The organism is Clostridium tagluense (assembly GCF_003865095.1).
Taxonomy (GTDB): domain Bacteria; phylum Bacillota; class Clostridia; order Clostridiales; family Clostridiaceae; genus Clostridium_AD; species Clostridium_AD tagluense.
This window is the reverse complement of record NZ_BHYK01000020.1, coordinates 26,181-83,851: the sequence shown is the minus strand read 5'-3', so window position 1 is coordinate 83,851 and position 57,671 is coordinate 26,181. Positions and strand designations below refer to the sequence as shown.

General features: G+C 30.4%; 51 protein-coding genes and 1 pseudogene (1 of these 52 only partly in view). 44 read left to right on the top strand and 8 right to left on the bottom strand.

Going from position 1 to position 57,671, the window contains the following annotated elements; genetic code table 11:
* From Ctaglu_RS16500 to Ctaglu_RS16455, 10 genes are all read left to right on the top strand, one after another.
* A protein-coding gene (locus tag Ctaglu_RS16500; protein ID WP_125003663.1) for a hypothetical protein crosses the window boundary here: on the top strand, window positions 1-2,736 show its 3' portion. 621 nt of this gene lie to the left of the window's left edge; only the last 2,736 of its 3,357 coding nucleotides appear in the window; its start codon lies beyond the left edge, outside the window; its stop codon occupies window positions 2,734-2,736.
* 119 nt (window positions 2,737-2,855) lie between these two features.
* A complete protein-coding gene (locus Ctaglu_RS16495; protein ID WP_207669488.1) occupies window positions 2,856-3,674 on the top strand; it encodes a DUF4007 family protein in 819 nt (272 codons plus the stop codon).
* Between the two features lie 2 nt (window positions 3,675-3,676).
* Window positions 3,677-4,141 carry a hypothetical protein gene (locus Ctaglu_RS16490; RefSeq protein WP_125003659.1) on the top strand — a complete coding sequence of 155 codons (465 nt, stop codon included), beginning with the start codon at window positions 3,677-3,679 and terminating at the stop codon, window positions 4,139-4,141.
* A gap of 1 nt (window position 4,142) precedes the next feature.
* Window positions 4,143-8,114 carry a DUF6079 family protein gene (locus Ctaglu_RS16485; protein WP_125003657.1) on the top strand — a complete coding sequence of 1,324 codons (3,972 nt, stop codon included), beginning with the start codon at window positions 4,143-4,145 and terminating at the stop codon, window positions 8,112-8,114.
* Between the two features lie 10 nt (window positions 8,115-8,124).
* On the top strand, window positions 8,125-10,404 hold the full coding sequence (locus Ctaglu_RS16480; RefSeq protein WP_125003655.1) for an alkaline phosphatase family protein: 2,280 nt from the start codon (window positions 8,125-8,127) through the stop codon (window positions 10,402-10,404).
* 9 nt (window positions 10,405-10,413) lie between these two features.
* The gene (brxL, locus tag Ctaglu_RS16475) at window positions 10,414-11,808 is read left to right on the top strand and encodes a BREX system Lon protease-like protein BrxL (protein ID WP_125003653.1); all 1,395 of its coding nucleotides are present in this window, start codon (window positions 10,414-10,416) and stop codon (window positions 11,806-11,808) included.
* Between the two features lie 129 nt (window positions 11,809-11,937).
* The gene (locus Ctaglu_RS16470; RefSeq protein WP_125003651.1) at window positions 11,938-12,447 is read left to right on the top strand and encodes a hypothetical protein; all 510 of its coding nucleotides are present in this window, start codon (window positions 11,938-11,940) and stop codon (window positions 12,445-12,447) included.
* Window positions 12,435-12,845, top strand: coding sequence for a protein NO VEIN domain-containing protein (locus Ctaglu_RS16465; RefSeq protein ID WP_125003649.1), 411 nt, complete (start codon window positions 12,435-12,437; stop codon window positions 12,843-12,845). The genes Ctaglu_RS16470 and Ctaglu_RS16465 overlap by 13 nt, the downstream gene beginning before the upstream one ends.
* A 127-nt stretch (window positions 12,846-12,972) precedes the next feature.
* A complete protein-coding gene (locus Ctaglu_RS16460; RefSeq protein WP_125003647.1) occupies window positions 12,973-13,389 on the top strand; it encodes a hypothetical protein in 417 nt (138 codons plus the stop codon).
* A 400-nt stretch (window positions 13,390-13,789) separates the two neighbouring features.
* Entirely contained in the window at window positions 13,790-14,887 is a 1,098-nt protein-coding gene (locus Ctaglu_RS16455; RefSeq protein WP_233439831.1) for a helicase-related protein, read from the top strand.
* 47 nt (window positions 14,888-14,934) lie between these two features.
* Here Ctaglu_RS16455 and Ctaglu_RS25980 read toward each other — a convergent pair.
* Window positions 14,935-15,245 (bottom strand): annotated as a pseudogene (locus Ctaglu_RS25980) (phosphoribosyl-ATP pyrophosphohydrolase).
* A gap of 402 nt (window positions 15,246-15,647) precedes the next feature.
* Here Ctaglu_RS25980 and Ctaglu_RS26245 point away from each other — a divergent pair.
* The 8 genes from Ctaglu_RS26245 (at window position 15,648) to Ctaglu_RS16415 (ending at window position 26,170) form a co-directional block, all read left to right on the top strand.
* Entirely contained in the window at window positions 15,648-15,779 is a 132-nt protein-coding gene (locus tag Ctaglu_RS26245; RefSeq protein WP_267901293.1) for a hypothetical protein, read from the top strand.
* A gap of 276 nt (window positions 15,780-16,055) precedes the next feature.
* On the top strand, window positions 16,056-16,340 hold the full coding sequence (locus Ctaglu_RS25975; RefSeq protein ID WP_233439830.1) for a DEAD/DEAH box helicase family protein: 285 nt from the start codon (window positions 16,056-16,058) through the stop codon (window positions 16,338-16,340).
* Window positions 16,341-16,378: 38 nt separating this feature from the next.
* Complete coding sequence (locus tag Ctaglu_RS16440) at window positions 16,379-19,915, top strand: SIR2 family protein (protein ID WP_125003645.1); 3,537 nt, start codon at window positions 16,379-16,381, stop codon at window positions 19,913-19,915.
* Window positions 19,916-20,177: 262 nt separating this feature from the next.
* Window positions 20,178-21,236, top strand: coding sequence for an HRDC domain-containing protein (locus Ctaglu_RS16435; RefSeq protein WP_185732760.1), 1,059 nt, complete (start codon window positions 20,178-20,180; stop codon window positions 21,234-21,236).
* A 12-nt stretch (window positions 21,237-21,248) separates the two neighbouring features.
* On the top strand, window positions 21,249-23,690 hold the full coding sequence (locus Ctaglu_RS16430) for a 3'-5' exonuclease (protein ID WP_125003641.1): 2,442 nt from the start codon (window positions 21,249-21,251) through the stop codon (window positions 23,688-23,690).
* Between the two features lie 111 nt (window positions 23,691-23,801).
* Complete coding sequence (locus Ctaglu_RS16425) at window positions 23,802-24,569, top strand: potassium channel family protein (protein WP_233439829.1); 768 nt, start codon at window positions 23,802-23,804, stop codon at window positions 24,567-24,569.
* 95 nt (window positions 24,570-24,664) lie between these two features.
* On the top strand, window positions 24,665-25,000 hold the full coding sequence (locus Ctaglu_RS16420; protein ID WP_125003639.1) for a hypothetical protein: 336 nt from the start codon (window positions 24,665-24,667) through the stop codon (window positions 24,998-25,000).
* Window positions 25,001-25,660: 660 nt separating this feature from the next.
* On the top strand, window positions 25,661-26,170 hold the full coding sequence (locus Ctaglu_RS16415; RefSeq protein WP_185732758.1) for a Uma2 family endonuclease: 510 nt from the start codon (window positions 25,661-25,663) through the stop codon (window positions 26,168-26,170).
* Between the two features lie 147 nt (window positions 26,171-26,317).
* Here Ctaglu_RS16415 and Ctaglu_RS16410 read toward each other — a convergent pair whose 3' ends face one another.
* The gene (locus Ctaglu_RS16410) at window positions 26,318-26,830 is read right to left on the bottom strand and encodes an ImmA/IrrE family metallo-endopeptidase (RefSeq protein WP_125003635.1); all 513 of its coding nucleotides are present in this window, start codon (window positions 26,828-26,830) and stop codon (window positions 26,318-26,320) included.
* Window positions 26,831-26,864: 34 nt separating this feature from the next.
* On the bottom strand, window positions 26,865-27,272 hold the full coding sequence (locus Ctaglu_RS16405) for a helix-turn-helix domain-containing protein (RefSeq protein ID WP_164947135.1): 408 nt from the start codon (window positions 27,270-27,272) through the stop codon (window positions 26,865-26,867).
* A gap of 177 nt (window positions 27,273-27,449) precedes the next feature.
* Between Ctaglu_RS16405 and Ctaglu_RS16400 the strand changes: the two genes are divergently transcribed.
* From Ctaglu_RS16400 to Ctaglu_RS16375, 7 genes are all read left to right on the top strand, one after another.
* A complete protein-coding gene (locus Ctaglu_RS16400) occupies window positions 27,450-27,665 on the top strand; it encodes a helix-turn-helix transcriptional regulator (RefSeq protein ID WP_125003631.1) in 216 nt (71 codons plus the stop codon).
* 12 nt (window positions 27,666-27,677) lie between these two features.
* The gene (locus tag Ctaglu_RS16395) at window positions 27,678-28,046 is read left to right on the top strand and encodes an rRNA biogenesis protein rrp5 (protein ID WP_125003629.1); all 369 of its coding nucleotides are present in this window, start codon (window positions 27,678-27,680) and stop codon (window positions 28,044-28,046) included.
* 14 nt (window positions 28,047-28,060) lie between these two features.
* Window positions 28,061-28,582, top strand: a complete 522-nt coding sequence (locus Ctaglu_RS16390) for a DUF2815 family protein (RefSeq protein WP_125003627.1) — start codon at window positions 28,061-28,063, stop codon at window positions 28,580-28,582.
* A 12-nt stretch (window positions 28,583-28,594) separates the two neighbouring features.
* Window positions 28,595-30,547: a DNA polymerase gene (locus Ctaglu_RS16385; RefSeq protein ID WP_125003625.1), complete on the top strand. Its 1,953-nt coding sequence runs from the start codon at window positions 28,595-28,597 to the stop codon at window positions 30,545-30,547.
* Window positions 30,548-30,635: 88 nt separating this feature from the next.
* Window positions 30,636-33,017: a virulence-associated E family protein gene (locus tag Ctaglu_RS16380; protein ID WP_233439828.1), complete on the top strand. Its 2,382-nt coding sequence runs from the start codon at window positions 30,636-30,638 to the stop codon at window positions 33,015-33,017.
* 235 nt (window positions 33,018-33,252) lie between these two features.
* Window positions 33,253-33,423: a hypothetical protein gene (locus Ctaglu_RS25270; protein ID WP_185732756.1), complete on the top strand. Its 171-nt coding sequence runs from the start codon at window positions 33,253-33,255 to the stop codon at window positions 33,421-33,423.
* A gap of 32 nt (window positions 33,424-33,455) precedes the next feature.
* The gene (locus Ctaglu_RS16375) at window positions 33,456-33,989 is read left to right on the top strand and encodes a sigma-70 family RNA polymerase sigma factor (RefSeq protein WP_125003623.1); all 534 of its coding nucleotides are present in this window, start codon (window positions 33,456-33,458) and stop codon (window positions 33,987-33,989) included.
* A 153-nt stretch (window positions 33,990-34,142) separates the two neighbouring features.
* On the opposite strand, the gene gltS is transcribed toward Ctaglu_RS16375, so the two are convergent.
* The 4 genes from gltS to Ctaglu_RS16355 form a co-directional block, all read right to left on the bottom strand.
* Window positions 34,143-35,375: a sodium/glutamate symporter gene (gene gltS / locus Ctaglu_RS16370; protein ID WP_125003621.1), complete on the bottom strand. Its 1,233-nt coding sequence runs from the start codon at window positions 35,373-35,375 to the stop codon at window positions 34,143-34,145.
* A gap of 215 nt (window positions 35,376-35,590) precedes the next feature.
* Window positions 35,591-36,940: a sigma-54-dependent transcriptional regulator gene (locus Ctaglu_RS16365; RefSeq protein WP_125003619.1), complete on the bottom strand. Its 1,350-nt coding sequence runs from the start codon at window positions 36,938-36,940 to the stop codon at window positions 35,591-35,593.
* On the bottom strand, window positions 36,940-37,281 hold the full coding sequence (locus tag Ctaglu_RS16360) for a sensor histidine kinase (protein WP_185732754.1): 342 nt from the start codon (window positions 37,279-37,281) through the stop codon (window positions 36,940-36,942). The genes Ctaglu_RS16365 and Ctaglu_RS16360 overlap by 1 nt, the downstream gene beginning before the upstream one ends.
* Window positions 37,282-37,341: 60 nt before the next feature.
* A complete protein-coding gene (locus Ctaglu_RS16355) occupies window positions 37,342-38,913 on the bottom strand; it encodes a transporter substrate-binding domain-containing protein (RefSeq protein ID WP_125003616.1) in 1,572 nt (523 codons plus the stop codon).
* Window positions 38,914-39,273: 360 nt separating this feature from the next.
* Between Ctaglu_RS16355 and Ctaglu_RS16350 the strand changes: the two genes are divergently transcribed.
* Complete coding sequence (locus tag Ctaglu_RS16350; RefSeq protein ID WP_125003614.1) at window positions 39,274-41,256, top strand: oxidoreductase; 1,983 nt, start codon at window positions 39,274-39,276, stop codon at window positions 41,254-41,256.
* Window positions 41,257-41,829: 573 nt separating this feature from the next.
* The gene (gene cutC, locus Ctaglu_RS16345) at window positions 41,830-44,214 is read left to right on the top strand and encodes a choline trimethylamine-lyase (protein ID WP_125003612.1); all 2,385 of its coding nucleotides are present in this window, start codon (window positions 41,830-41,832) and stop codon (window positions 44,212-44,214) included.
* Between the two features lie 471 nt (window positions 44,215-44,685).
* On the opposite strand, the gene Ctaglu_RS16340 is transcribed toward cutC, so the two are convergent.
* On the bottom strand, window positions 44,686-45,648 hold the full coding sequence (locus Ctaglu_RS16340; RefSeq protein ID WP_125003610.1) for an alpha/beta hydrolase: 963 nt from the start codon (window positions 45,646-45,648) through the stop codon (window positions 44,686-44,688).
* A gap of 571 nt (window positions 45,649-46,219) precedes the next feature.
* Here Ctaglu_RS16340 and Ctaglu_RS16335 point away from each other — a divergent pair.
* The 17 genes from Ctaglu_RS16335 to Ctaglu_RS26225 all read left to right on the top strand — a co-directional run bounded on the left by Ctaglu_RS16335 (window position 46,220) and on the right by Ctaglu_RS26225 (window position 57,590).
* On the top strand, window positions 46,220-46,981 hold the full coding sequence (locus Ctaglu_RS16335; protein WP_125003608.1) for a hypothetical protein: 762 nt from the start codon (window positions 46,220-46,222) through the stop codon (window positions 46,979-46,981).
* A gap of 405 nt (window positions 46,982-47,386) precedes the next feature.
* Window positions 47,387-47,683 (top strand): WYL domain-containing protein, encoded by a 297-nt coding sequence (locus Ctaglu_RS16330; RefSeq protein ID WP_125003606.1) that lies wholly within the window; start codon window positions 47,387-47,389, stop codon window positions 47,681-47,683.
* 230 nt (window positions 47,684-47,913) lie between these two features.
* Window positions 47,914-48,150, top strand: coding sequence for a hypothetical protein (locus tag Ctaglu_RS26615; RefSeq protein ID WP_125003604.1), 237 nt, complete (start codon window positions 47,914-47,916; stop codon window positions 48,148-48,150).
* A 196-nt stretch (window positions 48,151-48,346) separates the two neighbouring features.
* Complete coding sequence (locus Ctaglu_RS16320; protein WP_185732752.1) at window positions 48,347-48,928, top strand: nucleotidyltransferase family protein; 582 nt, start codon at window positions 48,347-48,349, stop codon at window positions 48,926-48,928.
* Window positions 48,913-49,137, top strand: coding sequence for a DUF6718 family protein (locus tag Ctaglu_RS16315; protein ID WP_125003602.1), 225 nt, complete (start codon window positions 48,913-48,915; stop codon window positions 49,135-49,137). Before Ctaglu_RS16320 ends, Ctaglu_RS16315 begins: the two co-directional genes overlap by 16 nt.
* A gap of 60 nt (window positions 49,138-49,197) precedes the next feature.
* Complete coding sequence (locus Ctaglu_RS26235) at window positions 49,198-49,329, top strand: hypothetical protein (protein WP_267901291.1); 132 nt, start codon at window positions 49,198-49,200, stop codon at window positions 49,327-49,329.
* A gap of 364 nt (window positions 49,330-49,693) precedes the next feature.
* A complete protein-coding gene (locus Ctaglu_RS16305) occupies window positions 49,694-50,362 on the top strand; it encodes a metallophosphoesterase family protein (RefSeq protein WP_125003600.1) in 669 nt (222 codons plus the stop codon).
* Window positions 50,363-50,385: 23 nt separating this feature from the next.
* Window positions 50,386-51,018, top strand: coding sequence for a UvrD-helicase domain-containing protein (locus Ctaglu_RS26230; protein WP_125003598.1), 633 nt, complete (start codon window positions 50,386-50,388; stop codon window positions 51,016-51,018).
* Window positions 51,019-51,067: 49 nt separating this feature from the next.
* Window positions 51,068-51,880, top strand: coding sequence for a 3'-5' exonuclease (locus Ctaglu_RS16295; RefSeq protein ID WP_185732750.1), 813 nt, complete (start codon window positions 51,068-51,070; stop codon window positions 51,878-51,880).
* 15 nt (window positions 51,881-51,895) lie between these two features.
* Window positions 51,896-52,144 (top strand): topoisomerase DNA-binding C4 zinc finger domain-containing protein, encoded by a 249-nt coding sequence (locus Ctaglu_RS16290; protein WP_125003693.1) that lies wholly within the window; start codon window positions 51,896-51,898, stop codon window positions 52,142-52,144.
* 37 nt (window positions 52,145-52,181) lie between these two features.
* Window positions 52,182-53,297 carry an HRDC domain-containing protein gene (locus Ctaglu_RS16285; protein ID WP_233439826.1) on the top strand — a complete coding sequence of 372 codons (1,116 nt, stop codon included), beginning with the start codon at window positions 52,182-52,184 and terminating at the stop codon, window positions 53,295-53,297.
* A gap of 288 nt (window positions 53,298-53,585) precedes the next feature.
* The gene (locus Ctaglu_RS16280) at window positions 53,586-54,095 is read left to right on the top strand and encodes a DUF6933 domain-containing protein (protein ID WP_125003593.1); all 510 of its coding nucleotides are present in this window, start codon (window positions 53,586-53,588) and stop codon (window positions 54,093-54,095) included.
* 183 nt (window positions 54,096-54,278) lie between these two features.
* Complete coding sequence (locus Ctaglu_RS16275) at window positions 54,279-54,659, top strand: Fic family protein (protein ID WP_207669487.1); 381 nt, start codon at window positions 54,279-54,281, stop codon at window positions 54,657-54,659.
* Between the two features lie 66 nt (window positions 54,660-54,725).
* Window positions 54,726-55,127 (top strand): IS200/IS605 family transposase, encoded by a 402-nt coding sequence (gene tnpA, locus Ctaglu_RS16270; RefSeq protein WP_125003589.1) that lies wholly within the window; start codon window positions 54,726-54,728, stop codon window positions 55,125-55,127.
* Window positions 55,128-55,144: 17 nt separating this feature from the next.
* Window positions 55,145-56,605, top strand: a complete 1,461-nt coding sequence (locus tag Ctaglu_RS16265) for a transposase (RefSeq protein ID WP_233439824.1) — start codon at window positions 55,145-55,147, stop codon at window positions 56,603-56,605.
* A 162-nt stretch (window positions 56,606-56,767) separates the two neighbouring features.
* Window positions 56,768-57,082: a Fic family protein gene (locus Ctaglu_RS16260; RefSeq protein ID WP_125003585.1), complete on the top strand. Its 315-nt coding sequence runs from the start codon at window positions 56,768-56,770 to the stop codon at window positions 57,080-57,082.
* Window positions 57,083-57,458: 376 nt separating this feature from the next.
* Window positions 57,459-57,590, top strand: a complete 132-nt coding sequence (locus tag Ctaglu_RS26225) for a hypothetical protein (protein WP_267901290.1) — start codon at window positions 57,459-57,461, stop codon at window positions 57,588-57,590.
* The last annotated feature ends 81 nt before the right edge of the window (window positions 57,591-57,671 follow it).

Genomic DNA, 57,671 nt, shown 5'->3' with positions numbered 1-57,671 from the left:
AAATTTGCTCCACTAGAAAAGGTAATAAAGATAAAAGAGCTATTAAGTGAAGTAGAAATGTCAGTAAAAAAAATAGGGTATGATGGTGTAATATACTTATTTGATGAGTTTGGAAGGTACTTAGAAACAAATATAAATAAAATTGATGTAAAAGAAATACAGGATATGGCTGAATATTGCAATGAAGAAAATGGATCAACAGTTATACTTATAACGCACAAAGACATATTCCAATATGGAATAAAGCTAGATAACAGATCAGAAATAGATGAATGGGAAAAAGTAAGTGGGAGGTTTTTAAAAGAGCACTTAATATATGAAAAAGTAAATATATTGGAAATATTAGAAAATATTTTGCAGAAGGAGAATTATTTAGAATACAGACATAATAATATAGGAGAATTTGAAACGAAAGAAGAATTATTGGGAAAATTAAAAATTACAAATGATACAGCTTCTAATATAACTGAAAAGTTTTATCCAATGGATTATATTACAGTAAATATATTGCCGGATTTATCACAAAAGCTAGCACAAAATGAAAGAACATTATTTGCATTTATATGTGGAGATGAGGAGAATAGTTTAAAAAATCGAAATGAACATTTTGTATCCTTAGCTGAAATATACGACTATTTCGAGGAAAATTTAAGATTGTTAGCTCATGATAGTAATGAATACAAGATATATATTCATAGTAAAAATATGTTGTCAAGACTAAAAGATGAAGAGAAAGAAAAAATAAGGTTTATTAAATCTATTGCAATTATATATATTTATAATAAATTTGCAGATATAGAACCTACACCAGCAGTTTTGAGATATGTTATGGGTAAATCAGATATTTCGGAAATTGAGGAACAATTAAAAGAAAAAAATTTGATAAGTTATCGCAGACATTCTAATCATTACAAAATAGTCGAAGATATAGATGTAAATGTGGATAAAGAGGTATTAGATTATATAGAAAAAAACTTAAGCAACTTTAACCCAATAGAAACATTGGAAAGTAATTTAAAAAAAGAAGTATATTATCCACTAAAATATAATGATAAAAATAAAATAAATAGATATTTTGGACAATATTATTTAGATGCATCAGATGTAAGTAGATTGTCGAAAATAGAGAATATCTATGAAGATGGAAAGATAATTTATGTTACAAATATAGAAGACAATAAAGATTATTTAGAAATTGTAGATAAATTAAAGGCGGAAAATTTTATTGTTATTTTTAATAAAAATGGTAAACATTTAGATATTATGGGTAACCTACGAGAATTAGAAGCTATAGATAGAATGATTACTATAGATGAAAACTATAGTAAAGATGGGATACTAAAACAAGAAATACAATCATACAAAAAAGAGATAAAAGTTATTTTATCCAAAAAAATAAAAGAATATTTTGGAGAGACAATAAATTTGCTTGAAACTACTGATTCTTATTTGGCTAAAAAGTATTCTAAATACTTTCCAGTAAATTATGAATTAATAAATAAACATAATCTATCTTTTCCAATGAAAAAAGCAAGATTAGATATATTAAAAAAAATCCTGAATAAAGAATGTTTAGGCGAAGAATATTTTAATGACACAAAAGCAGAAAGTTCGGTAGCTAGAATTCTAATAAAGAATCAGAATTTATATGTTGATGAAAAGTTATCAATTGAAAAATCAACTTATGCCAAATTGGTAAATGAAATAGTAAATAAAATAAAAAAACAAAAAATATCGTTAAAAGATTTATATGAAAGTTACTGTAGCAATAAGGGAGCATATGGAATAAGAAAAGGGATATTTACTTTTATATTAGGAATAGTAATTGTTGATAATTATGAAGAAATCTCAATAACATCCTCGGGAACAAAAAATGAATTGAATATAGAATTATCATTACTGGATTTAATTGAAAAAACTCCTGAGAAATTTGATATTGCATATTATCCAATATCAGACGCAGAAGTAAGTTATATGAAAGAATTAGAAAATATATTTGAACCATTCATTTCAAATAAGGATGAAAAAATATATAACAGAGTTTTGGGGGGGATAAAGAATTACATATTATCACTTCCAAGGTTTATGACAGGAATATATCTTAAAAATTATAAAGGGCTGGATAAAATTTTAAGAGGTATATTTAGTATAAATAGTGGACGAGAATTCTTACTTAAAGATATTCCAGGAGCATACAAGACAAAAGATTACAAACAAATATGCCAAGAATTATATAACGATATAACTAACTTTGAAAGTAGTAAAAAAGAATTTATAAATCTATTAGCCGAGGAAACTGTAGAAGCGTTGGGATACAAAGGATCTTCACTAAAAAAAGTCATTGTGGAATTAAAAAAAGGTGATACGAATAATGATATTATTGATTTGCTGATTACAGTAGAGGACAAAGAAGAAACAGAAATACTATCGTTACTTACACAAAGACTAAAAGGGTACAACTATGAGAATTGGAGAAACGAAAAAGATATTAGTGAATATAAGGAATTATTACAAAAAGAGTTTAATTCTTTTTCAAATCAAACTAATACAGGCAAAGAAGGCCTTTTAAAAATAATAGTGGATGGAGAAGAACGAGTATTTCATATGTCGGGAAATGAAACAGTGTTAGGTAAGATGTTACAATCTAAACTAGAATCAACATTGAAAAACATGGGGACAAGTGTGTCAGAAATCGAAAAGAAAAAGATATTGGCTAAAATTTTACTGGGGATATAGAGAGTACAAAAAATAGTGCAATACTAGATAATGAATTAGGAATGAATAGACTAGGGAGAAATTATTATGAATTAATAAATACCACGATTAAAAATGCAAAGTATAGAAAGGGTGATAATATGCATTCAAAACAAAAATTCAAGTTTGAAATTCCCTACTGTATAAAACTAATTTCTGAAATAGACAATGGTAGTGAAAATAAAGATGAACTGAAAAATAATACTGGAGCGGGAGAAAATAGAGTAATTGCTTTTATTGACTGGTTAAAATATATTAATGCAATTACAATAGAAAATCAAAAAATATCATTAACCAAACTTGGAAAAACATATTTAAAAATAACGGAAGCAGAGGACTATGTAGAACCCTTGATGTTATATCATTTACTCAGAAATCCTAACTTAGAAAAAAATGATGGGAATTTTTATTTTTCTGAATTAGTTAATGATATTTTAAATAGAGTTATGTCGGATTACTCAAATACAATAACTAATCAAGAAATAAAACAAGAGATGCTGAAAATAGATTTAAATGAGGAATATAAAGAATGCATTACTGCAGCAATCTCAACTATTGCAGATGCAGAAACTGGATTTGGTAAGATAGGAATTCTTGAAGTGATTGAAAGCAAAGGAAAAGATATATATTTTGAAGTGCATTCTTACTGGGTAGAGCCATTGATAGCTGCATATATAATTTATGATATGTGGAAAGAGGGGCAAACAGCTATTGGAATCGACAAGATAGTAAATGAAAAATATAATTTGGGAAGAATGTTTTTGATGGATGAGGAAGCAGTAAGGGAAACCCTTGAGGAAATTCAGTCGAAAAAGTTAATAACAATTGAAAGTATAGCAGGATTAAACCAAATCAGAATAAATCCTAGTATAAGTAAAGAGGATATTTTAGATATGATAATAAAAGAGGCGTGTGGGTAATTATGGATATAAAAAAACACTTAAATGAGATAGTAAATAAAGAAGTGTACTCTAGGGTAAATTCACATGTAGCAATTGGCGAACTTGATAGTAGTGAAATAGAATATATAAAAAAATGTAAAAATTTTGAATATGTCGATTTTGAAGATAGGGCAAGTGATTTCTTTCGAGAAACAAAAATGACTATAAAAATATTCGATACAGGAGATTTTTTTAAGTATATAAAACAGTTATCCAGTAAATCAGACAAAATATTAGTTATTGATAATTTGCAGATTATACAAAATATATTATATAGCTTAGATGGTGAAGGGAATCATTTAAAGCAATTCTTTGTAAGTATGATAAATCAAAGCTTTACAAAAGAGGTATTATTTATATTTTCCAATATTAGAATCATGAAAATGGAAAAATGTCTAAAAAAAGCTGACTTTCCTCAAAAAAATACAATTAAGTGGGGTGATTAATATGAAGATTAGAGATATAGTTAGCCTAAAGGAATTTGATCCAGTAGTAGATTTAAGTTGGGCGGGAAATATAAATGAGCAGGAAAGACTACTTTCAAACTATATTATGACGGAGCAATTGGCAGAAGTATTTACCGATATGCTAGAGAGTCTAAATTTTGTTAGAAGTGATAATAGGCGTGAACTAAAAAGCGGAGATGTAGATTCGGTAGCAACGAAAAGATCACATATTATTTCGGGACAATATGGTACGGGAAAGTCATATTTTTTATTGATGCTTAGCGTAATATTGGAAATGAAAAATCCATATCTTGCAGAGGCTATTATCAATAGATTTAGCAAATTTCCAGAGTTGCAATTTCAATTAAAATTCATAAGAGAAAATAAGAAATATTTTGTTGTTCGTATAAATGGTGAGGCAGAGAATGAAAAGGAATTTAAGGATGTAATTCAAGAGCGTATTATTTCAGCTTTAGAATATGAATTTGGGGACGTACCAATTCAGACTGTATATATAAAAATGAGAGAGATGCTTGAAAAAGTATATGAGCAGCATAAAATTACTATGGACGAAGTACTAAAAAGCAAGGAGTATGATATTGAGGATATTATAGCGGGGCTATATCACTATAGAAAGGATGCCATTGTACAGATGGAAGGTGTGATAAAAGAGGCATTAGGATTTACACCAAAGGTAGAAATAGATAGCTTAGATAGCTTTATAAAGGACGTTAATATCATATTAAAAAACAATGGATATGATGAGCTTATTGTGATTTTTGACGAGTTTTCCGCATACCTTACAGCATCTATGGAGAGTGGAAGAATAAACAAAGATCTAGGATATATTCAAACCCTGGCACAACTTTCAGCTAAAGGATACAGAGAGAGTCAAGGAATTAGAGTAGCATTTATTACATCAACACATAAAGATCTAAAAGAAATGATTGGAAGTAGTGGAAACTCAAATAAGGATGAATTAGACAAGGTATTTGGTAGATTTGATAGCCATATTCTGGCTTTTGACCAAGGCGAAGAGCTATTAAAAAATACGATAGAGCTTGATAGAAGCACCTTTGCTGAATACAGAGTAAAACATAGCGAATATATTAATACTCTTAAAGATAAGTATAGCAAGGATTTTTATGATTTCTATCCACTACATCCAGCTACCGTAGAATATTTAGAGCCTATATCACAGTTATATTCTCAAAAAGTACGTACTTCATTTGGTTTTTTAAAAGAGGTAGTAAGGGAAAAATATTTCGGGAAAGAAATTGAAGAAAATGGGAAATTGAATCTTATTACAATTTCCGATTTATTTGATTACTTTGAAAATGCTATCGAATCTAAGCATTCAGAAATAATAAGTGTTTATTACCAAAACTATAACTCTCTAAAAAGTGACGATGATTTGGTAGATTTTCTAAAGGCACTTACTATTGCACATGCTAGTTCTTTTACAAAATCTTCAGCAGGTGTAGAACTTTCAGCTGAAGAGATAAAGAACTTATACCAACTACCTAGTGAAGAGTATATTAGAGAAAAGTTAAACCCTGTTATAAACAGTAAGTACTTAAATATAACTACAAATGAAGGAAAGTATAGGTTTTTTTTGTCAAATAGCAGAGTTAATATAGACAAACTAATAAATGATGCAAAGGATAAAATAGATCCCTATACTATCCTTAATTTAATTTTGAAAAAATCTGTAAACAGGATATTTATTAAAGAAAATTATGATATTAAATACAATATGGGTTTATTTCCTCTAGATAGAAAATTAGAAGGAGAAATATTTTCCTTAAATGAGTTGGAAAATAGTAATTTTGTAAAAATATTTTCAACAGAAACAGATGGAAAAATTATTTTCTTGATACCGAATTTCAATGAAAAGTTTAATAGGGAAGAGTTTGTAGAAACGTATTCAGAAAATATGAAGGAGTTATCTTTAAATATAAGTTTAGCCATCCCAAATAGTCTTGTATTTTTACCTGAAGAATTAAAGGAATATGGAGCTATGCTTTATTTAGAAAAAAACAACGAAGAAATATCCCAAAATGAGGAAATAAGAAAAATATTTATAAAGAGAAAAAGAAAGTTGGAAGACAAACTTAGAAATAAATACCTAAGAAAGTTTGCTAATCTAAGAAACTTTACATTTATTTTTGGTGGAGGAGAAATAAAAAATGATATAAGACAGGATATTTGTCTGTATAGGGAAATTTTATATAAGTACTATAGTAAGTTTCCTTATGAAATTGCTGTAGAAAACTTTAATAGCAGAGCACCATTAAATGAAATACATGATAAATTTATTAATGGAGGAATGGGGGAAATAGTAAAAAAGGAAACATCTTCTGTTTCTAAACATGTGTTCAATACGTTGAAGCCACTAGATTTAGTTTCAATTAAGGGAAAAGTCAATAGTTATTCACTAGAATTTAAGATGCCTGATAAGTCTATAAGTTCTATATCAAAGCAGATTATGGATATTATTGAGCTGCCTGAAGACAAAATGGACTTGGCAAGCAAACATTATAAGCTTACATCTTCGCCATATGGGTTATCCCTTCCATTGATAGGGTTATTCTTTTTAGTTTCCAGTAAGATGGGTAGAATAAGTATTTATAGTAAAGATGGATCCAAAGTAGTAAATATTGATAAAAAGAATTTAGAAATAATATCAAAATACCCAGATGATTATATAATCACAAGAAATACTGTGGAAGATATACCAAAGGAAGTAGGAGAAGTTTGGGCAAAGTTAATTGAACTAAGGATAGTACCAAATTCTAAATCGAAAAAATTTAGAGCGGATGGAAGAAATGAGTTTAATATATATACCACGTTGGGATCAGAGATAAATATTATTTTAAACAACCTAACGGATAAAGAACAAAGATTGGCTCGAAAAGATGTAAAAACGAGAAAACTTAAATCATTTGTTAATAAATTGGAAGTAACATCCAAAACACACGCACCTTCTGATTTTTATAGTGCTGTAGTTGATATACCAAGTATATTTAGAAGGCAAACTTTTGAAATGAATATGGAGGAATTTGGTGATTACATTAACAAACTTAAAAACGTCACTAGCCATGAAATCATTAAGTTTGAAAGAAATAATGAGCTAGTGACTAATTTAAGTTATAGAATTAAAGATTTATTGAAATTTCCAGTGATGAAGGAAGAGTTAATTGCTGTAGAACATGAGCTTAAGTTATATAAAGAGGACTTTTTAAATTTTGATATTAACGAAAGTATAGACCTAAAAGCAGGAAAACTGCTTAATAATTATAATGATGAATTTAAAATAATACACGATGAGTATCATGAAAGATATCACGAGTTAAAGGAAAAGTTAGTTAACAATCAACGAAATAGAGTTGAAAGTCTTAAATTATTAGCAGATATAAAATTCCCTAATATTGCATCTGTAAATAGCTTTTTAGAAGAAATAGAATCTTACGAGAAATGCACACTTCTAATAACAGAAGGTAAAATAGCACAGTGCAAAAGTTGTAGCTGTGATGAAATTAAGAAAGTAGAGAGTGGAATTGAAGTTTTGGTTGAGAAATTTAGAAATTATGACAGACAAGTTGTAGGGGTTTTAGAGAGATATGTAAAGGAACTAGGAAACTCTAATATCAAAGATAACTTCAAATTCGATGAAGTATATAAGAATACAGTAATAAAACTCAATAGTATAGGAAGTGAATTTGAAACTGGAGACGAATATATTTTTTTGAAGGAGAACATAGATAAAGTAAAACCACAGCTTATTGAAGTTATTAATAAGAACGAAGAACCAATTCACAAAAATGTTGGTATTAAGGAACTTGAAAGTAGACTATTATCTGAAATAAGAGCTTTAGGACAAAATTATGTTACTTTAGAGGATATACAAGCTAAATTCAATAAATTGGTAGATGAGTATAGGTCAAAAGAGATTAACATAGTCAAGGTATAGGAGGGGAAAGATGGTTACCATTGTCAAGGATTATTCACAACAGTACGTTTCAGATGTTGAAAATATAATAGTTGGAGATTTAACATCTTATCTGTTAGCTAGAAAAAAAATCTTTTTAAACAGAAGCAATGGTGGACAGTTAGAAGTTGTAATAAGAAAAAGCAGTTTTTTCAATTTGTTTTTAGATATAGAGGAGTTTAGCGAGGTTTCTGTTAAAGATGTTAAGGAAATTCAAGAACCAATAGACATACTATTAACAAAACATTTTGGATCAACTTTAAATGTATTTGAGATTTTGAATATATCTAGAGATATAAATAAATCTCAGCTGGAAAGAATGAAGAAAAAAATGCTTGATATTTATTTTAATGAATTTTCAGATTTGATAAGAGATGAATTTCTAAAAAATGATCCGGATAATTTATTAGAAAGCATGGTTAGGTGCCATATTTTCTCCAAATATAAAGAGCATAATTATAATTCATTGGTAGGAAGTATTTATTCTGGGGCTTATAAACTATTTAGAGATAACCAAAAAATAAAGTCGGGGTTTGAAAGTTATAGAGATAATTTATCAGGATACATACAGAAATGTAATCAACTTTTAGAGGTAAACCATAAAAAAATAGATAGTTTTATGGAGTTTAAAAACACGAAATTTTTAAATGAAATATCTGGAGAATTAAAATTTGAGAGTGAATTTTTCTTGAATAAATTGTTGAAAGAATTTAATTTTATTAGAAATTTTGAAGAAGTGAAGTTAGCCTTACAATCATATAAAGAAAAATTTGCATATAAGATAGAGGATATTAATTATTTGGTAGACAATTTGGAAAAGGTATTCGCCATAAGGCTAGATAAAATTGAGAAGTTAGATGACTGGAAAGAATTTTTCAAGAGTGAATATTTAAAATATAATACGCCTTTTTTCGAAAGTAATCTTGAAAACAAAATCATAAGCATTGAGAAAAAATATCAAGTGAATTTACAGGATTTAAAGAATAGCATAAATAATATATGGAGTAATTCGAGAAATACATTTGAAAGCTTCTATTTAGAGAACTATAACAATCTTCATAGTTCTGTTAGTAAAAAAGGGTTGGATTATGCAATATCTGAAAATATGAAGTATACATCAGTAGGAAAAAAAACATTGTTATTATTTATTGATTGTTTGAGATATGATATTTGGACAGAAATAAAATTTGCATTAGAAAAAAGAGGGTATTTTTGCCAAAAGGAGGATGTGCTGCTGAGTGCTATTCCTACAGTAACAAGCTATTGTAAAAAGATATTATATAATGGGAAAAAGTACAATCAGATAGATCATGGTAATCAGTTAAAAGGAATAGTTAACCTGTTTTTTGAAAGAAAATTTAAGAAACTAGATAATTGCAGTGAACTATTTGAGTGCTTTGACGATTATGATGTATTTTTATATGAGATCTTGGATTTAGATTATTTTTTTCATAACATTAATGAATTGGATTTGAATTACATTAGTAGTAGTATTAATGTAAAGTTAGATAAGCTTTTTTCTAAATTGAAAGCTGAAGATTTAAATGTTATTGTAATGACAGATCATGGAGCCATTAAGCTAGATGCATCAGGATTAAAATCAATGGATTTTAAGGACTATGTGAGTGATAATAACTTACAACTTGAAAACCATGGAAGGTATGTTAAAATTTATGGTAGCTATTTTGACGAACTTATATATAACAATTTAAAAGAAAAGTTTGATAAAAGTTCAGTATATAATTGCATTGATAGGGAGAATATGAATAAATATTATCTTCCTGTTGTTGAAGCAAATAGAGAAAATTACTTTTACTTAATTTATAAAAATAATTTTTATCCTAAAAGTACTGGTAAATATAATCATGGTGGAATTAGTTTAGAAGAGGTTATGATTCCCTTTGGAGTATTTACTACGGAAAGAAAACAGTATAGTAATATTGAAATAGAGGTTAAAAGTAATAGTATTGAAATAGATAAGATTTCAGAAATAAAGTTATTAATTAAAAATACCAATGAGATTACTAAGTTTAAAATAAAACTTGTTAATTTAGAGATAGAGGATTACATACCATATTTTGACGGAAATAAACTTATTCAACTTCCAATAAAAATTTCTCGTGCAGAGGAGAAAATTATAGATATACTTGAGGTTGAATTTTATTTTTTAGATGAGAAAGTTGAAATGAAAATACCCATTGAAATTTTTGTGAAAGAAAATAAAGTTAACAAATTTAATGAAAAGATTAAAAATAGTAGAAGCTTATTATAGGAGGACAGTATGGAAATTTGGGAAAGACTTTTAAAGGATAACTTTGGAAGTGCAGTAGTTGATAAACCAAAAGCTATAAAAAATGAGATACATGGTCTTCCAAGATATGTATCTGAGTATCTTATTGGATTCTTTTGCGAAGATGAAATAACCGATGATGGAATAAAAGAAACCAATGCGTATATCCACAAACATAGAATTGAATCAAGGGAAAAAGAAAAGTTCCGTAATGAGTTAAGAATAGATGGAAATATCAAGATAATAGATAAATTCAAGGTTAAGATAAATCTTGGGAGTGGAAAAGGAAATAAAAAACCAACTCAAATGGAAATTCCCAGTCTTGCAATAAATGATGCAGAGGTCTCCGATAATATATTGACTGAACATCCAAGATTACTAATAGATGGACTTTGGGGAATGGGGGAAGTTTCATATGACTTTGTAGCAAAAGATATTTGTCTTACTCAATTTAAACCGTTTCAACTGTCGGACATAGATGTTGATGAGCTTGTTGAATCAAGAAGTGGTTTTGATTCAGAACAGTGGATGAACGTAATGATAAGTACTATAGGTCTTAACTTTCAAAATTATGATAGGAGAGAAAAATTGATATTACTTTCTAGACTTATTCCAATGGTTGAGAATAATGTATTTATGATGGAGTTTGGTAGCCCAGGAACAGGAAAGACATATGCTTATGAAAATCTTAGTTCCTATTCTAGAGTAATTTCTGGAAGTAAGGTTAGTGCTCCACAATTATTCTATAATCTTACTACAAAGCAGGATGGACTATTGGTTCAGTATGATGTTTTACTTTTTGATGAAATTGATAAGGTTCAAAGGACCGGCCTAGAAGATAACGTAAATAATAAGCTATATCAATATCTTGCTTCAGGAAAGTTTGATCGTGGTGGCGTAGAAAAGGTTAGTGAGTGTGGAATTATGATGGTTGGAAATTTACCTTCTGGTTATTTTGATAAAAAGAATTTGCTGGGTGACTTATTACATACTACTAATACTCATAGTGCATTTTTGGATAGGCTTGCAGGTGTTGTACCTGGTTGGGAGTTGAAAAGCATAGGAAATCCTAATAGTGCATATACAAAAAACCTTGGATTTGCAGCAGATTATTTTAGTGAAGTGATACATAAGTTAAGGAGGAAAAATTACAACTATATAACAAATAGAATTAATTTAAAGGATTGTTCCATAAGAGATACAGATGCTGTAAATAAGATGGTAAGTGGGATGATTAAGCTTGTATATCCAGACGGAGAAGTAAGAGATGAGGAGCTTAGAGAACTTGTTGATTTAGCTATAGAGTATAGACAGTTTGTTATCGATCAGAATTATAGGGTAAATAAAGATGTCAATTTTGATAAAAAACTTTTATATGAGATATAGATGAAGAGGGTAACTTTGTAGTAATATGGGCCCGTTGTTCAAGTTAGAAAAAATTATAAGCGCTGGATAGAAATTTCTTCTATATTAGAGAATGTTAAATATATTTTATTGAAAATGAGGTTAATACACATGATTTTAACAAATTCTTTTCCTGTTCTTGCTTTTTCATGGATTATTCAATCACCTTGCTCATTTATAAAGAAAATGGATAGATCTGTTTTTATTCATCATGGAACCGGAATTCCTAGAGAAATAAGAGGATTTTTCAATATTGATACCATCAAAGCAAAAGAAAGGAAAGCTATTGTTTTTAAATATAAAGAGATGCAATTTAAGGCATACATAGAATGCGACTATATAAATAGGACAAGGCTTATGTGGTACAGTGATTTTGCTTCTGTTATAAATAATGAGTTACAAATGTGGATGAAGTATTTTACCAAGTTTAAGGAAAGTCAAGATATTCATCCGGAAATGCATATTATCAAGGAATCGGATACCGTTTATATTATAAAAATTATTGATTATGCTTTTGGATGGGTAGATGGACTTCCAATGACAATAAGGGAAAAGAATATTGAAACTTTTAATTTGGATGAGTTTTTTCGAAATAAGAGCGGAAAAAAATTGATTATATAGAAAAAGCCAAATTCAACTCTAAGATTGGGTTCTTAGGAGAATCATATATACTTGAATACGAAAGAAATAAGTTGATTAAGGCAAATCGAGCAGATTTAGCTGGGCAAGTGGAGCATGTTTCTGATACAAAAGGAGATGGACTTGGTTTTGATATATTATCTTTTAATGTGGATGGCAATCCTAAATTTATTGAAGTAAAAACATCAATTACCCAAAGTGAATCCTTTTATGTAACGAAGAATGAATTAGAGTTTTCTAAAGACTATTCAGGGTATTTTTATTTATATAGATTAACGGAGTTTGATTGGCTGAATAATATTGGGAATCTTTTTATGTCACATGGAAATTTATATAAATTATTAGATTTAAAACCAATTTTATATCAGGGGAAGTTTTAAGAAAAAACTAGCTACTATATTAGTTGAACAATATAAAATGGAAATTGAAAGTAGCTTAAATAAATTTAAATTGTTATAACGAATATATGGTTTTTAAATTGATTAATAGGTAAGGTGAAGTGAAAACATGAGTACTGATAAAAGATTAAACAATCAAAAGATTATTGAAGATTTCAAAGAAGTATTTTCTCAAGATAATAAATATAAAATGAATAATAACAATATAAAGGTATTGATTAAAAATATAATCGAGATTTTTCAAGAAAGATGCACTAAAATTTTTTACCCCAAATGGCGTGGTAATGAGGGCGATACAAAAGTATTTGTTCTTAAATTAGACGAACGACTTTTAAGTAAATATGGAAAAAAAAGAGAAAATATTATTACTGTTAGATTAAGGACACAACAACTGGATATAGAAGTTTTTAGCGGTTTATATAGTAATGGTAAGGAATTCCATTATGATTCAAATGCTAAAGATAGCGATCTTCTGAAATTATATAAAGATATTAATGATTTGTTTGTTTCGCAAATTGTTAGTTAAGGGAATATCAGCATACTGTAGCAGCACATCAAACTCAAATAGCAAGAAGAGATTGGAAGTTGAATGGATAATATTAGGTCATAACAATTAAATGTTGCTCCTGGGGAAAAGTAGATTTAAGGTTTTATAATGTACCCAATAAATCCTTTCATCCTAAGTCGTATATATTTGAATATGAAAAGGATGGAGATATTTTTATAGGATCTTCTAATATATCGAGGTCTGTATTAACTACTTGAATTGAGTGGAATTATAGATTAAATAAGGATAAAAGCTTAGAGGGTTTTGCACATTTTAAAAATATCTTCGAAGATCTATTTTTAAATCATTCTATAATTATTGATGATGATAATGAGATGAAACGATATTCATCTGTAGCAGCAGGAGACATGCAGAGTATATGAGTAAATATTTCAATGAAAATGGGATTAAAGCTTGCACTGTAGTAAGTGGTGCACAAACTGAGTTTTCTATGCAGCGACGGGAAGCAGTAGATAAACTTAAAAAAGGAGAATTAAACATTATATTTTCTGTGGACATGTTCAATGAAGGATTAGATATTCCTGAAATTGATATGATATTATTCCTAAGACCCACAGAATCCCCCACCATTTTTCTTCAGCAGCTTGGACGCGGTTTAAGAAAGTATAAGGACAAGAAATATGTAAACATTCTAGATTTTATAGGCAATTATAAAAAGGCACACTTGATTCCATTCTTTTTAAGTGGAGATTTAAAAGATATTGAAAAGAAAGCTAAAGGTGGTAAATTACCTCAAGAAGAAGAATATCCAGAGGATTGCATAGTAGATTTTGATGTTCAAATAATTGATATATTCAAGAAGATGGTAGAGCAGCAAAAGAATATATTTGATCTAGTAGTAGATGAGTTTAATAGAATAAAAGAAGACTTAAAAACTAGACCAAGCAGGCTTCAAATGTATACTTATATGGATGACGATCTTTACAATGTAATAGGATCCAGAGGAGAATTAAATATTTTTAATGATTATTTAGGGTTTCTAAATAAAATAAATGAACTTTTAGAAGCAGAGAAGTTATTTTTAAACACTAAGGCTTATGAATTCTTAAATAATATTGAAAAAACTTCAATGACCAAGACTTATAAAATGCCATTACTTTTAGCTTTTTATAATAATGGTAAGATAAATTTAAAGATAGATGAAGAATGTATTTTCCAAAGCTTTAGGGGATTTTATACTAAACCGTCTAATGCAGTGGATCTTTTGAGACATGATGCAACTAAAAACTATAAGAGCTTTGATAAAAAGGATTATCTAAGAATTGCAGAAAATCCAATAAAGGCATTTTTAAATTCTGCAGAAGCTTTCTTTTATAGGGATAAATCATATTTTTGTTTAAATGATGATTTAGGTGAACTTAGTGAAAGTGACGTATTTGTAGCTCATTTTAAAGATATTATAGATTATAGAACTAGAAGGTTTTATAAGGAAAGACTTGAGAAGTTAGAAAAATAAATAGGATAAATTAACCCTCCATAGAGAAATGCTATGGAGGGTTTTGTCTATTCGTAAACTTTTTCGAGGACTATGCCCTTGTCAAAGCCACCTCTTTCTTCTTTTTTGTATTTCTCTTGTTAATTAAATCTTCCTCTGAATATCCAAGAGCATTTGCAAGGCCAAATAAAACTTCCATAACGTCAGCAAGTTCTTCTAGGTTTTTATCTTCTAGGTATTCGGATACTTCTTCATTTAATTTAGATTCTAGTAGGGGTAATAGGTCTTCTTTTTTAGCATAGTGAATATCAAAGCTTTTGCCTGTGGCTTTGATGATTTCAGGGATTTTGTCGCGGACTAGTTTGTTGTAGATTTTAATATGGGGCCTCCTTTGGGTGTTAGTATAGGTTTATTATAGCATAGGCGTTGGTATTGTGTTGTTTAATGTAATAGGTGGCAAAGTCCTTTTCAGTAGGTAAGAAATTGGAATTATAATACCACATTTAAATTTACTAGGAAGTTTATTAAAAGCATCCCAAATTATTTATGACGACTTTAGTGATTTATGTGATATAGCATTATTTGCATATGAGGATGTTAAAGAAGAAATTATTTAAGCATAATGGGATTTACTATAACGGATAGGCATTTATTGCTTAGATGTTATATTTTTTAATTTTAAATATGACAGCATTCGCCTAATTTAGCAATATTAATGTGATAGTATGGGGTTAGTGAGATTTTTTTAAATAAAAATATAAAAACATGAAGTGAGATAGATATGGTTAAGAATAAGAACTTGCCACTTTTCACGTGGGTGGCACCAAAAGATAGCTTTAAATTAGGCAGTGTAGCAGAGGATTTGTTTATAGATATATTTTCGGAGGTGTTTGGGCCAGAAAACACAAAGTAGTTATCAATACAGCATCCTTTCATTGATATATATGGAAATAGTAGATTTATAGATTTTGCTCTAGAAAGTGAAGGACAGAAAATTGCCATAGAAATAGATGGAGAGACTTGGCATAATCCGTCCAAGGTATTCCCAGATAAATATTATGATGATTTGCTCAAACAAAATAGTCTTATATATGGAAATCGGAAAATTTATAGATGGGTATATAATCAGTTAAATACAAAGCCAGAGATGGTAAAGGATGAGCTTCAAACTTTTCTTGGTGAATTACCTATGTTTAAAGGGTTAGAAGAATATCTTCCAAGACAAAAGGGCAAGGCTTTTGTACTTAAGGATCATCAGGCGGAGGCTATTTACAATCTTGAAAATATGAGAAAGAATAATGAAACCATAGCATTACTATATCATGCTACAGGTAAGACGATAACAGCAGTAACGGATGATAAGAAGTTAGGGAAGAGAACATTATTTATAGCGCATACAAAGGAATTAGTGAATCAAGTTAAAGATGCATTTGAAACTGCTTGGTCAGAGGCTTCTTGCCTCGCTTTAAAGTAAAAATAAAATAATTATGTTTATAATGGGAAGGTGATAAAATGACTTGTGAATTACCAAGTACAATAAAGAAAGCAATTAAAAATAATACTTTAGTATTTTTTATAGGTTCTGGAACTTCTGTGCCTTTAGGATTTCCAAATTGGGATGGATTAGTTATTGAAATTCTAAATGAGTTAGCAGTGGATGATTCTGATTTGACAGATTTTATTCCTTTATTAAAAAAGAAACGGATGACAGCTATTGAAATACTAGAAAAAGTTAAAAGCAATAAAAAACAAATATTGGAAATTATGAAAAAAAGATTTTTAGTTGATATTGAAGATGAAAAATTAATTAGGCATAAAAAATTATGGGAGATAACAAGTAAAATTATAACTACTAATTATGATACTGCAATAGAAAATTCACACCTTAATAAAAATTTTAAGCCTACAGTATATACGCAGTCTTTTGAAATAGCACAACTAAATAAAAATGTTGAATATCTACTTAAACTACATGGTAGTATTGAAGATGTTGATAACTGTATTTTATTTAATGAAAATTATAAGGATTTATATGATGGTAAAGAAGAAAAATGTGTGCTTTTTCAATTAAAGAAGATACTTACAGATTGTACTATTGTATTTTTAGGTTTTAGCTTGCAAGATCCTTATGTGTGTAATATTTTTGAAACTATGAATATGGTATTTGAGGGGTTAATGGATAAACACTTCATTATCTCTACAACTGAAGAAGATTTCAGTCGCTACGGTACCGAAGTTCTTAAAATTAAAAATTGGGAAGATGGTTTAGAAGAAATATTAGACGAAATGATTCAGTTAAAGCCACCTAAAGATACATCTGCGGAAGAAGTAACTGCAACAATAGAAGAAGAAAACTTGGATGTTGTAAGTAAAGAAACATATAAAATCAAAATTGCTTTATTACTTGCCTCTCCTATTGATAATCCGTATAAATTTAATTTAAATGACATTACAAAAAACTTTGATAAATTGGATGTAGACATAGACTGCTACCATCTTTCACTTGAAAAAGTATCAGAATTAGAAGGATATGATTATATTATTTTATTTTGTGAAACCTTTAAAAACAAATTGTGCCTGGAGGATGAATACTTTAAAAGTGATTTTGTTAGTTTAAAAGATTTAGAAGATAATCTTTATTGTGAAAACTTAAAAGCGGTATTTTGTTTTACCAATGATAATATAGAAATCGAAGAAACACTTACCACGCCTATAATTATTTATAAACAAAAAAAGAGCAATATAAAAGATGTTATTATAAAACTATTTAGAAGGTTTGATGAAAAATTCATAACTTCTGAATGCAAATACAATGTTCTAGAAAAAATAGAACATATTAAACTGACAGCTGGTAAGGCAAACATAATGAAATTGGAAACAACTATGCCTGATTCAATTGATATTAAAAACCTTACAGAGTTTGTCGGTAGAAAGTCAGATCTAGAAGCAATTATAAGAAAGGTTATGGATATACATTTCACGGGACAAATCCTTACTATAAAAGGGTCTGGTGGAATTGGAAAAACTACAATCGTTAAAAAGATTGTCCAGGAATTTTCAAGAAGAAGTTTTTTTAGCCAAGGCATATATTTTATTGATTTGGAGCATATAGAAAATTATAATCAGTTTGAGCATAAAATTGCTCAATGTTTTGGAGTTGATAATATAATTAATTTTAAGGAACATGTAAAGTTAAATAAACTTGAAAAAGATTGTTTGATTGTTTTAGATAACTTTGAAACCTTGTTATATGTTGAAGATTCCCCAAACATAAAAGAACTAGTAAAATTCATAAGCGACTACGCTATAATAATTCTTACCACAAGAGAAATTGTATTTCCAGATTCACGTTTTGAGGAGGTCTATCACCTCCGTGATTTTACTACAGAGGAAGCAGTGAAATTATTTCAAAACTACTATAAGTCAACTATTAATGAAAATGAAATGAAAATTTTAAAATCTGATATTATAGAAAATTTACTAAATAAAAATCCCCTCGCCATTAAAATTGTTGCTACAAATTTACCAAACGGAAAAGATATGAAAACTTTAAAGCGGAATCTAGAGGAAGACTTTTTTAATACACTTGGTGAATATAAAGATGATATTTACATTAATGAATGCGATCAAAATATTGAAAGATCAAAATCACTATATCAATCAATTAATTATTCGTATAAAAGATTGCAGAGTAAAGAAAAACTTGCTTTTGAGTTGCTTTCTTTGTTTCCAGATGGAATCAACATGGAATATTTCAAGAAGTTTTTTAAAACCTGCTCAAAAAAATCATTACTTACTCCAATAAATGATTGTGACTTAAAGTCTCTTGGAAATAAATCCTTGGTAGACTTGATCAATGGTAAAATTAAATTGCAATCCATAATTCGAAGATTTTCAGAATATCAGTTTAATCAAAGTGTGGAAGATGACAAGGTATTATTTTTTAAAGAAGCCTATAATTATAATTATTTTTTATTATCAATTATACGCAATATAGCATACGACAATTATCGGCTTTCTTGTGAACTATTTGATAATGAGTTTAATAATTTTATAAAGAGTATTACTTATATTAATAAATTTGAGAATTTTAAAATAACTAAAATAGAAAAATTAAAGCATATAAATGCACTTACAGCCTACAAGAGTATGACTTATTCTACAGAAAAATTACTAAATGAATTAGCACAACTGAATGATTATTTTGATTCTATTCAAGATGGAAAGTTACTATTTAACCTAATTAAAATCAAGACAGATTATAATCTAGGAAATTTTGATACAGCTTTTAGAAATTTAAAGAAAATAATATCCTTTACTGAATTCAGAAACGTACTTGATAAGGATAACCTATTTAGAATAATTATTGCAAATGCTTTTGCACTTTATTTTTGGGAGGGTGATGCTTTTGAATTTTGCAAATGGATGATTGAAAATAAGTTGAAATTTCTAAGATACTACAATGATGCAGTATTTGAATTAGGTAAATATACGAAAATTATCGATCATAATAATGAAAAAACCTTTTTCGACTTTGATATAGCATTTAATAGAGGTAGTTTAAATGAAGAAGAACTAATTAATTACATTAATAATATTTATCCCAATAACCACCTAGAAAAAATGCAAATCCATTATTTAAAATCAAAACAAGAAAAGTTAGATAGGAATCACATTACCAACTTGGTTGTGACAAATCCTTATACTTTAGGATTGCAGAACTTAATGTATGCCTTCATTGAAAAGGATAAAGAAAAAGCAATAGAGTATTACATGAGAGCAACAGAAAATTTGAAACATATCAAATATTACTATGTAGAATGCATCTATTATTTTTCGAGCTTTCTCAAGGAAATTGAGCATACAGATTATGACTATTGGTTAAATAAAGGATACACTTTAGCAAAGCAGCATTACTATGGGTTTTTAATCTATAGGTTTGAATGTCTACTAGGAAAGACTACTGGTGCATATAATGAAGATGGCTATCCTTTACCGGAAGAATTAAATTTTGATGGACATTTTAAGCTGCTTGAAAAAAGTATTTAATGAGTAGCAAAGATAAATTGTTCACTACGTGTCTAGATACGGTACCAGTACCATCAGTTAAATATCAAACTACTGTAGCAGGTGTAACAAAAATATGATAATAAATCTAGCATGCTAAATAAATGCTAGATTTTTCTTTTGCTTTAGATTATAGATAAGTATACTATATATAAAATTAAATAGATTACCATTAATCATCTACAATGGAGAATTTAAACATAATATGTTATAATTAAGCATTAAATGAAAAATGGGGGACATTATGGGCATTTTTGACGCAATAAAGAAAAGCATATTTAGTGTTAGTTTTGAAAGTAAAATTATGAAAACAATAGATACGCCAATTTTTATAAAGGATTTTAACAAGGAAAGTGAAAATATAATTAATCTTAATAAGATTTTAAATATTAACACTGATCATGAGATGAAAAGGAAAATTGATAATGAAATTAACCTTCAAAAGTATGTTCATGATAGTCTAGGTAAGGTGTATTTCGAGCTTAAGAATTCACCCGTACCTTTTTATGGGTTATATAACATTAAATTAGAACAGGGAGATAATAAGTCAGATATAGATTTTCTAATGGTTACTAATCAATTTTGTTGCATAATAAATTGTAAGAGCCATCAAGGAAATATTGAAATAGATAGTCAAGGAAGTTTTTCTAGATGGGTTAAAAAAGGTGAAAAGAATATAAAAGAAGGTATGTATAGCCCTGTGGAGGAAAATAGAAAATCTGAACTAATTTTGAAAACGATTATAAATAATCAGGGACTAGAAAAATTACCTATTCTGTCTTTAACGGTATTCACAAATCCTAAAGCTACTTTGAATTTTAAAGATTGTGCTGAGGAAATGAAGGACAAGGTAATAAAGGTTGATTTAATAAACGCTAAGGTTAAGAGTATAGTGCAGCAAACTACTGTAGCAGTTTATGAAGAAATAAAAGTAAGGGAATTTGCAGGGATTTTAAAAGGGTTAGATACAAGTGTTAGCAATGATTATAGCACTAAGTTTAAAATTAGCCACAGCAGCGAAAACATTTTAAAAGTGGAACCGAAGCTAGTTGTACCTACTTTAGAAAATATAAAAAGTGATGAAGAAACACTAGTAAAAGCTTTAAAAGCCTATAGAACCTCTATTGCAACTTCAAATAGAATTCCACCATATTATATTTTTAATAATGAGGAAATGGGAAAAATAATTGAGATTATGCCTAAAAACAAACAAGAGTTTATCTCAATTAAGGGGTTTGGCCAAGTTAAGTATGAAAAGTATGGTGAGGATATTATAAACATAATTAAAAGCGTTACTGCTTAGGGGGGAAGAATTATGCAACTTAATGTAGAGCAAAGAAAACTAGTTCAAAGTAAACCTGCTGGACATTCCTTAATTAGAGGAGTTGCAGGCTCAGGTAAAACAACTGTTGCAGTGAATAGGATACCATTTTTACTAGAAAATTATTGTCTTGATAAGGATGATAAAGTTTTGATGGTAACCTATAATAAAAGTTTAATAAGTTATATTAAGTATGTTTATGATAAGGTTCAAAAGGACAGAGAATATGAAATTATCTCTCTTTTTGAAATAGATAATAATAAGCTAGAAATTAAAAATATAGATGCACTGATGTATAGATATTTTATGGAATACTGCAAGTCTAATAACTTGCAACTTGTAGTTGAAAGTAACCGAGCAGCTATTTCAAATAGAATAGTTAAGGCTATTTTTGATGCCAAGAAATATTATGCTGATGTTAAAATACTAGAGCAGGGAAATGTGAATTTTATATTAGAGGAAATTGGATGGATTAAAGCTTGTAGATATTTAAATGTTGAAGAATATCAGAATGCTGATAGAATTGGTAGAATGTCAAATCAAATTGTTGAGGGACCCCAAAAACTTCAGAAAAATTCAAGAACCCGAAGTGCCATTTTTAAAGTAATGGAATTGTATGATTTTAGTATGAGAGCAAGTAAAAAAGTGGACTTTAATGATGTTTCACTTATGGCACTAGAACAGGTTAGGAAAAGACCCATTAAAAAATATACTCATATAATTTGCGATGAAAGCCAGGATTTTACTAGGGTTCAGTTAGAATTTATATATGCACTAGCAAATAATAAGAATTATTCTTCTACTATGTTTGTATCAGATAATGCACAAGGTATCTATCCTCAGTCTTGGATGGTTAAGGGAAGAAGCTTTTCTAGTGTGGGCTTTGATGTTAAGGGAAGAAGCAATTCACTTGCTAAAAATTATAGAACAACTACTCAAATTGCTGAGGCTGCCTATAGCCTACTGGAAAAAGATCCGCTTATCACAGAAGATGAAAACTATGTTAAGCCTTCTTTACTCGATAAGCAAGGCGTATATCCTGTATTCAAAATGTTTGAAAACAAATCAATGGAAGCGAGTTATGTAAGTAAGCTTATTAATAAACTTTCAAAAGAGTACAAGTATGGAGATATAGCAGTAATTGCTAGAACTAATGGTCAGATTAAGGAATTTAGCACTTACCTTGAAACAGCAAAAATACCTTTTAAACTTATGACAAATCAAGATGGTTACGAATTTGGGGATGAAAAAGTTAAGATTCTAACCATGCATTCAATTAAGGGACTTGAGTTTAAAGTGGTGATCATGATTGGACTTAATTCTAGATCAATTCCCTTAAAAATTAATGCCATGGATGATGAGGGATCTTCTGAAACCAGAGAAAGAAAGCTTATGTATGTGGGCATGACTAGGGCTACTGAAAGGCTTTATTTGACTGCAGATGGAACACCATCAAAATTTATAAGTGATATAAATTCTAAGTTCTTAAAACACCATGAAAACACATTAATAAGCCACTTTTATTCCTGTGCTCAGGAGAATTTCTCCTTTGTGGAAAAACTTGCTGATGTGTATTCATCTGAAGAAAAAGTGAGACAATGGATTATAAATGAACTGAAGGAAACCTATAAATACCCTGAGAAACTTTTAGATGTAGAGTACCAAGTAAACAGTTTTTCGAAAATTGGGTATGTGGATGTGGTGGTTTCAACCTATAAAAATAATACTAAGAGGCCCTATATTTTCATTGAAGTTAAAAGACAAGGTTCCGGACTTTTAACTTGTTTAGAGCAGCTAAAAAGTTACATAAGCACATCACCTACTTGTAAGTATGGAATAGCTACAGATGGAGTAGATTTGTTATTCATAAACCGTGAGCTTGAAGTGATTGAAGATATACCTTCCTTTAAGTCTTCAATGTTGCCTTCTAGCTTAGAAAATTATTGTTATGTGGACTTAAAAAATAGTGATAATTATAAATTTATGAGAGACTACAACAATATAAGTGAATTGATTTTTGAAAATGATCAGGTATCAGAGCTTAAGGATATGAAAAAATTGAAGGTGTATAGTGGAATAGCGGCTGGAGATCCTATTTTATTAAATTCTACTACTGACGAAGAATTTTACATTCCGGAGTTATGGACCCAAAGAAATAGCATTAATTATATGGTAAAAGTCAAAGGTGATAGTATGATAAATGCAAATATTAATGATGGTGACTTAGTAGTTATCCGCCAGCAAAATACTGCAAATAACTATGAAATTGTAGCTGTAGATTTAGATGGTAATACTACATTAAAGAGATTTGTTACAATGGGGGATACCGTACTTCTTATGCCCGAGAATTCAAATTATGAGCCAATTAATGTTACAGAGACTCAGATGAGCATTTTAGGAGTGGCTGTTGGGGTGGTAAAGAATATTAATATGTAAATTGATTAGTTAGAATTTAGGGATGAGCATCGGTGGATTGATATTTACAACATTGCCAACAAAGGAAAGAAGAATAATTTTCCATGGAATATAAAGATGGGGATGAGTAAAATGATTAAAATTAACTTAATGAAAAATCGAAATTTTGTAGCAATTTATGAAATATTGATGGCTCTATTGGCTTTAGTTGTTGTTGCAATTCTAATAATTGAATTATCATGTAATTTACCACAAAATATTACTATTACATTTTCAATTATTGATAATATAGTAGTAGGTATTTTCACTATAGACTATTTTACAAGACTATTTTTAGCTAAAGATAAAGTCAAGTTTTTTAAAGGTAATATTATTGATTTAATTTCTATTATCCCATTCAATTCAGTATTTCAGTCAATTAGAATATTAAGGTTATCAAAATTGCTAAAGTTTACTAAGGTATTTAGGTCAGGTGCATTGATTTTAAAGTTTAGAAAATATATGGATAAATTTTTAAAAACTAATAACTTTAATTATATTATTTGGATAACTTTATCTACATTAATTATAGGAGCTATTGGAATACATTTTGCAGAAGGTATAACATTTGAAAATGCGCTATGGTGGAGTTTTGTTACAATAACAACTGTAGGATACGGAGACATTTCTCCACAAACCCCAATTGGAAGAATTATTGCAGGAATAATAATGCTCACAGGTATTGGATTTTTGGGTATGTTAACTGCAACTATAGCTACATTTTTTCTGAAAAGAAATGGTAGTACAAGTTATAGAAATCAAGCAATTGAAGATATTAAAGCAAGATTGGATAATTTTGATGAATTAAATATTGAAGATATAAATAATATTCATAATGTACTTATAGCACTAAAAAAATAGAAAATATATCAATTTATAGTTTCCACTCGTGGGTGGTAAAGAATATTATTATGTAGATTCATTAGTATAAATTTAGGAGAAGAAGAGGTTGAATAATGAGTAGTCTTAATACTAGAGATTATCTTTATTTAATTTGGAAAGATTACAAGACTAGACAAAAATATATTATTGGAGAGTTATCTAAAAATGGTAAATATGAGTTTAAGTATAGGATTAACGATGTAGATAATGCAATTAAAAATGGGTTCGAACCATTAATAGCATTTGCAAATATAAATGAAGTTTATGAAAGTTATGATATGTTCCCAGCTTTTTCAAGTAGACTACCGGATAAGAGAAGAAAAGATGTAAAAGAAATACTAGCAAAATATGAATTAGAAAAATATGATGCATTTGAACTTTTAAAGAAAAGCGGGGGAAACTACCTATAGACAGTTTGGAATTTATAGATACAATACATTTAGATGAAAAAATGTTGAAAGTGGACTAAGGATAACTGCGACTTGTGTTAAAGCAAGTCTTTTTTCTTTTGGTTTTAAAAAGTTACATAATACATTTGTTTTCAACATTTTTGAAAGCATCAAATTTATCCTATTTTCCTATTTTTGTATTAGGGTTTATAATATCTTTACTTGTAAGTAATAAATAGAACTAAATATAATTTTATACAGAAGACCAACTTAATACATTAAAATCAATGCTTTACAGATATATTAAGATATTTGGGGTGAGGTTGTTTAGCTATCCATGGCTAAAACACCTAATATGCCTTATTTTGCATCTGACGAAGGAAACATTCAACCAGCAGCCTAAATTATTGACTATTATAGAGAGTTTATTCAATGCAGTGTTTACATTAAGAAATAGAAAAAAATTCTCTGCTTATGGAAGAATCTTTTTTAATGGATGTGTTATAATAATAGTCAATTAAAGTAAGTTAAGGGTAAGCTTTTTATCATTGATAAATGAGGAGTGTAATAGGTCCGTAGCGACCAACTAAAAAAAGGAAATGCGTAGCTATGAAATAATAGATATGGAGGTGTGTTGCTATTGTAAGAATTGAAGAAAAAACCTACACTTATGAGGAATTTTTGAAAATATCTGATGAGGATAGATGTGAATTTGTAGATGGTAAAGTATATATGATGGGTTCACCTTCAATTGAGCACCAGAATATAGTAGGAAATATGTTTTTTGCTTTGAAAAATTATTTTAAAGATAAAGAATGTAGACCGTTTGTAGCTCCACTGGATGTAACTTTTGTTGATAAGAATAATAATAAAAATGTAGTTCAACCTGATGTTCTGGTAGTATGTGATAAGCATAAAATAATAGATAATAATTATAAAGGAATACCAACGTTAGTAATTGAAGTTGTTTCGCCTTCAAATAGTAGTCATGATTATGTAACTAAGTTAGATTTGTATTTAAGAGCCGGAGCTTACGAATATTGGATATTAAATCCTGTTAATAAAAATGCAATTTGTTATAGGTTTGAAAATAAAATGCCCTCAAAAGTTGAAGGCTACCACTATAATGAAGCAATTAAATCTGATATCTTTGAGGGGCTAAATATATCATTAAAAGAAATATTTGAATAGTATGTGAGAAGTTGAGTTAATAATTATTAATTTTTACTAATATTGCCTCCCATTGCTTCTAATAAATTAGAGGCAAGGGGGGCTTTTTCAATTTAGGTCTTATATTTAATTCAACTTATCGCATTAATTTCTTATGTTTAATTTTCTTTATATCTTCCCCAAAAAATTAGCCCCTGGTACATAAGGTACATTTAAATTATGACCCTTTTTATTTAGTAGCTGTGCTTTTATAATTGCAAGATCTGTATGCACACCTAGAGTACAAGCTATTTGAGAATAAGTAAAGTCCTGCGCTACTAGCTCTAAAAATTTGTCATCGGGCATAAGAAACTCTGCAGCAAAGTAGTTTGCTTGTATTTCAATTGTAGATGGTTTTAAGGATACACAGGTTTCATCCTGATACATATTAATGCCAAGCCCTCTATGAAAACGGTCATGACCAATCTCATGAGCACAAATAATGCCAGCGCTTATTTCATCTATATTATTATTTATAACAATATATTTATTCCTTAGTACATAAGTATAAAACCCTTTTAAATGGTGGAGCTTTTCATATTTCAAATCAATTCCAAGATATTCGGCTATTTTAAAAGGGTTATTGGTTTCATAAGTTTTTATTAGATTATTAGCACATTTAGAAATCGTTGAACAATTCATTCGCACACTCCCCACAGGTGTTTAGTAGAAAAAGTTATTTGTCTTTTTTCTTCCTACCGTATTTCTCCTTATTTTTCTTTTTTGCATCGAAATAAAGTTCTGAAATTATTCTGAAAACCTCATCTTTATCATCCTCTATGAGTTCTCCGCCAGCGAACAGCGTTTCTACACTCTTTAGTACTCCCTGTGCTTGCATGTGACCTATAGCACCATATTTTTCACCAGAATCTTGCAAAAACGAACCATCGCTGCCAAGAAGATAGTCAATAGAAACCTTGAATACTTCCGCAAATTTTGCAATGACTTCCTGTTTTCTAGGGAATCTTTCATTGGCTTCATAGTATCCTAAAACTCTATCGGAAACTCCAATTAACTTACCAAGTTCAGCTTGGGTCAAACCTGCACTGTCTCTAAGTTGTTTAATTCTATCACCAAATAACATAAGATTCGCCTCCATTTTCTAATTTTATCATACCAAATTGTTCCATTTGTGTCAATATGTCGAAAAGAATATTCGAAAAAAACTTTTTGTTCGATTTACATTGAACAATTTATTCGATATAATTAACATATGTAGTAAATATATACAATAAATCTATAAAGAGGGAGTGGAAAAATTATGAAAAACATGGTGTTTGTTAGGCAGCGAGAACTTAAAGGTATGTCTCAAGTAAAGCTTGCAAGTCAGCTAGGTATTTGTAAGGACTATGTGAATATGATTGAAAATAACAGAAGAATGCCAGGCTTTAGCCTTGCTAAAAGAATTGCAGATTTATTTGGAATTACAGTGGATCATTTATTTTTTTGTTCTAATAGTGAACAAAATTTACAATAAAGGAGTGGAATTATGCATATTAACATTGATATTAATATAAAAGCTTCAGAGGAGATAACAAACTCTCTGTTAACTCTTGCTGCAGTTCTTCATAATGCAGTTCCTATTTTTAATGTAAATCCAAAAGCAATAGAGCTTAATCAGCAGCGACCTATGAAAAATCAAGAAGTACTAGCACCAAATGATAAGGTAGAAACATCACAACCAGAAGTTAAAGAAATAACTCTACAGGAAGTTAGAGGAACCCTTGCAAGGCTTTCAAAAAATGGTAAGCAAGAACAAGTTAAAGCACTTATAAAAAGATTTGGTGCTACAAAGCTCACAGAGATTCCAAAAGAAAAGTATGGTGAACTTTTGAGTGAAGCAAATTCTATTAATTAGAGGAGGATGTATTCATGAAAATAATTACTGAGAAAGTGAGATTTAGTTATGCAAATGTGTGGGAACCAAAGAGTATTAATGGTAGTGAGCCTAAATATTCCGTTTGTATTATAATTCCAAAAACCGATGTGGAAACTCTAAAAAAAGTAAATGCAGCGATTGCTCTTGCTAAAAAGGAGGGCCTATCAAAGTTTGGGGCGGGCATACCTTATAATTTTAAAACCCCGCTTCGTGATGGGGATGTAGATAGATTTGATGACTCAGTGTATGCAGGCAGCTATTTTATTAACGCAAATAGCAATATAAAGCCTGGAATAGTTAATAAAAGTCTGCGACCTATAGTAGAGCAAAGTGAATTCTATAGTGGGTGTTATGGAAGAGCCAGCATTGTGTTTTATGCTTATAATGCAGAGGGAAATAGCGGCATAGCCTGTGGACTACAAAACCTTCAAAAGCTAGAAGAAGGAGAAATGCTTAGTAGCCATAGTAGCGCAGAAGAAGATTTTGCTACGGGGGACGAGGACTTTTTAAATTAAGGAGTTGATTATTTGCTTGCTATTGATATAGAGACCTATTCCAGTATTGATATTACAAAATGTGGAGTTTATGCATATACCCAGGCGAAGGATTTTGAAATATTATTATTTGCCTATGCTTATGATGAGGAGGAAGTAAAGCTTATAGACCTAGCTTCTGGAGAAAAATTACCACAAAATATTATAGAAGATTTAACAAGTCCCCGAGTTATAAAAACTGCTTTTAATGCCTCATTTGAGAGAACCTGTCTTGCTAAATACTTAAATAAACCTATGCCCCCTGCTCAGTGGAGATGTAGTGCTGCTTATTCCTTAAGTTTGGGACTTCCGTTAACTTTAGAGGGAGTTTCCAAGTGCTTAAATTTGCAGCAGCAGAAAATGAGAGAGGGAAAAGCTCTTATTAGATATTTTTCTATGCCTTGTAAATCAAGCATTGATTATGGAAGAAGAAATTATAATTTAACAGAGGCCGATGAAGCTAAATGGCAGATATTTAAAACATATTGCAAACAGGATGTGGAAGTTGAAAGGGCTATAAGGGGTCGACTTGAACAGTTTCCATTGACAGATAAAGAGAGGGAGCTTTGGGAACTTGACCAAAAAATAAATGATGGTGGAGTTAGGGTAGATAAAGTATTAGTCCATAATGCTATAAATTGTGATGAAGCTTATGAAAAGAAGATCACAGTGGAGGCTGCAAATTTAACGAAGCTTCAAAATCCAAACAGCCCAGCTCAATTAAAAACTTGGCTTCAAGGTAAAGGGCTAAAGGTTGAAAGCTTATCTAAAGAAAAGGTGAAGGAATTACTAGAAGAAGTAGAAGATGCTACTGTCAAAAGAGTACTTGAGCTTAGGCAAGAATTGTCTAAAACCTCTGTTAAGAAATATGAAGCTATGGAAAGAGCAATATGCGTGGACGGGCGGCTGCGAGGACTTATGCAGTTTTACGGCGCAAACAGAACGGGGCGCTGGGCAGGAAGACTAGTTCAAATTCATAATCTTCCTAGAAATAGTATGGATAACTTAAGCTTTGCCCGGGGACTTATTTTATCAGGAGATTATGAAATGCTAGAAATGCTTTTTGATAGTGTACCAGAGGTGTTATCACAACTTATAAGGACAGCTTTTATTCCTTCAGTTAATTGTAGATTTATTGTATCAGACTTTAGTGCTATTGAAGCTAGGGTTATAGCTTATCTTGCAGGTGAAAAATGGGTTATTGATACCTTTAAAAGTCATGGAAAGATATATGAAATGACTGCAAGTAAGATGTTTGGGGTGCCAATTGCTAATATAGTAAAAGGCAATCCTCAGTATGAATTAAGGCAGAAGGGTAAAATAGCAACCCTGGCTTGTGGTTTCGGGGGCAGTGTTGGTGCATTAACTGCTATGGGCGCAATAAAGATGGGACTTAAGGAAGAAGAACTTCGAGCTATTGTTACAGCCTGGAGAAAAACTAATCCAAAGATTGTAGCGCTTTGGAGAGAAATTGAAAATGCAGCAATAGTGGCCGTGGCTGAAAATAAGATAGTTAAAATGCGGTGCGGACTTGAGTTTTCTTGTACAAAACGGGTGCTATTTATTAAACTTCCATCAGGTAGAAGTCTTGCTTATGTTAGTCCTAGAATTGAAACAGATGTTAGGTTTAACAAACCAAAGCTTACTTATGAGGGGATAGAGCAAGCGACAAAACAGTGGGGCAGAATTAGCACCTTTGGTGGAAAACTTACTGAAAACATAGTACAAGCAATTGCTAGAGATTGCTTAGCAGAGGCAATGATTAGGATTGACAAGGCAGGCTATAAAATAGTATTTCATGTTCATGATGAAGTTATCTTAGATGTACCAAAGGGTTTTGGGTCTTTGGAGCAGGTAAATGAAATTATTGGACAAGCTATAGCGTGGGCTCCTGGACTTCTACTACAAGCAGCTGGTTTTGAAACTGATTATTATAAGAAGGATTAGCTTAACAGAATGTGATGATTAACTTCATGGTACGTGATAATTAAATGCACCCAATAATTTTATGTGAGAATGTCGGAGGGGAATATCTTTGAAAAACGATGGCCTTATTACTATTGCTATAGGAAGAAACCGTAAAGAGTTAAAGTGGAAAAATCAAATCATGAAGTGGTCTGAGTTTTTAAGTAGAGTGTGTAAAACTACAAGAACGCCTGAGAGCTGCCAGGAGTATAAAAAATTACCAAAGCTTGAGCAAGATAACCTTAAGGATGTGGGTGGTTTTGTTGGTGGAGCTTTAAGAGAAGGAAAAAGAAAAAGTGATTCGGTACTGAGTAGATGCCTTATTACTTTAGATGCTGACTATGGACAAAAGGGTCTATGGGATACTATAGAAATGTTATTTGATTTTGGTTGCGCAATGTATACAACCCATAAGCATAGTCCAGATTTCCCAAGGCTAAGGCTTGTTATTCCCCTAAGTAGAGCAGTAAGTTCTGAAGAATATGGAGCGGTATCTAGAAAAATTGCAGAGGACATAGGAATAGATTATTTTGATGATACAACCTATGAACCTTCAAGACTTATGTATTGGCCCTCAACGTCCCTGGATGGAGAATTTGTTTTTAAGTATCAGGATTCCCAGTGGTTAAATCCAGATGAAATCTTAAGTAGGTATGAAAATTGGCAGGATACAAGTTTTTGGCCGGAGTCTTCAAGAAATATAAAAAGGAGAGAAAAGTTAGCAGATAAGCAAGGGAATCCAAGTGAAAAGGGTGGAGTTGTAGGTGCCTTTTGTAGAACTTATAACATCCTGGGTGTAATAGAAAAGTTTTTAAGTGAGGTATATGTGACCTGTGTTATGGAAAATAGATACACCTATACTAAGGGAACAACTTCAGGAGGACTTGTTATTTATGAAAAGGGTGACTTTGCATACTCACACCACGGAACAGATCCCGCTTCTGGTAAACTTTGTAATGCTTTTGATTTAGTAAGACTTCATAAGTTTGGTGCTCTGGATGATGAAACGCGGGAAGGGACACCGATGAATAAAATGCCTTCCTTTAAGGCCATGCAAGAGCTTGCCATGAAAGATAGCTGCGTGAAAAGTCAAATAGCCCTTGAACATATTAATGAGGCTAGTGAAGATTTCAGCAGTGTGGATAATTGGACAGAGCAGTTAGAGATTAATGCTAAAGGGGGCTTTAAGGAAACTTTGACAAATCTAGTATTGATAATCAAGCATGATCCTGCCTTAGTGGGAATTGCTTATAATGAACATAGTGAAAGAATAGAAACACTAAGTGAGGTGCCTTGGAAAAGATTAAAGGCTGGTTGGTCCTTAGGAGATGATGCAGGCCTCTCTTGTTATCTTGAAAAAAAATATAAGATTTGGTCTCCAAGTAAATGTCAGGAGGCACTATTAAAGGTTGCTATAGAGAGATCCTTTCACCCAGTAAAAGAATTTTTAAAGTCACTACCCACCTGGGATAACGTACCGCGTGCTTCTACCTTACTAATTAAATATTTAGGGGCAGCTGATAGTGAATATGTTAGAGCGGTTACAAGGAAAACCTTATGCGGGGCAATAGCTAGAGTTATGAAACCTGGAATTAAATTTGATACCACCCTTATTTTAAATGGTCCTCAGGGAATAGGTAAAAGTACTATATTTTCAAAGCTTGGTGGGAAATTTTTTAGTGATGCACTAAGTATAGCGGATATGCATGATAAGACAGCGGCAGAAAAATTGCAAGGGAGCTGGATTTTAGAAATTGGGGAACTGGCAGGTATTAAAAAAGTTGATGAGGATACATTAAAATCCTTTTTAACAAGGCAGGATGATAAATTTAGAGCAAGTTATGGACGAGTAGTGGAGGAACATCCAAGGCAGTGCATTATTGTAGGGACTACTAATCAAGAAGCAGGTTTTTTAAGAGACACCACAGGAGGTAGAAGATTTTGGCCTGTAAAGGTTAAAGGTAGCTCCGAATTTAAACCGTGGGATATAAAAGATATAGATCAAATATGGGCGGAAGTCTTAATGATGTATAACAATGGAGAATCTTTAATACTGGCAAGCTCTCTTACTGAAGCTGCAGAAACAGCACAAATTGAAGCTTTTGAAAGTGATGAAAGGGAAGGCATAGTTAGAGAGTATTTAGATAAACTTCTTCCAAGTAATTGGGAGGAGATGAGCTTGTATGAGCGGAGAGGGTTTTTAAGAGGTGAGGGAGAACTGGCAGTAAAAACTGTAGGAACATTAATACGTGATCGTGTTTGTGTAATGGAGGTTTGGTGTGAACTCTTTGGGAAGGATGCAAGTATGTTAAGAAAAATAGATTCTTATGAGATAGGGGGGATAATGAGGAAAATGGAAGGGTGGGAGAAGATTAATGATAGAGTTCAATTACCTATTTACGGAAGACAAAGAGTTTTTTTGAGGGAATCTGCGGGACAGTGTGGACAGTAGATTATAGGTTGTCCCAGAGCTTGTCCCACCACTTAAAGCCTTATGGAATAAAGGTTTAGAGCTACTTCGGGACAAGTGGGACAAGAATTGTCTATAGAAGTATGTAAATTAGGTAGAATAAAAGGGACAGGTGTGCCTAATAGGCATACCCGCGTAAGAGAATCTTGTCCACCTTGTCCCAAAGATGTATTGAAACCTAGTAAATAAGCCATTTATCTGCGGGACAAGTGGACAAGTGGATGAAAAAAGTATTGCTCAGGTATCACAGTTAAATGCAGTGAATATAAGGATTAAAAAATCACTACGTCGGGGGAGGATTTTATGGGAACAAGAGAACTTAATTTTACTTAACTTAAGGCCTTTTGATGCTGGATTAACCATGGATAAATGCGAGGGATGCATATAGCTTTTATAAAATATAAAAGGGCGGTGTATATCATGGAAAAATTAGTTGAAAAGGCAAAAACTAAAGAAGAAAGCGCTACAGAGGAAATAATGGAGAAATTCAAATATCTCATATTCAAGGAGGCTTCAAAATATCACATTCCAAGTTATGATTTTGAAGACTTAGTTCAACATGGTTATCTTTCAGTTTTAAAAGCAATAGCCATGTACAAGCTAGGCAGCAACAGCTTTAATGGTTATTGTATAAATGCCATAAAAATGAACTTTAGAGCCCTTTTAAAAGGGAAAATAAAGCATTTTAGGGAGACGCCAAACAGTGACCTATTAGATTTTGATACTAGTGGAGATTATGAATTCACCTTAGAAGATGAAGTAATAGCACATGATGAAGTTAAAAAACTATATGTAGCTCTTGATAAACTTGATCCCACTGAGCGGGATATTTTGAATAGATACTATTTTATGGAGCAGCCACTAGGAGAAATAGCTTGTGATATGGATAAAGGCTACCATCAATTTTCACGAATGAAGAGAAAAGCTTTAAATAAACTGAGAACACTTATGTGAATTAATATTTTTTAAAAGCTCCGCACAAAACTTCGCAGGGGCCAGTGGTAACTTAATTTAGCTAAAAAAAGCTCTAGAAAAATTGCTAGAGCTTTTAACGTTTCTAAAATCATTTGCCTTATATCTATTCTGCAATTCTTTTCTCTAAGATTCTTATTTAAATAGATTCATAAAGAAAACAATAGTTGGTATACCTATAAGGTCAATTAGAAATGCTCCAACTAATGGAACTATTAAAAATGCCTTTGCAGATGGACCATATTTTTCAGTAACAGCTCCCATATTAGCTATAGCATTTGGAGTAGCGCCAAGTCCATGTCCTGCCATACCAGCTGCCATAATAGCTGCATCAAAGTCTTTTCCAAGGAACTTGAATACAACAAATATTGTATATAATATTATAAATACTACCTGTGCTGAAACTATTATTAATAATGGACCTGCAAGTCCTACAAGCTCCCACAACTTCAATGTCATTAATGCCATTGAAAGGAAAATTCCAAGGGAAACGTTACCCATTAAATCTATTGTGTAATAATCGAGATTAGCAATATGTAGTTTATCATTTATATTTCTAAAAACTACTGCTACAAACATAGCACCTACATATCCTGGTAATGAAAGTCCTGTAAATGTTGAAAACCATCCGCTGGCAATAGATCCAATTGTCATACAAACTGTTATTATTGCCATGTGAATCATAACCATATTGGTTGTGATTTTTGTATTTCCTGTATCGCTTACTATGTTTTCAAAGGATTTTACGTCATATTTATCTGATGTACTGGGTTTCAATTTGTACTTGTCTATTAAGTGCTTTGCAATAGGCCCCCCGATAAGTCCACCAGATATAAGACCAAAAGTGGCAGCAGCTATAGCTACGGTGGTAGAACCAGCAATACCCATAGCTTCAGCAGTTTTTCCAAAAGCTGCGGCGGCACCATGTCCACCTTCCATTGCAACTGAACCTGCCATAATACCAAACATAGGGTGAATTCCAGTAATCTTTGCAAATACAACACCTATAACATTCTGTGAAATAGCAAGTACTCCACAAAGTAGCCAGTAGATGATTAACCATTTTCCACCCTTTTTAAGTAATTTTAAACTTGCGCCAAGTCCAATAGTTGTAAAGAAAGCTATCATGAAAGGCGATTGAAAAGTTGTATCCATACTAATTGTTATTATACCGCTCTGTTTTAGAACAAGGGCAAGTATTGAAAATAGTAAACCTCCAATTACAGGGGCAGGAATACAGAACTTCCTAAAAAAAGTTACCTTCTTTATAAGCCAATAACCTAATAGTAATAATAAGATTGCGGTTGCTAAGGTTGCTACCATATCAACCTTCAGAGTAAGTAAACCTTCTGCCAATTCCGTCTTCATAATTGATCCTCCTCTAATATTTAATGATATATCTAATTATTAGAGCAAGTTATATGCCACAAAAATTTATTTTCAGAATATCTACAATATTCTCTATACTTAGCAGTGGATAAGGTCATAAAATTTATTTTAAAATTATGGTGCTACTGTGCAACAATGATATTTATAATAAAAAAACCTGCAAAAATTGCAGGGTGGCTAAATTTGCAGGTTTTTTAATTGTATTCTTTGATTTTATATCTTAAATTCCTTTCACTTATACCTAATGATTCTGATGTTTTTTTTCTGCTATTTTCGAATTTTTTGAGATTATATTCAATTACTCTTCTTTCTATGGACTTCATGTTTTCGCCAACATAAATAGGTATAATATCATCATAGATACTAACAATATTTTCTGAAAAAAACACATCCTCAGGTAAGTCCTCTACGCTAATAAAATCATCTCTTGTTAAGGCAACTGCCCTCTCTATAATATTTTGCAATTCCCGTACATTTCCATCAAATTTATATTTTTCAATTGCTTGAAGAGCTTTAGCTGAAATACCTTTAATGTCTTTACTTAATAATATATTATATTTCTTTAAGAAATGGTCAACTAGTCTTGGAATATCTTCTCTCCGTTCCCGAAGTGGAGGCATGCTTATATGTATTACATTTAATCTATAAAATAAATCTTTTCTAAAGTTATTTGTTTTTACCTCCTGTTTTAAATCCTTATTTGTAACTGCAATAAATCGTACATTTATTTTCGTACCTTTAATTGAGCCAATAGGAAATACAACTTTATCCTGAAGAACCCTGAGCAATTTAGTTTGAAGATTCATATCCATATCTCCTATTTCATCAAGAAAAAGTGTTCCTTCATTAGATAGTTCGATAATACCTTTTCTATCTTCAAATGCACCAGTAAAAGAACCCTTTTTAAATCCAAATAATTCACTTTCCAGTAAGTTTCCCGGTATTGCTGAACAATTTATAATATTAAAAGGATTTCCATTTCTACTACCTTCAAAATGTATTGCTTTAGCTACAAGTTCTTTTCCAGTCCCACTTTCACCTGTAATTAATACACTACTATCTATGTCCTTAACTCTATTAATTAAATCGAATATATCCAGCATCTTTTTCGAATTGCCTATCATATTGTAATTAGAATTATTCATATTTATTTGATTGCTCAAGTATTTAATCTTACTATTTAATGAAATATATTCATGGGCTTTATTTACTAAAAGTATTAATTCATCAATTTTTATTGGCTTTGTAATATAGTAAAAAGCTCCTGATTTAATAGCCTCAACTGTAGATTCAATTGTTCCATATGCTGTCATAATTAAGACTGCAATATCAGGTTTAATTATTTTAATTTGCTTTAAAACATCAATACCATTGCTTTTACCAAGATTAAGGTCCAGAAGAACTATTGATATATCAATATTAGTAATAATGTCTATAGTGGATAGTTCATCCAGGGCGGTATATATTTCATAATCATCTTCAAGAGCAAAACTTAGAGCTGTACAAATTGATGATTCGTCATCGACTATTAATAATTTATTCATTAATTATCAGCCTCCATGTGGCAAAATTCAATTATAAATGTAGTACCTTGGTCTATATCGCTTTGAACTTCTATTGTAGCATTGTTTTCTGATAACAATTGATAACTTATAAAAAGCCCAAGACCAGTTCCAGTGTCCTTGGTTGTAAAAAATGGATCGAATATTTTATTTATGGTTTCTTCTTGAATACCGCAACCATTATCCCTAATATATAATAACACTGAATTGCTTTTTACTTTTGACCAAATAATTATTCTTTTATCTTGTTTATCTAAACATTCAACAGCATTTAGAACTATATTTATAAGTACCTGTCTAAATTGGTTTTTATCAATAAACACAAAGATATTCTTATTTATATTATTCTCTATAATAATGTTTTCAGTTTGTAATTTGTTTTTTTATAAGAGAATAACTTTATTAACTATCTCACATAAATCTGTTTTTTCCTTGTATGGTTTTTGTGGCTTTGAATATTCCAGCAAATCATTAATCAAGGAATTTAGTCTATCTATTTCAGTAGGAATATCTTTGGACAGCATTTCTCTGAATTTAGGATTATCAAACTTTTTGGGTATTAATTCAACGTATGCTCTTATTGAGGTTAATGGATTCCTAATTTCATGGGCAATACCTGAAATTAGGTTGCCCAAAGATTGCATTTTATCTTTTGTTCTAATATTTTCCTGCATTAATTTTTCTTCCGTTATATCTCTAAATATAACTATCATTTCATCCATATCTTCATCCACATTACTTAATATGTCTACTTTATAGTTTATAAATAGTTTTTTGCTTGCTATTAAAAATTCTTTTTCACCAGAACTTTTAACAAATTCGGTGAAATTTATTATCTCGCTTATTGATGTATTTACATATTGTTTTCCTATAAGTTCACTCTTTAATATAATTTCAGCCAATTTGTTTGTAAAAGTTATTTCTCCTTGTTTATTGATTGTAACTATGCCACTAAAAATATTATTAAGTATTTGTTCTCTAAAGTCTCTTTCAAGTTTTATTTGTATATTCTTTTTTACAAGTATATCATTGGCATTGTTAATTTCACGTGTTTGTTTATTAACTTCTTTTTTTAAACGATTATTCCATTTATAAAACAGAAACATTATAATGGCAAGAATAATTATTACAATAGCTGAAAAAAATATAATCCGCTTAATATACCAGTTAGGTAAATTTACAGGCTGGCCAAACCATTTCCTATATATTTTATCATATGTTCCATTATTTTTAATTTCTTTAAGTCCACTATTAATTAGGCGTAAAGTTTCTACATCTCCATATTTTACAGCCACGGAGTATTTAGTTGGATTGAGAACTTTACCAACAATTTTTATTTTATTTTTAATATCAAGTTTATTTATAAAAAATACTCCAGTTAAGGTATTACCTATATATGCATCTGCTTCTCCTGAAAGTAGCTTATTAATCGCTTGTTCTTGATCATTTGTATAAACGATATTTACATTATTCAAAGTATTAAGATTACCTACTGAAACATCACCTTGTTGTATAACTACTTTCTTGTTTTCCAAGTCTCTAAATTGATTTATATCATTATTACCTTCAACAACAAAAATAGATTGAGAATTTTCTAAATATTCTTTGGAGAATTCATAATATTTGTCTCTATCTGTTTTGATTTTCATCCCCTCAATCACATCAACTTCACCATTTTTAAGTTTTTCACAGGCTTCTTTCCAAGACATGGGATAAAACTTAATATCGATACCTGTAGATAGAGCTATGGCCCTCATTATATCAACGTTGAAACCAGTATATATACCATTTTCATCAGCATATTCATAGGGAGGAAAATTAATATCACCAGCTACCTTGAGAACAATGTGTTTATTTTCCCTTGGGAGCAGATTGGCACTTTTAAATTGGTAGATTACAATTAATGAAATAATAGCTAATATTGAAATTGTAATAATAAGAAGTTTTTTTATCAAAATTATCACCTTACTTTTAAAGAATATTTCAAGTTGTATTTCTGAATAAGAAATTTTATGTTAATTATATCATACCTGGGTAATCTCATATAACAAAGTCCATACTGCATTTGCGAAGCAATATAATCTATAATTTTATTGTAATAAGAATTTGATTTTTTTAATAAAGTGGGAAGTATGGTTTCTGAAAAATAAATATCACATAAGGAATAATGCGATATGGTGACCTCATTCAGTATTATGTGGTGGAAAAGGGATATATTGATATTATTAAGTTTGATTCTTATAAATTTAAGTGTTAAGATTTTAACATAATCAAATCACAGAACTGATTTTGTTAAATATGAAGGAGGAATTTTTGTGAACAAGTATCAAAAACTTTTTGAACCAATGACAATAGGTAAGCTGAAATTAAAAAATAGAATTTCCATGGCACCAATGGGATTAGTTTTTTATGCTGACCCAAATGGTGGGTTTAATGAAAATGCGCAAAACTATTATGTAGAGCGTGCTAAAGGTGGCACTGGGTTAATTATTACTGGTATTTGTAACGTAGATTACAATGAAGTGGAAGATTTGATAATGCCATGTCCAACATACAGACCTGCATTATTTTGTAATTCTGTAGCATCTATGATTGAAAGAATTCATGCTTATGATTCTAAAATAATTTTACAGCTTACAGGTGGTTTAGGTCGTTCTGCAATTCCAGCACTTGTAAAAAAACACATAGCCCCATCTATTAATGAAAATCGTTTTGAACCAAGTATAATTCATCGAGAAATGACAACTGAAGAAATTCAAGTTTTGATTAATAATTTTATAAAATCTGCTGCAATTGCTAAAAAAGGTGGTTTTGATGGTGTTGAAATCCATGCAGTACATGAAGGCTACTTGCTTGATCAATTTGCAATCAGTTTTTATAATAAACGTACTGATGGATACGGCGGAGATTTAAGGGCAAGATTAAAAATCGCAACTGATATTGTAAAAGGTGTGAAAAAAGTATGTGGTGAAGATTTTCCAGTATCTTTGCGTTACAGCGTTAAATCCTTTATGAAAGCTCTTCGCCAGGGTATATTACCAGCAGAAGAAGCCCAGGAAAAAGGAAAAGATTTAGAAGAAGGTTTAGAAGCTGCAAAGATTTTAGTAGAAGCTGGGTATGATATGCTAAATGTTGATGCAGGGACTTATGATTCATGGTACTGGAATCACCCACCAATGTACTTTGAAAAGGGAATGTATCGCGAATTTGGAAGAGCTGTGAAAAAAGTGGTGGATGTCCCTGTTATACTTGCAGGCAGATTGGACAATCCTGATATTGCATTAGATGCACTTAATGGCTGTTGTGATATAGTATCATATGGACGACCACTTCTTGCAGATCCTTATCTTCCAGAGAAAATTCGTACAGGCAATTTTAAGGATATTCGTCCTTGTCTTTCATGTCACGATGGATGTATGGGAAGAATTGCCACAGGTTCTCCATTGTCCTGCGCAGTAAATCCTGCTTGCGGAAGAGAAGAAAAATATGGTTTAAGTAATACTAATTCGCCAAAAAAAGTATTGGTAATTGGTGGTGGCCTGGCAGGTATGGAATGCGCACGTGCAGCAACAATTCGTGGTCATAAAGTAACCATAGTTGAAAAATCCAGTAAATTAGGTGGAAATATTATTCCAGGTTCTGTTCCAGACTTCAAAACTGATGATAGAGAATTAATAAAATGGTACGAATACCAACTAGAAAAACTTAGTATAAATGTTATAAAGAATACACCAGTAGATAAAGCATATGTTGAAAAATTTGATGCAGATGTTATTGTAGTTGCAACAGGTTCATCTCCAATTAGTATTGATTTTGGAAGCGAAAATAACGTATATACTGCAAATGATGTGTTACTAGATGTATCCAAAGCAGGTAATAAAATAGTTGTTGTTGGTGGAGGACTTGTAGGCTGTGAAGCTGCCTTATGGTTAGCACAGATGGGCAAAAAAGTAAGTGTTGTTGAAATGCAAAGTGATGTTTTAGGTGGACCTCATGGAATGCCTATGATGAATTATTCAATGTTAGTTGAGCTTTTAGCATTTAACAATGTAGATGTTTATAAAAATACAAAAGTTGAAAAAGTAAATAAACATTCAGTGGTTATAAATAACGCAGAAGGACTGGCCGAAATTTCAGCTGATACAGTTATTACCGCTGTGGGTTACCGTCAAAAGAATGATTTGTATAATAGTCTTAATGATGGTGAAAAGGTACTTTATAACATAGGAGATTCTAGAGAAGTTCGTAATATTATGAATGCAATTTGGAGTGGTTATGAATTGGGAAGAAGTATCTAGATATAAATTTAAAATTAATATATGAATACAAACACCACAGAATGTAATATGTCTGTGGTTTTTTAGCATCCATCATAAAATTTATATCTATTGATGAAAAATATTCTGTGCGTAAAAATCGGCGCTGCCACCATATTTGGCGTAAATTTTTTGATAACTTCTACGATAAAAAGCCCTCTGAAATTACATTGCCTAGTAATTTGCTAATTTTTTATCCTCTAAATATCGAGATAAGTTAAATTATAATGAGTACCTTAAATCTTTCGAAAATATACTTCATATAAATCTAATAAAACTAAAAAAAGTTCCTGAGTTTAATAATGATCTAAATAAAATCAAATATTTTGTTAATAATAAAAAAATTAAACAGCATACTATTAGTGAAAGAAAGTAACGATAGTACAATAACCTCAAAAATTGAATGGGAATACAAAGGAAAAAGTAGTGTGCTTTATGCCACAATTAAATGACTCATTGAGTTAAGATTAATATGTTATTGAAAATGTTTACAAGGCGTAAACTTCGGAAGTATAGAGTTTCCAGGAGTACTCAGATTTATAGAGGAGGAATATTATGACACAGAAAAAGGCAGATCTACCTAAACGTCTTAAGCTTCTGAAAGAAGCATATTTAAATGTCAAGCCAAGCATTACCATTGGGCGTGCCTTAGCATATACCGAAATTGCAAAAAAGTATCCTGACATTCCAAAGAACGTGCTTCGGGCCAAAGGATTCAGGAGAGCATGCGAAACTGCTCCAATGCTTATACAAGAACATGAGCTTATAGTGGGTCACCCTTGTGGAAAACCACGTGCAGGTTCATTTTCGCCAGATACAGCATGGGAATGGGTCCGTAATGAACTAGACACCATCGGCACTAGATCACAGGATCCTTACTTTATAAGCGAAGAAGACAAGAAACTTATGCGAGAGCAATTGTTCCCATTTTGGGAAGGTAAATCTCTAGCGGAGGAATGTGAAAAAGCTCTTCGCACAGAAGATTTGTGGGAATTCGGCGCCCAGGCGTGCATAAGTGATTTGACCTATCATATTACCAGCGGTGGCGGGGATACTAGTCCAGGCTATGATATCATCCTTTTTAAAAAGGGGATTTACGGAGTTAAAGCTGAAGCTGAAACTTATCTTGCTGGCTTATCCGCGGGCATGATTGAGGACAAGGATAAAACTGCCTTTTATCAAGCTGCAATAGAAACGTGTGATGGAATTCTCACATATGCCGCTCGTCTTTCTGCATATGCACGGGAATTGTCCGAAAAGCAGCAAGATCCAAAGCGTAAAGCAGAGCTTAAAAAGATTGCAGAGGTCAATGCCCGTGTGCCAGCTAATCCGCCGGAAACATTTCATGAAGCATTGCAGGCTATTTGGACAATACAGTCACTGTTTTTGATGGAAGAGAATCAATGTAGTACATCACTGGGCCGTATTGACCAGTATGTGTTCCCTTGCTATGCGTCGGATATTGAGAACGGAATGCTAAGCCAGCAGCAGGCTTTAGAATTGATGGGTTGTTTCATGATCAAATGCTCAGAAATGATTTGGTATACACCGGAAGCGAGCGCTAAATATTTTGCGGGATATATGCCTTTTATCAACATGTGTGTAGGTGGACAGAAGCGTGAAGGAGGAGATGGCACCAACGAATTAACATATCTAATTATGGATGCCGTGGAAAAAGTTAAAGTCTATCAGCCATCTCTTGCCTGCCGTATCCACAATCAATCTCCACATCGCTATTTAGAAAAAATTGTAGATGTTATCAAGGCTGGAGGAGGAATGCCTGCGTGCCATTTTGATGATGCACATATCAAAATGATGCTCAGGAAAGGTTTTGATTTTGAAGACGCTCGTGACTATTGCATTATGGGATGTGTGGAACCGCAAAAATCCGGACGTATCCACCAGTGGACAGCAGGTGGCTTTACACAATGGCCTATTACCATTGAAATGGTATTCAATCGTGGCGTTCTTAAGTCCTATGGAAGCAAGCAGTGGCTGGACACCGGAGAACTGGAGGCATTGACCACTTATGAACAATTTGATAATGCTGTGAAGAGGCAGCTTGACTATTTGCTGGAGATGAATGCCAGGGGTACTGTTATAACACAGCAAGTTTTCAGAGATGTTACGCCTACTCCTTATATGTCACTGTTTGTTGACGGCTGCATTCAAACCGGTAAAGATGTGACTGCCGGTGGCGCCGTTCTTTATGAAGGACCAGGAACAATATTCGCAGGATTGGGTACTTATGCCGACAGTATGGCTGCGGTTAAAAAGCTTGTTTATGATGATAAAAAGTACACGCTTGCAGATATTAAAAAAGCGCTTGATGCAAACTGGGAGGGGTACGAACAAATACGTCGTGACTGCCTTGATACACCTAAATATGGTAATGATAATAACTATGCCGATCTGATTGTCACCGATATTGTAGATTATACAGAACGCAGAATCAATCAGCACAAGTCACTTTATGCAAGACAGATCCATGGCACTTTGTCCCAGTCTTTTAATACACCTCTGGGAGGGATGATTGGAGCAACACCCAATGGGCGACTTTCCGGTCTACCACTGTCTGACGCAATGAGTCCTTCTCAGGGAGCTGATAAAAAAGGGGCGACAGCAGTCATAAAGTCTGTATCCAAGATTAATGTTGAATCAATGAGTCTTGGCATGGCTCATAACTTTAAAATAAGCAGTAATTCTTTGGATACTCCGGAAGGTAGGATGGGATTGATTACCTTGTTACGAACCGCTTCCATTATGGGAAATGCTGAGATGCAATTCAATTGCGTGGATAATAAAACATTAAAACAAGCCCAACTACATCCTGAAGAATATCGAGATCTTATTGTACGTGTTGCCGGCTATTGTGCCTTTTTTGTGGAACTTTGCAAGGAAGTACAGGATGAAATTATCAGTCGTACAGTAATAGAGTAAACTGTACCGAGTGGGAACTGGCCTAATCATCTCAAATAAGAACTATAATTTTGATACAATGGAAAACTCTTGAAATTCAGGGGTTTTCGTTTTTTTTTGGAGAAGTATTAGCTGTTGTTCTAAAGAGCTTTTAGCTTTGCACAGAAAGAAAACCTCCAATAAAGATAGATGTAGGTTTGCCGACCACAACTAATAAAGGAGGTATATCCAAAAGGATAATATTAAATTTATCTTAATACTAATTAAATGTAAATTAGCTAATAAAATTTAAAAATCTATAAATAAATTAACAGTTATATTGGTTTATAGATATATTAAAGTGAAAATTGAGCTTAGAGATAAAGATACAGTTAGGTAAATCTATTGTTGTGAAAATTATTGATAGAGCCACTTAAGTGGCTGTATGTAAAAGTTATGCAGTTGGTAAATTGTTCAACGTGTCTTAAGACACAGCCAGTAACATGCCCGCAATTAGTTACTAACTATAAACGCCACAGCCTTCAAAGTTTTTTCAGCTAAATCTTTAGGATACTTATGGGCAATTCCTTTATTAATATAGTATTCATGGGCAAGTCCACCTTCCTTAAATATCTTTAAAAGATGCTGAACAACTGGGTCAGTGTACTGATCTCCTTCAAGGATAACTATTTTTGTTTTTCTTTCTGCTAATTTCGTTGTGTCTTTAAGTTCTATGTTACCTAAGTAATCACCAGGGCATAATGCAATAACTCCTTTTATTGGAATAGTGTTATGAAAAGCCATATCAATAGAGGTAGTTGCACCACCAGAGAAACCTCCAATTAATACACAAGTTTCATCAATGGAATAGTCTAATAATAATTGTTCATAGCAATCTTTCAGTTCTTTTCTTGATAGAGCTGGATCACTAACCCAGCCAAAGCTGTTATGGAAATAGATTTGTGATGATTGAGTATATACAACTATATATCCTTTTTCTAAAAGTACATCAGCCTTCCAATACCAGCTAGTATTTTTTATGTTGCAACCAAATCCATCACCATGTAGACAAAAGAATAATGGATGTTTTTTTATTGGATCATAAGATTTTGGAAGGTGAACTTCATATTTGAACTTAGAATTTTCTTTAGCTTGCTGAAGACGGTTTCTGTTGAAATTACTAAGAGCCTCATATTCAGGGTGTTCCCTTAAAAAATTAAAGCTTGACCAGTGTAGGGGAAGTGAATAACCTTTTTCAAGTGATTTTTTTATAACCGTAAGACAGCCCTCACTATTATTGGTCTGAGCATATATCATAGCTTCATAAATCATAAGTTCAAATAGACTTTTTTCATATTCATCCTTTGGTAAAAGTTCATTTGCATGATGGAGTAGATTTAAAACCTCATCATACTTTTTTTCAAAGTAAGGTATTGAATAGTATTCTTCAAATTCATAAAAATTTCTATAATTCATAAGTATCTCCTTTAAGTAATATTTAATTAAATTATTACTAATAGGTTAATTATAATAGATAAAGGGTTACAAGTGTTTTTTATATTTATGAAGTTAATAATGGCATAATAATTTATAGGACAAGGGTTATGAAGAGAAAAGGTGAAATCAAGTGAATCTTAGAAGAACTTATACCCTAAAGGGCACATAGTCTAGGGACGTGTTGGATTTATATAAACTAGCTACTTAGATGCAACACTTAAGGGAACAGTACATACTTTTCAAGGTGAAAGAAGGTTAATAATAATGTCTGTATTTTATACATACGAATTGGTTCTTCGTCAAATTTGATGATTTAAAAAAAATCTACTATAATTTAAGGTATAGGAAGTGGAATATTAAAAAAATTACTTTGATCTGTTCAGAATTCATTGGGTTTAATAAAAATACAAAATATTAAGTTAAATGGTGTTAATTGGAGAAAAAAGTTGAAGATTGGTAAGAAAAATGGTAATATGTACAAGTAGTATTTAACCATATTAAAAAATTATATTTATTAATAAATGTAAATATTAACCTTGAGGAGGAAATTATGATTAATAATTATTTTGATTATTGCGAAAAAAATTGGAATGTATGGCTTAATAAGCAAGATATTCAAGAACAAATGTTTGAAAAATATTTTGATTTAAGGTATTGTGCAGAACCTTATTTAAGGTTTATAAAAGATAATAATGAAAAGCTTAATTCAATATATTTCCTTACTACAAACCCGGGTGGAGGATTTGAGCAACAAGATATAGAGTATATTTTACAGAATAAATCTATAATTAAAAATGATTTACCCTATCATGATAATGCTAAAAATCTTGCGGATTACTATAAAGAAAATCTTATAGGAACATCGAAACACCGAATAACACATATGGATTATTTAGCCCAAAAATGCGGGTATGATAATTTTATTCAAATAGAATCTATTCCATATCATAGTAAAAAACTCCCCGGTAAAAATAGATTAACTAAATTAATTAAAAGTAGTAATAATAGTATTAGTGAGTATATTAACATAACTAAAGAATATTTAGCTGATAAAAATGTTATAGCAATCCAAGCTGGAAAACCAAAAAATATAAAAGAATTAAATGATTGGTATAAATTACAATGTGAAATAATAGGCCTAGAAATAGGTAAAAGCGAGTATATTTCTATTAATGATAGAGATACAATTGGTATGTATATTCAAAAAGAAAACAATACAATTAAAGCATTATGTCTTAGAGCTGGGGCTAACGATTTACCAGGACCTAATGGGTGCGATATTATAGCTAAGAAATATAATACATTAAAATAAATATTTATCTCATAAGACAATGACTTTGTACATTAAAAAGTGCAAAGTCATTGTCTATTCTAATAAATAACTATGAAGAATTGAGAATTTTATAATGCAATATAACCTTTAGGAGTTAAATAATTATGAATGGTATTTTGAATGATGAAATTAAGAATTATTTAAAGAATTTGCCTAAAGAGAGAAAGACTCTTGAATTATATAGATATATATAAAATGGACAGGCGGACACGAGAGAGGCACTAAGTGAATTATTTGGATTAACAAAGGATGCAATTAGTGATCATATAAAAAGGTTAAATGAGACATGGAAGGTAGATGTCTATTTAAATCATGAGCATAATGAAAAAAGATATGTTATTGGGGAAATAGATGAATTGAAATTCTTACGAACAGTATAAAAATATACGCGTTAGAGAAATATCTGCAAATACTTGGTATGCACATGAAGGTGACTTACTATATGTTAAAATCAAGATTAATAATGATGGGAGAAAACTTTTGTCCTCAAGGAGAGACCTAGTAAATTTAAAAAACCTGGAGTCCAGCGATGATTATGATATATTACAAATCACATCCTACGGCATAGAAGGTATACAAGCATGGCTTATGGGGTTCGGCGATAAAGTGGAGGTACTAAAACCACAGTCTCTTAGAGAAGAGATGCTGGTAACTGCTAAAAATATGTATGATTTTTATTGATTAATTGGGTATAAATCTGAATTGATTTTCAATAGTGATTGAAGATTGAACAATATAATAGAAAAGAAATAAATTTGGGATTTACAAAATATTTTTAACTCCTGCAAAGTCATTATAAAACTATGTCTCGTGCAAGGAAATAAATAGTAAAAAGGTATAATATTCGCTTTTATAAATTATGGAATTGTTAATATATAATATAATTTGGCAAAGTATATATCTAAATTTTAATGGGGCGTAACATTACTGATAGATTACATGTTATAGGGGTTTCTAATGGAGAAAATGAGAAAGAGGCGTTTTATAACTTAATGAGTCAAAACGGGAATTTAATGAAAACATCATTTGATAAGATTTTCTGTTATAAGCTATCTACAAATTACAAGAATTCCTATTCAGAATTTAGCATAAAAGATGATTATGATATTAAAATATATGAGCATAAAGAAACTAATGGAAAGGTTTAAAAAGGAAGGATGGTTTATTGAAAATGGCTTTGCTATATGTATAGATGATGTACTAAAGTGCCTGTAACCTTGCAATATTACTATATAAATAACTTTAATTTGATGAAGGGATTTGTGCTATAATTATATAAAGAGAAAATCAAGTTTGTAAAGAAAAAATATTTGTACGTGTCTATGTAAAAAGAGGTGAGTAGGAGTGGAAAATAATAAGCTAATTAGAACATTGGATGCAATAAGCTATGAAACAAAACTAGGTAAAAACTTAAAGAATACACTTAGAAAAGTGAATAAAGAAGTTTTAATAGAGGAACTTATGAATTATAGATTATTTTTAAAGAAGAGAAGAAGATTATTAGATGAATTCACCTATAGGATTAAAGCTATACACTCTATAAAACTTAAATATGATAGGTATTATCCAAGTAAAGAAATAGGTTCATGTTTTAATGACATATTAGGAATTAGAATTATAGTTGAAAACTATAATATAGATTTAAGTGATGATAATATAAAGCATGTAGATATGACAAATGGCAAGAAAAATGATGATGGATATAGAGGGTACCATATCTATTATAAGAAAAGCAATTATCATTATCCAATAGAAGTGCAGTTTTTTACTGAAAAAGACTATGTATTTAATATGTGGCTTCATAAATATGTATATAAATATGAGAATAATAAAATAGGAATAAAATTAAAAGAATTATACGACAAGGCTATTATAAAGAATGAGGAAGAATTTAAGGAGGAGTTACAAAAATGTATTATATACTAGTTAAAAACTTCAATTCACTAGGATCAGTAGTTTATGGTTCAAATGATTCTAAAGAGGTAGATATGATAGATGATTTGTTGAATTATAAATTAGAAGGCAAGGATAAGCAGGTTGTATTATTATCTGATTTAGAAATGTGGAAGGAATATGAGCCTTTTAACATAGTAGATAGTGTTGGAGCATTTATTGATAAAGCTATGTTGAATTAGCAACAAGAAACCCTCACATAACAAGTGGGTCACTTCTCACCCTACTAGGATAGCTGTGACTTGGGAAAAATAGTAAATAATAATGAATATAACTTCGTTGGTCATGTGTTCCAGTCTAGATATAATGGAGAACTTATTGAAAATGATGAATATGTATTAGAAGCAAGTAGGTGGATAAAGCAAATCCTATAGACTTATTAAAAAAAGAAATGAGTGAAATAAAAGTGTGAATGACACATTTTGGTAGCATAGAATAGTTATTATTTCTAATGCTATAGTTATAAGACCAGCTAATTAAAGTCAACAGTAAATTTCTTAAAATACTTATTAATTTTATTGAATAACAAACGTATGATAAGATTTGTGTGAAAGCAAGTCTTTTTTCTTTTGGGTAGTGATGCTACTTTTATTATGATTCAAACGGAATATTTTGGTGGAATTTATAGAAAATTAGAAAAATAAGGGTTATAATGTAATAGTTGCCTTGGGGCTGAAAGAAGGATAGTAATAATGTCTAACTACTATATTTTAACATGAAAGAGATGATTAAAAAGCTATGAAAGTATTTGTAACAAGTGATATTCATGGAAGATTTGATGTACTTCGTAAAATTGTTAAGTTTGTTAAAGAACGGGAAGATATAGATTGCGTAATTTTATGTGGAGATATAACAGCAGATTATGTAGTCACTTCTTTTAATGAGCTTGAAGATATACAATACGATGATTATAAAAAAGCTATTCAGATGTTGCAACAAATAAATAAAAAGGTTTTATTTATTTTAGGTAACCACGATGTTTTTAACGTTGACAAGGCGGATACAAATTACTTACCTTATTGTAATGCAGTAGCTTTTAATAATTTCGTATCTATAGAATATATTAATTTCCTTATGTACGGAACAAAGCGTGAAGGAAATGAACAAGATATGATGCACCGCTTATCTAAGCTTAATATAGATAATAAAAGCATTATTATATCACATATCCCACCATATAAATGTTTAGACAAAGCTAATAATGGTGTTTATTATGGAAGCCCGGCTATTAGAGATATGATAAAGAAAAAAAAGCCTGCATATTTTTTCTGTGGACATGTTCATGACGCTTTTGGTTTTAAAAAATTACATAATACATTTGTTGTAAGCGTTGCTTGTGATGAAATTACAACAAGAGGCTGGGTTGTAAATTTAGAAACCGCAGCATATGAGAAGGTAATATTATAAAAATATAGCTAGAAGGTGAAATTTTGAGTAATAATATTCTATTAATGATTTTGGGCTTAATAGTAGCTATGATTTTTATTTCCTCAAGGAAAAAAAGGCGTATAAGAATTCAAGAACAAAGAGCGTATTTTAATAAAATAGTTAATGAATTTAAGATTGCATGTGAAGAAGTAGATGGTTATACAAAAGATTTCTATTATACTTATTTTATAAAAGAACAGTGGAAAAATAAGTATAAAGACTTGTATTCTAAAGTGGATAAAAAGTGGAAGTATCAGGAGTTAAAACTGGGTAAAGACATATTAAACTCAATAGATGAATTTAAAAATAAATTTAGTAATATAGAAAAAATGAGAGATGATTATAATAAGAAATTTATTGAAATTGAAAAAATAAATTACAAGAATTTATTCGATAATATTGAGGGTAGAGCTTTAGATCAGCAGCAGAGAGAATGTGTAATAAAAGAGGAGATAAACAACCTTGTTATAGCAGGGGCAGGAACTGGTAAGACAACTACAATTGTTGGAAAGGTAAAATATCTTCTGGAAAAATATAAGTACAACCCTGATGAAATTTTAATCTTATCTTTTACCAATGCATCAGCAAGTGAAATGGCTGAAAGAGTAAAAAAAGAAACTGGAAAGAATATATGAAGCTTATAATAATGAACTTATAAGTAATGATGAAATAGATTTTAGCGATATGATAAATAAAGCTACTAAATATGTTCTAGAGGGAAAGTTTAATAAAAAATATAGTTATATAATTGTGGATGAGTATCAGGATATTTCTTTGGCCAGGTACAATTTGATCAAAGCTATTAAGGAATTAAATAATTCAAAATTATTTTGTGTAGGAGACGATTGGCAAAGTATATATAGATTTGCTGGAAGTGATGTAAATTTATTTGTAAATTTTGATCAGTATTTTGGTTTTACAGAAAAAACATATATTGAAACCACCTATAGATTTAATAAAAGTCTTATTGATTTAAGTGGTAAATTCGTATTAAAAAATGAAGGGCAAATAAAGAAGAAACTTAAAAGTTTTAATGATAATGATGATCTGTCATATGAATTATTGTATGGAGATAAAAAAAGTGAATTTACTATATTATTAAAAGAAAGATTAAATTTAATTCCTCCTAAAAGTACAGTGGCGCTCCTGGGAAGATATAAAGACGATTTGAAGTTTTTGCTTGATGATAATTTTAGGTATAGATATGATTCTCATTTAGGTAAGGGAATAATTTCTTATAATAGCAGAGTTGATTTACATATAGAATTTTTAACAGTTCATAAGTCTAAAGGATTGCAGGAGGATTATGTTTTTATAGTTAATAACAGTAATGGTAAACATGGTTTTCCAAGTAAGATTGAAGATGATAAGGTACTTAATTTATTAATACAAAACAAAGAAAAATATGAATATGCGGAGGAACGAAGGCTGTTTTATGTAGCATTAACTAGAGCTAAAAAATATGTATATCTTTTAGTTGGAAATAATAGTAAATAAACCTTTGTTAGAGAAATAGAGGAAGCGAATAATATTAAGATAGCAAAAGTAAAGATAATAAGTTGCCCAGAATGCAAAAAAGGTGAACTTAAAACTAGGACAGGCCCTTATGGGGAATTTTACGCTTGTTCTAATTATCCCTTATGCAAACATACAGAAAAGATTAAAGAGAGTAATTTAGTAGGACAAATTCTGCCTAAAGAAATAGTTGGAAATGTCCATGAAGATAAAGAGAAGCATTTAGTAACAGCCAGTAAAAAATAATGCATTGTTGTAAATAAGTAAGAAGAGGGAGATACATATGGGGTTTTTAAGTGACATGTTCGATGCTAGAAAAATAAAGGGTCCAGTTTTTTATAAGGAATTTAGTGAAGATAATAAACAATTAGCAGATTTAGAGGAACTATTTGAAAAGGTTAAAAGTAAGAAGAAAAATTTAATTAAAAAAGATATTATACTTTTAAAAGTTGGATTAGATGGAGAAAAGAATGTGAATTATGAACTTAAAAATTCTTTTATTCCAATGATCTGCCTTCATGATATAAGGATAAGCCATGAGGATAATATTGCTCAATTAGATTATGTTTTAGTTACAGAATATTTTACTATGGTTATTGAGACTAAGAAGCTAACTGGGGATATAGTTATTAACGAAGCAGGTGAATTTACACGGAAATTTAAAAATAATTACGGGAAGGTTATAAAAGAAGAGGGCATGTATAGCCCCATAGCACAAAATAGCAGACATGTTAGGATTTTAGAGGACATGCTTAAAAAGAATGGATTAATAAAAATTAGACCAGTGTATTCAATGGTTGTTATTGCTAATCCTAAATCTATAATAAATAGAACTAAGGCTCCAGCTGATATAAAAAATAACATAATAAAACATGATCAAATCACAGATATGTTAAATAAAAAAATAAAAAAGGTAATTCCCAGTGAAAAGATGCGGGAAAGTCAAATGATGGACATAGCAAACTTTTTAAAAAGGAATCATACAGAAATAACCTATGATTATTATAAAAAATATGGATTAACTGATGAGGATTTTAAAGAGGATATTAATAGTAAAGTTGAGGAAGTAATTGAAGAAAGCTATGAAAAGGTAGTTGAAATAAAGATTGAACAGCCTGTTGAAAAGATAGCTGAAATAGAGATTCAGAAGCCTATTGAAAAGAAAGAAGATTTAATAGAAAAAAATTACGAGGAATTATATGAAAAGCTAAAAAAATACAGATATGCAAAGTCACAAGAGGAAGCATTAAAGGCATATTGCATATTTACCAATAATACTTTGGAAGAAATAATAAAAGTCAAACCTAAAAATAAGGAAGAGCTATTAAAGGTTCAAGGCTTTGGGAAGGTAAAGGTTGAAAAGTATGGGGAGGATATTATAGGTATTATTATGGAGTAGGAATCTCAGTAGTTCCTACTTTACAAATAACTGGGGGTGTTTATGTTTACATGTATGTAAACATAAGCTATTATAATCTTTTAAAAGAGTTGTGCATAAATAATGAGCAAGCTCAGTCTTTTCTCTTTCACAAACACCCAAGGTAACTAGCAAGAGAGTCAAGTTGCACCTTGGCTGGAGTAAAGCTAGAATATTCATTATAAGGTTTAGGTAACATTGCAGAAGGTAAAAAAAGAGGATATTCTAAAGATAAACCTAAATTTTTAGGTTAAAGGAAGAGGTAGATTTATGCTTATTGAGTGTACTAAAAAATTATATGATGCTATGAAAATAAAGCCAAATGATTATGAGACTATCGATCCAGAACCATTTTATGAATGGCATGCTAATTTGTTTATGTTTGATAGACGAAAAGGCGTTATTCTAATGAATAACAAAACCAGGTACTGCATTATTTTATATGGTTTAAAAGCTGAACATTTCAAAAGATTTGACGGTATTGTCTTGGCTGCTATAAAAGAAACATTTCTTGCAGAAGGAATGGGTGAGAATAAAGTCGATACTTATATTTCTAATTGTGGTGGAATTATTTATACAAAGACACATAATAGAAGTATTTTAAGTCAAATCACGGATTTCTATGTTGATATATCCTGGGTAATTGAAGAATACATACCAAGTGTTAATTTAAATTTAGTAGAACTTAATAAATGGGCAGGGAACTTGATGTGTGGAACACTGGGCTATGAAAATCCTATAGACTTATTAAAAAAAGAAATGAGTAAGATAAAAGTGTGAATGACATATTTTGATAGCATAGAATAATTATTATTTATAATGCTATAGTTATAAGACCGGCTAATTAAACTACAACAAGAGGGCATCAAAACGGACAATCTTTGTTGCTTAAAAATGCTTATTTGGATATAATTTCTATTTCATTCTAATAAATTAGAGGGTAGTAATTTTAATAGAGATACATTGAATCAGTTGGCAGATAAAAATATAGTTTCTGGTATTCATACCTGGGATGATGTTATTGAAACTAGAAACTTTTTAGATGTTTTTGATTTTATAATTGAAACATTAGATGAACCATTATCGCTACAGTTAATTAGAGAGTATCATCAATTATTAAAAAATGGTACTTCTGATGATAAAAAGGGTTTCTCAGGTAGCTTTAAGAAAATCCCTAATATGCTTAGTGGATTGGATGAAATAAAATTCGCAGAGCCACATGAAGTTGAACCTTTATTATTAGGACTTATTGAGATTTATAATACTAAAAAAGCTGATTCAAGTATTAATTTACAATATTTGTGCGGAAAGCCCACTCCTTCAGGTGTGGGATGGATAGCATAAGAAACTAGTTTTGTTTTCGGGTATAAAATCATTTACAACATACACATTTTGCGATATACTTTAATTATGGAAAATAAATATAGAACAACTAAAACTACAGTAAGTTTAATTAATTATCATTTTATATTTTGCCCAAGGTATAGAAGAAAAATATTCTTAATACCTAATGTGGAAGAAAGATTTAAGAATATGGTCAAATGTGTATGTGAGGAGATAGATATTGAAATTATCGCAATAGAATGTGATAAAGATCATACTCATATTTTTTTGAATTGTCTTCCAACATTAAGTCCTGCTGATATTATGCAAAAAATAAAGGGTGTAACAAGTAGGGTTTTGAGAGACGAGTTTAACGAATTGAAGAAAATGCCTAGTTTATGGACTAGAAATTATTTTATATCAACTGCAGGAAATGTAAGTAGTGAAACGGTAAAAAAATATGTGGAAAGTCAAAAAACAAGATATTAAAAAGCGAGGTGAATACTGTGCCAAATTATATTTTAACAGTAAAACTAGATACGGAAAAATATCAAGAAAATATTTTAAATAAAAGATTAGAAATAAGTAGGAATATATATAATAGCTGTTTAGGAGAATTATATAAAAGATATAATAGCATGCGACAATCCAAAGAATATAGGAAAGTTGTTAAAATGACTATAGGAAAAGACCGTAACAAACAATTCAATGAATTAAATAAAAAATATGGTTTGACAGAGTATTTACTTCATGATTTTGTAAAACCTATTCAAAAACATTTTAAAGGCAATATAGATAGCTTCACCGCTCAAAAAATAGCTTCACGGTGCTTTAGTGCATTTCAAGGATTAATGTTTCATACTGCAAATAGGGTTTGTTTTAAGAAATATGGAGAAATGAACAGTGTAGAAGGAAAATCCAATAAAACAGGAATTAGATTTAAAGACGGTAAGCTATTTTGGAATGGATTAGAAACAGATGTGATTATAAATAAAAATGATGAATATGCAGAAATTTCGCTATTAAACAAAGTTAAATATTGTAGAATAGTTAGAAAATTTATTCGTGGAAAATATAAATATTATATTCAATTAGTTTTAGATGGTATTCCTCCTGTTAAATATAATAAAAAAACTGGGGAAGTTAAAAATAGTATAGGCAAGGGCAATGTTGGAATAGATATTGGAACTCAAACTATAGGAATTGCTTCAAAATATGATGTTAAATTATTAGAATTAGCACCCGAAATTAATAATATTGAAACAATTAAAAGAAAATTATTAAGAAAACTAGATAGACAAAGAAGAATTAACAATCCTAATAATTTTAATGAAAATGGTACAATAAAACATGGTGTAAAATTAATATGGGTTAAATCCAATAAGTATATTAAAATGCAAAATGAATTAAGAGATATTCAAAGGAAACAAGCTGATATAAGAAAGCAAAGTCATAATATTTTAGCTAATAAAATAGTGGGTTTAGGTGATAGGATATTAGTGGAAACAATGAACTATAAAGGATTGCAAAAACGTTCCCAAAATACTACCGTAAATGAGAAAACAGGAAAATTTAATAAGAAAAAAAGATTTGGAAAGTCTTTAGCGAATAAAGCACCAAGTATGCTTTTAACTATATTAGACAATAAATTAAAATGGAATAATACTGAATTATATAAAGTTAATACTTATAAAATAAAAGCATCACAGTATAACCATTTTGATGATAAGTATAATAAAAAAGAATTAAGTGAACGTTTCAACATATTTAATATAGATAACGAAGAAATTAAAATTCAAAGAGATTTATATTCTAGTTTTTTAATAATGAATGTAAAAGAAAATTTAGAAGAAATAGATAGAGAAAAGTGTTTCAGCGAATACGGTAATTTTAAAATGCTTCATGATAAAGAAATAAATAGATTATTAAGTAGTGAAAATAAGAAAATACCAAGTATGGGAATATAAAGAAAATAAGGTTTTGATATGAGCCTTTAAACTATCGTTAATTTATCCATTGGGATAATTGGTAGTAAAAGTCTTAGAGAAGTTATTTAGTTCTTATATGTTGTAATTTATAGTTTTTATATAAATGAGAGTATAGGAGAAGATAATGTATTTAAGAACCCCATGCCTTTAGGCGTGGGAGTATCAGATGAGTTATCGTACTTTCATAGTAATTTTGAAAAAATACATCCATTCCAAGACGGGAATGGCAGATTAGGAAGGTTTCTTTTACTTAAACAATGTCTAGAAAATAACATTGATTTAATAGCTATTGACGAAAAATACAATACAGAATATAGGGGTGCTCTATATGAATCTCAATTAAATGAAAATTATGATAAACTTATTGAAATTTTTAAAAAATGTCAAGATTATATAAAATCTAAAGAGGATATTATATTTTCAAGCAATGAGGCATTGAAAAATTTAAAATATTAGCAAGTGGGCTGCAGGCATCCCACTTGGGTAGCTGTGACTTGGGAAAAACAGTAAATTAATTATTTTAAATTTAGGGAACAAAGAAAATAAATTAATTCTTTAGATTTAAAGACTACGGTAACTGAGCTAGAACATAATGCAGTAGAGAGCATTAAAAGTACCCCCTTGCTTCTCATAAATTAGAAGCAAGGGGGGGCTTCTTGCAATCTAGATCTTAAGCTACAAGACTAGACAAAAATATATTATTGGAGAGTTATCTGAAAACGGTAAATATGAGTTTAAATATAGGATTAACGATGTAGATAATGCAATTAAAAATGGTTTCGAACCATTAATAGCATTTGCAAATATAAATGAAGTTTATGAAAGTTATGATATGTTTCCAGCCTTTTCAAGTAGACTACCGGATAAGAGAAGAAAAGATGTAAAAGAAATACTAGCAAAATATGAATTAGAAAAATATGATGCATTTGAACTTTTAAAGAAAAGCGGGGGAAACTACCTATAGACAGTTTGGAATTTATAGATACAATACATTTAGATGAAAAAATGTTGAAAGTGGACTAAGGATAACTGCGACTTGTGTTAA

Bases quoted from the DNA above. Each gene is read 5' to 3' on its own strand.
- Ctaglu_RS16365 (WP_125003619.1), bottom strand. From the start codon at position 36,940: ATGAATAAATTATTAATAGTCGATGACGAATCATCAATTTGTACAGCT.
- Ctaglu_RS16470 (WP_125003651.1), top strand. From the start codon at position 11,938: ATGATTTTAACAAATTCTTTTCCTGTTCTTGCTTTTTCATGGATTATT.
- Ctaglu_RS16485 (WP_125003657.1), top strand. From the start codon at position 4,143: ATGAAGATTAGAGATATAGTTAGCCTAAAGGAATTTGATCCAGTAGTA.
- Ctaglu_RS26245 (WP_267901293.1), top strand. From the start codon at position 15,648: ATGGTTAAGAATAAGAACTTGCCACTTTTCACGTGGGTGGCACCAAAA.
- Ctaglu_RS26225 (WP_267901290.1), top strand. From the start codon at position 57,459: ATGTTTCCAGCCTTTTCAAGTAGACTACCGGATAAGAGAAGAAAAGAT.
- Ctaglu_RS16335 (WP_125003608.1), top strand. From the start codon at position 46,220: ATGATTAATAATTATTTTGATTATTGCGAAAAAAATTGGAATGTATGG.
- Ctaglu_RS16495 (WP_207669488.1), top strand. From the start codon at position 2,856: ATGCATTCAAAACAAAAATTCAAGTTTGAAATTCCCTACTGTATAAAA.
- Ctaglu_RS16480 (WP_125003655.1), top strand. From the start codon at position 8,125: ATGGTTACCATTGTCAAGGATTATTCACAACAGTACGTTTCAGATGTT.
- Ctaglu_RS16430 (WP_125003641.1), top strand. From the start codon at position 21,249: ATGCAACTTAATGTAGAGCAAAGAAAACTAGTTCAAAGTAAACCTGCT.
- Ctaglu_RS16280 (WP_125003593.1), top strand. From the start codon at position 53,586: ATGCTTATTGAGTGTACTAAAAAATTATATGATGCTATGAAAATAAAG.
- Ctaglu_RS16400 (WP_125003631.1), top strand. From the start codon at position 27,450: ATGAAAAACATGGTGTTTGTTAGGCAGCGAGAACTTAAAGGTATGTCT.
- Ctaglu_RS25975 (WP_233439830.1), top strand. From the start codon at position 16,056: ATGTTTAAAGGGTTAGAAGAATATCTTCCAAGACAAAAGGGCAAGGCT.
- Ctaglu_RS16340 (WP_125003610.1), bottom strand. From the start codon at position 45,648: ATGAATTATAGAAATTTTTATGAATTTGAAGAATACTATTCAATACCT.
- Ctaglu_RS16410 (WP_125003635.1), bottom strand. From the start codon at position 26,830: ATGAATTGTTCAACGATTTCTAAATGTGCTAATAATCTAATAAAAACT.
- Ctaglu_RS16440 (WP_125003645.1), top strand. From the start codon at position 16,379: ATGACTTGTGAATTACCAAGTACAATAAAGAAAGCAATTAAAAATAAT.
- Ctaglu_RS16460 (WP_125003647.1), top strand. From the start codon at position 12,973: ATGAGTACTGATAAAAGATTAAACAATCAAAAGATTATTGAAGATTTC.
- Ctaglu_RS16395 (WP_125003629.1), top strand. From the start codon at position 27,678: ATGCATATTAACATTGATATTAATATAAAAGCTTCAGAGGAGATAACA.
- brxL (WP_125003653.1), top strand. From the start codon at position 10,414: ATGGAAATTTGGGAAAGACTTTTAAAGGATAACTTTGGAAGTGCAGTA.
- Ctaglu_RS26615 (WP_125003604.1), top strand. From the start codon at position 47,914: ATGGGGCGTAACATTACTGATAGATTACATGTTATAGGGGTTTCTAAT.
- Ctaglu_RS16375 (WP_125003623.1), top strand. From the start codon at position 33,456: ATGGAAAAATTAGTTGAAAAGGCAAAAACTAAAGAAGAAAGCGCTACA.
- cutC (WP_125003612.1), top strand. From the start codon at position 41,830: ATGACACAGAAAAAGGCAGATCTACCTAAACGTCTTAAGCTTCTGAAA.
- Ctaglu_RS16285 (WP_233439826.1), top strand. From the start codon at position 52,182: ATGGGGTTTTTAAGTGACATGTTCGATGCTAGAAAAATAAAGGGTCCA.
- gltS (WP_125003621.1), bottom strand. From the start codon at position 35,375: ATGAAGACGGAATTGGCAGAAGGTTTACTTACTCTGAAGGTTGATATG.
- Ctaglu_RS16420 (WP_125003639.1), top strand. From the start codon at position 24,665: ATGAGTAGTCTTAATACTAGAGATTATCTTTATTTAATTTGGAAAGAT.
- Ctaglu_RS16425 (WP_233439829.1), top strand. From the start codon at position 23,802: ATGATTAAAATTAACTTAATGAAAAATCGAAATTTTGTAGCAATTTAT.
- Ctaglu_RS16435 (WP_185732760.1), top strand. From the start codon at position 20,178: ATGGGCATTTTTGACGCAATAAAGAAAAGCATATTTAGTGTTAGTTTT.
- Ctaglu_RS16295 (WP_185732750.1), top strand. From the start codon at position 51,068: ATGATAAATAAAGCTACTAAATATGTTCTAGAGGGAAAGTTTAATAAA.
- Ctaglu_RS16305 (WP_125003600.1), top strand. From the start codon at position 49,694: ATGAAAGTATTTGTAACAAGTGATATTCATGGAAGATTTGATGTACTT.
- Ctaglu_RS16455 (WP_233439831.1), top strand. From the start codon at position 13,790: ATGAGTAAATATTTCAATGAAAATGGGATTAAAGCTTGCACTGTAGTA.
- Ctaglu_RS16490 (WP_125003659.1), top strand. From the start codon at position 3,677: ATGGATATAAAAAAACACTTAAATGAGATAGTAAATAAAGAAGTGTAC.
- Ctaglu_RS16260 (WP_125003585.1), top strand. From the start codon at position 56,768: ATGCCTTTAGGCGTGGGAGTATCAGATGAGTTATCGTACTTTCATAGT.
- Ctaglu_RS16390 (WP_125003627.1), top strand. From the start codon at position 28,061: ATGAAAATAATTACTGAGAAAGTGAGATTTAGTTATGCAAATGTGTGG.
- Ctaglu_RS16405 (WP_164947135.1), bottom strand. From the start codon at position 27,272: ATGTTATTTGGTGATAGAATTAAACAACTTAGAGACAGTGCAGGTTTG.
- tnpA (WP_125003589.1), top strand. From the start codon at position 54,726: ATGGAAAATAAATATAGAACAACTAAAACTACAGTAAGTTTAATTAAT.
- Ctaglu_RS16315 (WP_125003602.1), top strand. From the start codon at position 48,913: ATGTATTATATACTAGTTAAAAACTTCAATTCACTAGGATCAGTAGTT.